Raw genomic sequence first — 56,342 nt, 5'->3', positions numbered from 1 at the left:
ATCCGCTCGACCGCGAAATGGTCGCCCGCGAGCTCGGCTTCGAGGCCGTCTCCCGCAACTCCATCGACGCCACGTCCGACCGCGACTTCGTCGCCGAGTTCTGCTTCGCCGCCGCCATGACGCAGGTGCACATCTCGCGCCTCGCCGAGGAGATCATCCTCTGGGCCAGCACGGAATACGGGTTCGTCCGCCTGCCGGATGCCTTCGCGACCGGCTCGAGCATCATGCCGCAGAAAAAGAACGCCGACGTCGCCGAACTCGCCCGCGGCCGCGCCGGCCGCCTCGTCGCCGAGCTCACCGGCATCCTCGTCACCCTGAAGGGGCTTCCGCTCGCCTACGACCGCGACCTCCAGGAAGACAAGAGCTACTACCTCGCGGCCGGCCGCACGCTCATCCCGACCCTCCAAATCTTCGCCGCGATGCTCCCGGCTCTCGACTTCGACCTGCCCCGCATGCGCGAGGCCGCCGGCCGGGCTACGCCCTCGCCACCGATATCGCCGATTACCTCGTGAAGAAGGGCATGCCCTTCCGGCAGGCCCACGCCGTCGTCGGCGGGCTCGTCCGCGAAGCGGAGTCGCGCCGCTGCGAACTCAACGAACTCCCCTTCGACGTGTACCGCGCGGCCAGCGAGCTCTTCGAGCCCGACGTCCTCGACATCACGGTCGAGTCCGCCCTCGCCGCGCGCGACATCCCCGGCGGCACCGCGCCGCGCCGCGTCCGTGAGGCCGCCGCGCAGCTCCGCGCGCTCCTCGCCTGACTCCCGCTACGGCCGCCGAATCCACACCCGCCGGATGACGACCGTCTCGCTGACCGCCGCAGCGTCGGCGTACGGGTCATCGATGGCCGCCGGCGCGGCCTCGTTCGCCGCCTGCTGGCGCGCGCCCGGGCGCGGCCGCTTCGCCTTCGGCCGGACGGCGCTCACCGCGCCCTTCGCCGCCTGCCGCGCGAGGTACTTCCCGGTCAGGCTCATCCCCACCTGCAGCGCCGTCCCAATCGCGACCGCCGTTACCGCCTTCTTGACCGGCGCCGGCAGTGCGGCCCGCTCCCGCTCATACCGCTGAGGCGTCCGCGGCGCAGCAGGCGCCACCGCGACTTCCCGCAGCGCAGCGAGGTACATCCCGCACTGGCGGCAGTAGTTGTCGGTTGGTTCGTAGGCGGCGGTGCAGTCAGGGCAGGCAGGCAGCGGCAGCGTCATGGCGCTCAGTATACGGCCGGCCCGGCTGCTGCGAGCGCCGCTTCCACTGCCTCCGTCAGGTCCAGCGGCGCAGGCGGCGGCACCGCCAGCCGTCCTTCGGCCACGGCCCGCAGCGTCTCGACGAGGAACGGCCGCTCCCGCGCGACTCCCCGCGCCCGGATGTCGGCGTACAGCGGCGTTGCCATGATCGCGTCGAGGTGCATCGCCGCGGCCTCTGCCGGCGGCAGCGCGGCCCAGAGCGCCTCGTTCGCCGCGTCCCGGATGCCGTACCGGCAGAAGCTGACCGCCGGGCCCCGGTCGACGTCGCCCGTCACCACGTTCATCATGCACCCTGATTCCCGCGCGCCGGCGCGAATCAACTCGGCGATGACTTCCTGGTAGGTGCCCACCGGCCCATCCGGCAGCGCCGGGTGGTCGTTCAGGAACGTGTACCGCCCGTACAGCGCCTCCGTCGCGATCAGCATGTAGCCGAACATCACGCCGAGGTCGAACCCGTACCGCCCCAGCCGCCTCGCGACCTCTGCATCGAACTCGTACCGCCACGGCTGCAGCGGCTCCCCGGCCGGCCGACCTTCCCGCCCCGCGCCTTCCGGAACGCTACCGACGAGAGCAGCTCGACGGGCGCCCCGCGGCCCTCCGCCATCGCGATGAGCCGGTCCGTCGGCTCCGCCTCGCCCCGCTCCCGGTTGACGAAGACCACCGCCACCTCTACCGGCAGCCCCCGGTCGATGGCGCCGAACAGGTAGTCCAGCGCCCCGAAGGAGCCCGGCCCGCGGCCCGTGGTCAGCCATGCGATGCGCAGCCGGTCACTCCCCGGCATCGAACTCCGCCTCGTCGTACTCCGCTTCCAGCTCCTGCAGGTCCGTCGTCTCCCGCTCCAGCCGCTGCTGGATGGTTTGCAGCTTCAATTCCGCCCCTCGAGGATCGCCCGCAGCCGGTCGACCAGCGCGGCGCCTTCCTCGTACAGCTTCAGCGACTCCTCGAGCGGCAGGTTCCCCTGCTCCAGCCGCCGCGCGTGCTCTTCCAGCTGCGCGTACAGCGCTTCGAACCGTTCGCTCGCCTCGCTCGGCATCAGCGCACCTCCGTCCAGAATGCCCCGTCCGATACCGCGACCCGCAGCCGGTCGCCGGCCTTCACGCCGCGGACGCTCGAAATCACCGGCTGGCGGCCGCCTTCCCGCTGCACGATGGCGAATCCCCGCCGCAGCGTCGCCATCGGGTCCAGCGCCGCGAACCGCGCAGCCAGCGTTTCGAGCCGCGCGCTCGCGGGCGGCCCGGCCCTCCGCGGCCTCCTCCATGTCCCGCGCCAGCTCCGCCACCGCGGCCCGGAGTTCGGCCACCCGGGCGCGCCGCGCCGGAGCCGGCCTGCCGCGGCTTCCGTATCCGCTGCCAGCCCCGCAATCACGTGCCGCACCGACGACGCCATCGCCCGGTCCAGCATGCCGAGGCTCCGCTCGACGGCAGCGATGTCCGGCGTCGCGCGCTCAGCCGCGGCGCTCGGCGTCGCCGCCCGCAGATCCGCCACGAGGTCCGCGATCGTCACGTCCGTCTCGTGCCCCACGCCCGTCACCACCGGGTGCGGCGAAGCGTAAATCGCCCGCGCGACCCGCTCGTCGTTGAACGCGTGCAGGTCCTCGGCCGCCCCGCCGCCCCGGGTCACGAGAATCAGGTCGAGGTCCGGCTCCTGCGCCAGCCGTCGCAGCGCGGCGACCACCTGCCCCGGCGCCTGCTCCCCTGCACCTGCGCGGGCGCGAACACGAGCGTCGCCACCGGCCACCGCTTTCGGAGCACGAACTGCACGTCGTGGAGCGCCGCGCCCCCGGGCGAGGTCACCAGCCCGATGCGCAGCGGGAACCGCGGCAGCGGCCGCTTCCGCGCCGGGTCGAACAGCCCCTCCGCCTCGAGCCGAAGCCGCAGCTCCTCCAGCTTCGCCGCCAGCACCCCCACCCCCTCCGGCCGCGCGAAATCGCAGACCAGCTCCAGCTCGCCGCGCTGGAGATACACCGAGATGCGCCCGTGCACGATGACCCGCTCGCCGTCCTTCAGGACGAAGTCCGGGGGCATCCGGTCGCGCCACATGACGCACCGGATCGCGGCCTTCGCATCCCGCAGGGTGAAATACCGGTGCCCCGCCGTGCTCCGCGACGAGTTCGAAACCTCGCCCGTCACCCATACGTCGGAGAGGAACTCGTTCGCCTCCGTGTACTCCCGGAGAAACGAAACGAGCGCGGACACGGGGAGGACGTGGTCGTTCACAGCCATTGCCGGGTTAGGCTACGGCTTCGATGTCCCGCTGGCGAGACGCCGCTCGCCGTCTACTGCACGCGCTCGATGTACTGGCCCGTTTCGGTGTTCACCCGGATCTTCGTCCCCGGCTCGACGAAGAGCGGCACCTGCACCACGAGCCCCGTCTCCAGCGTCGCCGGCTTCGTGCCGCCCGTCGCCGTGTCGCCCTTGAAGCCGGGCTCCGTATCCGTGACCACCAGTTCGACGGTGATCGGCAGCTCCACCCCGATCACCTCGTCGCCGTAGAGCACCACCTCGCAGGTGTCGTTCTCCTTCAGGTACTTCGCCGCATCTCCCACCTTGTCCGCGCTCACCGGGATCTGCTCGAAGGTCTCGGTGTTCATGAAGTAGTAGAACTCGCCGTCGTTGTACAGGTACTGCATCTCGCGCCGCTCGACGCGCGCCCGCTGGAACTTCGTACCGGCCTGGAACGTCTGCTCGATGATCGCGCCGCTCCGCACGTCGCGGAACTTGATGCGCACCTGCGCTGAACCGCGCCCCATCTTGATGTGCGCGTAGTCCAGGATCGAGTACAGCTTCCCGTCGAGCTCGATGGTCGCGCCCTTCTTCAGCTCACCCGTCGAAATCATGCGTCACTCCCCTCAAAGGTCAGTTTCCGTGCGTGGCTCAGGACGCGCGCCTTGCCATCCTCGAGCACGACGATGTCTTCGATGCGCACCCCGCCCCAGCCGGGCAGGTAGATGCCGGGTTCAATGGTAAACACCATTCCCGCTTCGAGAACATGGTCCGATGACGGCCCGAGATACGGGTCTTCATGAACCTCAAGCCCCACGCCGTGGCCCAGCCCGTGCCCGAACGCCTCACCGTAGCCCGCCGCGCGGATGACGGCGTGCGCCAGTTCGTGCGCGTCGGAAGCCCGCATCCCCGGTTCCACCCCTCGATGGCGGCGAGCTGCGCCGCCCGCACCACCTCGTACACCTCCCGGAACCACGCGTCCGGCTCCCCGAGCACCACCGTGCGCGTCAGGTCCGAACAGTAGCCCCGGTATCGCGCCCCGACGTCGATGACGATCGGCGCGCCGGCTGCGAACCTTTCGGCTCGCGGCTGCGCGTGCGGGAGCGCGCTCCACGGCCCGCCCGCCACGATGCTGGGGAACGAGACGCCGCTTCCGCCTTCCTCGCGGACGTACCGCTCGAACCGGTCCGCCGCTTCCAGCTCCGTCATCCCCGGCGCGAGCTCGCGCGCCAGCCGTTCGAACGCCCGGTCGCTGATGCGGATTGCCTCCTCGAGCAGCGCCAGCTCCTCCGCGTCCTTGACCCGCCGGAGCTGTTCGACCAGCCCGGCCGCCGGCGCCAGCTCCGGGCGATCGCCCGCCGGCATCTCGCTGACCGCCGCCTGGAGCGCGAGGAAGCCCGCATAGGTCAGGTCGCGCGGCGCCACGCCGACGCGCTTCCCCGCGGCGCCGGCTTCCGCGATTAGCTCCCGCAGCCAGCCGCTGCGTGGTCCCTGCGCCCGCAGCGCCGCCACGCCCCGCCCGGCCGTCTCCACCTCAGCCTGCTCCCAGTAGCGCGAGTCGACCGCGAGCACGGCGGCATCCCGGGTGACGAGCAGCACCCCGCGGAGCCGGTGAAGCCGCTCAGGTAGGCGCGCGACGCCCAGCCCGGCCCTTCTTCCCCGGCGCCGCGATGAGCAGCCCGTCCAGCCCCTCACGCTCCAGGAGCGCGCGCAGCCAGGCAAGCCGGCCGCTCATCGGCGCGCCTCCAGGTAATCGAGCAGCAGGTGCGCCGCCGCGGTGTAGCCGTCCCGTCCCAGCCCCGTCACCTGGCCGATGCAGACGCCCGCGATGAGCGACCGGTGCCGGAACCCTTCCCGCCGGTGCGTGTTCGAAAGGTGGACCTCCACGACCGGAAGCTGCACGGCCTCGATGGCGTCCCGCAGCGCCACCGACGTGTGCGTCCACGCGCCGGCATTCAGGATGACCCCATCGACCACCCGCCGGTAGTGGTGGAGCGCGTCGATGAGCGCCCCTCGTGGTTCGTCTGGTAGCAGAGCAGCGCCCCGCCGCGCGCATTCACGGCCGCAGCGACGTCCGCCTCGAGGTCGAGCAGCGTCGTCGTCCCGTAGACTTCCGGTTTCCGTTCGCCGAGCAGGTTCAGGTTCGGCCCGTGCGCCAGCAGAATCTGCATCGCCAGTCGATTGTCCGATGCCTGCCCCGCCCTGTCACCCCTCGGCCGCCGCCCGCCGCCGGCGCTCCCGCCCCGATTCGAGCGTTTCCTCCGCCAGCCGCTCCCATGCCTGCCGCGTCAGCTGCGCCTGCATCTGCCGGCTCACGTGCGTGTAAATCTGCGTGGTCGCCGGCGACGAATGCCCCAGCAGCTCCTGCACGATGCGCAGGTCTGCCCCGCCGTCGAGCAGATGCGTGGCGAACGAGTGCCGCAGCAGGTGGGGTGCACCTCAGCCGGGATGCCAGCCGCGACGGCGTGCTTGCGCACCAGCTCCTGCACCGACCGCGCCGTCAGCCGGCCCCCGAACCGGTTGAGGAACAGCGCCGGCGCGGCCCGGCCCCGCTTCGCTCCCGCCGCCAGCAGCGGCCGGCCCTCCGCGAGGTACCGCTCCAGCGCCTGCATCGCCGGTTCGCCGAACAGCACCAGCCGCTCCTTCGCTCCCTTGCCGTGCACGATCGCGGCGCCTTCCGCGAGGTTCACCTGCCCGAGGTCGAGGCTGACCAGCTCCGAAATCCGCAGCCCGCCCCCGTAGAGCAGCTCCATCAGCGCGCGGTCGCGCAGCCCCTGCGGCGTGGACGGGTCGGGCGTCTCCAGCAGCCGCGCCAGCGTCGCCGGGTCGAGTACCTTCGGCAGCCGCCGCGGCCGCTTCGGCATCGCCGTTCCGTGGAGCAGGTCCCGCTCCGTCGCGCCCTCCCGCTGCAGGTACCGGTAGAAGCCGTGCACCGTGCTCGTCCGCCGCGTCAGCGAAGCCGGCGCCATCCCCCGGCCTTCAGCTCCCCGAGGTACTCCCGGAAGGTCTGCCGCGATACCGCCAGCGGCTCCAGCTCCCGCTCCCGGCACCAGCGCAGGAACGCCCCGATGTCGTTCCGGTAGTTCCGAATCGTGTGCGGCGAACGCCCCGCCACCGTGCCCAGCTCCCGGAGGTACGCCTCGAGGAAGGCCTCGGCCGTCTTGTGGGGCGCGATGCTTGGCATAACGGCATCCTGCTCCGTCAAGACGCCCCGCGCAAGCTCCCGCCGGCCCTCGCGCCGGTTCGCCGGTCGTTAGCTCGCCTTTCGCGCCGCCGCGTTTGCCCGCCGTTTCGCGAAGGCCGCCTTGCCTCGCGCGCTCCGCTCGAGGAGCTTGCGGTTCGCCTCCTCCCGCACCTCGGGCGGCCGCGGCGGCGTCATCTTGCCCGGCTCCAGGCTGTTCGTGGTGTAGCTGCAGTTCGGGTAGTTCCAGCAGGCGTAGAAGGTGCCGCGGCGCGAGCTCTTCTCCACCAGCTGTCCCGTCTCCGGCTCCTCCGGGCACGGCACGCCCACCGGCACGCCGCCGCGGAAATCGCAGCTCCCGGCCGCCCGGTTCTCGCACTCCACGTACTCGCCGAACCGCCCCGACTTCTTCAGCAGCCGGCCGCCGTCCTTCGGGCACCGGTACGGGGTCGCGACCGGCTCGCCCGCCCGCACCGGCTGGCCATCGGGGCCCATCGGCAGCGTGAACGTGCACTCGGGGTAGCGCGGGCAGCCGAAAAACTTCCCGTTTCGCCCCCACTTGATGACGAGGTTCGCCTGCCCGCACCCCTCGCACGGGATGTCCGTCGCCTGCTGCTCTTTCTCGGCCGAGGCCTCCGCCCGGTCGAGTTCGGCCTTGAACTCCGGCCAGAACTCCCGCAGCACCTCCATCCAGTCCCGCTCGCCCGAGGCCACCTCGTCCAGCTCCTCCTCCATCTCCCCGTGAACGGCACATCCACGTACTTCTTCATGTGCTGTTCGAGGAGGTCGTGCACGATGAACCCGAGCTCCTGCGGAACGAGCTGCCGGCCTTCCTTCCGCACGTACTCCCGCTTCAGCACCGTCTGCACGATGCTCGCGTATGTGCTCGGCCGCCCGATGCCCAGCTCCTCCAGCGCCTTCACCAGCGACGCTTCGGTGTACCGCGGCGGCGGCTGCGTCTCGTGCCGCTTCGCTTCGACAGCCCGCCGCTCCAGCACGTCGCCCGCCGCCAGCTCCGGCAGCGCATCGACCACCTGCTCGCCGTCCTCGTCCGTTTCCGCCGCCTCGGCGCCGTACGCCTTCAGGTGGCCTTCGAACACCAGCGTGCTCGCGTTCGCCCGGAACGTGCCCGTCGGCGCGCCTTCCGCCGTCGCCTCGATGTCGACCGTCAGCGTCCGGTAGACCGCGTCCGTCATCTGGCTCGCGAGGAACCGCTGCCAGATGAGCTGGTAGACCTTCAGCTGCTCCGAGCTGAGCGCCCGCCGCAGCTGCTCCGGCGCCAGCGCCGGGTTCGTCGGCCGGATCGCTTCGTGCGCTTCCTGCGCACCACGCGCCCGCGTCCGGTACGCCCGCGGCTTCTCGGGCACGAACGCCTCGCCCCACGTCTCCCGGATGAACGCCCGCGCCTGCTGCTGCGCCACCGGCGAGACTGCCACCGAGTCCGTCCGCATGTAGGTGATGAGGCCGGGCATCCCGTTGACGCCTTCGTACAGCTCCTGCGCGACGGCCATCGCCCGCGCGGTCGACATCCCCAGCCGGTTCACCGCCGCCTGCTGGAACGTGCTCGTCGTGAACGGCGGCGCCGGCGACACCTTGCGCTGCCCCGGCTTCACGGCCGTGACCGCGAACCGCGCCCGCCGGTACCCTTCGAGCAGCCGGTTCGCCGCCGCCTCGTCCGGGATCGCCGGGCCCGCCGGCCCGAACTCCGGCCGCATCTTCGCGCCCTTCTTCATCCCCTCGAAGCTCACGAGCCCCGCCGCGAACGGCCGCCCCTCCTTCGCGAGGTGCGCCTCCACCGTCCAGTACTCCACCGGCACGAACGACTGGATCTCGCGCTCCCGCTTCACGATCAGGCCGAGCGCCACGCTCTGCACCCGGCCGGCGCTCGCGCCCCGGCTCACCTTCTTCTGCACGAACCACGTCAGCGGATACCCAATCAGCCGGTCCAGTACTCGCCGCGCTTGCTGCGCATCGACGAGGTGCATGTCCAGCTTGCCCGGCTCCCGGCGGCCGTGGCCGTCGTCCGCCTTCGGCGCCTGCCCCAGCGCCTCCGCGAAGGCCGCTTCGATCGCTGGCCGCGTAATCTCGTGGAACACCACCCGGGTGACCTTCTCGTCCGGGATCCCGGCGGCTTCCTTGATGTGCCAGGCGATCGCCTCGCCCTCCCGGTCGGGGTCGGTGCTCAGGAAGACCCGCTCCGCCTTCTTCGCCGCCTCCGCGATCTCCTTGATGACCTCCGCCTTGTCCACCCGGCTCGATCGGTCCTTCACCACCACGTACTTCGGGCGGAAGTCGAGCTGCTCCACGTTCTCCACGCCGTAGCCGTAGGTCGGCAGGTCGCGCACGTGCCCGAGCGAAGCCATCACTTCGTAGTCGCTCCCGAGGATGCCCTGCAGCGTGCGCGCCTTGGTCGGCGATTCCACCACCACGAGGTAGCGCGGCCCCTTCCGGCTGCCCCTCGCGGGGCCTCCGCGCCCGCTTCCGGCGCAGTGACCGCCGTCTCACTATCCTTCCGCTGTCGCTTCCGCGTTGCCGTTGCTGTCGCCACGATCCTCTCGCTGTTCCCCTCGAATCCCCGGCTGCCGGGACTTTCCAAGGTAGAGAGCCCCTTGCGCCTCTGTCCAGCAGGGGCTTCCCGGGGTCTTTCTGCTCGCCAGTTCGGCGGCCTCAGGCGATTCCGTAGGTCATCGGCCCCGTTTGCCGCACCAGCCCGTCGATTTCCAGCATGCTCAGCGCGCTCGCCACTTCCCCGCCGGCTTGCCGAGCGCCCGCACGACGTCGTCGATGTGCCGCGGCCCGGCCGCCAGCAGCTGCAGGATGGGGTCGTCTCCCGCAGCGGCGCGCCGGGGCCGCCGTGGCGGCCGCAGCTGCTGGACGGGCGCCCGGCAGCGGCAGCTGCGCTCCGCTCCCCAGCAGGTTCAGCTCCTCGCAGAGCTGCTCCGGCGTCGCCACCAGCTTCGCCGTGTTCTCCCGGATGAGCTGGTTCGTTCCCGCGCTTTGCGGCGAAAAGATGCTCCCCGGCACCGCGAACACGTCCCGCCCCTGCTCGAACGCCCAGTTCGCCGTATGGAGCGCGCCGCTCCCTTCCCCTGCCTCCACCACCAGCACCGCCCGCGCCAGCCCCGAAAGAATCCGGTTCCGCCGCGGGAAGTAGTCCCGCCGCGCCGGCGTCCCCAGCGGATACTCGCTCACGAGGCACCCGACCTCCGCAATCCGCTCCGCCAGCCCGGCGTTCTCCCGCGGGTAGACCTGGTCGATGCCGCCCGCCAGCACCGCGGCCGTCGGCGCGCCGCGCTCCACCGCAGCCCGGTGCGCAATCGCGTCCACGCCGCGCGCAAGCCCGCTGATGATCGCCACCCCCAGCTCCGCGAGGGCCGCGCAGAACGTCTCCGTTGCCTGCCGACCGTACGGCGTCACTGACCGCGTCCCGACCACGGCCACGGCCTCCGCGAACTCCGGTCCCGCCGCGCCGCGGACGACCAGCACCGGCGGGCTCTGCGGAATCTGCCGCAGCCGCTCCGGATAAGCCGCGTCCCGCCACGTCAGCGCCCGCGCGCCCGCGCGCTCCAGCGCCCGCAGCTCCTGCTCCGCGTCGAAGCTCGCCCGCACCCGCGCGAGGCTCCGGGCGTAGGCATCCTCGACGCCGGCCGCCCGCCAGTCGCCCGGTTCCGCCCTCCAGGCATCCGCAATCGACCCGAACTTTGCCAGCAGCAGCGCAAAGCTGGTCGAGCCCAGCCCCGCCCTGCGCAGCGCCAGCCAGTACGGCAGCTCATCGCCGTCGCTCATGACCCGCGCATCCTAGCAGGCCAGCCTCAGTGGGCCGCAACTTCCTCCCGCTCGCCTGACCGCTGCCGGGTGATCCGCAGCCGCCGCACCCGCCGGCCCGACATGCTGAGCACGCGCAGCGTCAGCCCGTCCACCTCCACCTCGTCGCCGACCGCCGGCAGCCGGCCCAGGTGGTGGATGAGGAACCCGCCGATGGTGTCGAAATCCTCCGACTCTACCTCGAGCCCGAACAGCTCCTTCAGCGCGTCGGTGCTCGTGCCCGCGTCCAGCACGACTTCGTCCGCCGAGATCACCTCGATCGACGGCCGCGCGACGTCGTACTCGTCCTCGATCTCGCCGACGATCTCCTCCAGCAGGTCCTCGATGGTGACGATGCCCGCCGTGCCGCCGTACTCGTCGACCACGATCGCCATATGCGTCCGCCGCGCCTGCATCTCCGTCAGCAGCTCATCCAGCCGCTTCGATTCCGGGATGAAGTACGCCTCCCGCACCAGCTCGGCGATCGGCCGGTCCCGGCCGCCGTTCGCCACCGCCCGCAGCAGGTCCTTGGCGTAGACGATGCCGACGATGTCGTCGATGGTCTCGCGGTAGACCGGCACCCGGCTCACGCCCCGCTCGGTCACGATGGCGGCGACATCGCCGACCGTCGCGCTGATCTCCGCCGCCGCCACGTCGATCCGCGGCACCATGATCTCCCGCGCCGTCTTGTCCTCGAGCGCGATGACCCCCGGATCATCCGCCGCTCCTGCTCCTCGACGCCCCCTTCCGCTTCCTCCTTCTCCACGAGCGCGAGGATGTCCGTCTCCGGCTCCGGCGTCACCCAGCGGATGGAGCGCGCCGCCAGCGCGGCCGGCAGCCCCAGCACGAAGGCCGGCACGGCAAACGCCCGCCGGGTTGCCACCGCCACGCCCGAGAGCTTGAGCGCCGCGTACTCCGGCGCCCGCGCGACCACCATGCCGACCGCCATCTGCACCATGGCCATGAGCACGCCGCCGGCCATCCCGAAGCCGATGCCGCCGCGCTCGCACCGTACCGCTCCGCGCCGAGGTAGGCGAACAGTGAAATGACCAGCGCGGCCGTCAGCACCCGCGCCGCAGTGATCGTCCCGAGATAGCGCCCCGGCTGCTCCACGCTCGGCGCGATCCGCAGCGCCTGCCGGTTGCCCCGCGCCGCCAGCGCGCGGATCCGCACGTCGTTCGCCCGCTCGAGCGCCGCTTCCGCAGCCGCGATCGCAGCGAGCGCAGCCGACCCCGCTGCGATGACCACGATTGCCAGCACATGAGAGGGTTCCATGCGTCGGACCTCCGCCCCCTTTTCAGGGCGAGGCTGGCCTGCGCTCCTTCCGTTCGAACGGCTTTGCCGGCACCCCGCGCACGCTGCCCCCGGCGGCACGTCCCGCGTCACCACCGACCCGGTCGCCGTGAACGCCCCGTCGCCGAGGTGCACCGGGGCGACCAGCATCGTGTCCGAACCAACGAACACCCCCGGCCGATGACCGTCCGGTGCTTCGCGACGCCGTCATAGTTGCAGGTGATCGTCCCGGCGCCGATGTTCGTCCCCTCGCCCACGTCGGCATCGCCGAGGTAGCTGAAGTGGTGCATCTTCACTCCGTTCCCGAGCCGCGAGTTCTTGATCTCGGCGTAGTTGTGCACTTCGCAGTCGTCGCCGACGACAGCGCCCCCGCGGATGTGCGCGAACGGCCCGACGCTGCACCGCGCGCCGACCGCCGAATCCTCGATGACCGACGCCTCCACCCGCGTGCCGCGCCCGATGCGCGCATTGCGGAGCGTCGTATTCGGCCCGATGACCGCGTCCTCGGCGACCTCGCTCCGGCCCTCGATGCGGCTTCCTGCGAGCACCGTCGCGTCCTGCCCCAGCGTCGCCAGCGCCCCGATGAACGTCGTCGCCGGGTCCTCGATGGTGACGCCGGCGAGCATGTGCCGCTCCAGGATGCGCCGCCGCATCAGCGCCTCCGCCTGCGCCAGCTTGACGCGGTCGTCCACGCCGAGCGCCTCGTCTTCGCCGACCGGTACCGTCGCCGCCGGCCGGCCTTCGGCCGCCGCCAGCCCCACCAGGTGGGTCAGGTAGTACTCGCCCTTGGCGCTCATGGGCACCTGCGGAAGGTGCGCCCAGAGCCACGCCGTGTCGAACGCGTACAGCCCGGCGTTGACCTCCGCGGGGCCATCCGGACCTTCGTATTCCGCTGCTTCGACGACGGCGGCAGCCTCCCCATCAGAACTTCGCACGACCCGGCCCATCCGCCCCGGCGCGGCGACCCGGCAAACGGCGAACGCGAGCGGCCGCCCGGCTGCCGCCGCGATGAGCTGCCGCAGCGTCTCCGCCCGCGCCAGCGGCGCGTCCCCGTTCAACACGACGACCGTTTCGCAGCCCGCGAGCGCCCCCTCGCACCGCCGCACCGCCCCCGCCGTCCCGTCCAGCACCTCCTGCCGGGTGAACCGGACGTCATCCGCCGCAAGGGCAGCCTCCACCCGGTCCGCCTCGTGCCCCGTCACGACGACGATGCGGGCCGGCTCCAGCGCCCGCGCGGCTTCGATGACGTGCCACGCCATCGGCGCGCCGCACACCGGATGGAGCACTTTCGGCAGTCGGGAACGCATCCGGGTGCCCAGCCCCGCCGCGAGGACGACCACGCCGACCCCGCTCATCCGGCTGCTCCGCTCGTGTTCCGCGCGCTGCGCCGGGCCGGGCAAATCCGTACTGGGAGGTTCAGGTGAAGCGCACATAACAGACGGATATCCCGTCCGCCTTCCATGCTAGGAACGCCCCGGAAGCCCTGTCAAGGCGCTCTCGACACCGTGCGCCAGCCGCCCCTAGGATGCCAGCAACGAGTATGAGCACCCCGCCGCGCACCTCCGACGAAATCCGCGACGCTTTCGTTTCCTTCTTCCGCGACCGCGGCCACGTCCTCCTTCCCCGTGGCCGCTCGTCCCCATCGGCGACCCGACCTCCATGTTCACGTCCGCCGGCATGCAGCAGTTCAAGCCCCAGTTCATGGGCGAAGAACCGCCGGCCGCGCCCCGCGTCGTCACCGTCCAGCGCTGCTTCCGCACCACCGACATCGAGGAGGTGGGCGACCTCTCCCACCTCACCGCCTTCGAAATGCTCGGCAACTTCAGCTTCGGCGACTACTTCAAGCGTGAAGCCATCCGCTGGGCATGGGAGCTCCTCACCGGGGTCTACCGCCTCGACCCCGCCCGCCTCCACGCCACCATCTACCTCGACGACGACGACAGCTACGGCTACTGGCGCGAGGTCGGCCTCCCCGACGACCACATCCACCGCCGCGACGAAGACCTGAACTACTGGTTCTCCTTCCCGAAAGACACCCCCGGCGCAAGCGGCCCCTGCGGCCCCGACAGCGAGATTTACTACGACCTCGACCCCTCCCGCGACCCGGCCGAGGCGCGCCTCCACACCGGCCCGGACGGCCGCCCCGCCGGCGTCGGCTACAGCGACCGGTTCCTCGAAATCTGGAACCTCGTCTTCATGCAGCTCTACCAGCACCCGGATGGCCGCCGCACGAACCTCCCCGCCCAGAACATCGATACCGGCAGCGGCCTCGAGCGTGTCGCCATGGTCCTGCAGGGCAAGCGCTCGGTCTTCGAAACCGACATCTTCCTCCCCATCCTCGCCGAGGCCCAGGCCGTCGTCGGCGTCGACTACCTCGGCGGCGCCGCCTCCGAACTCCAGGCCTACGCCATCCGCGCCATGGCCGAGCACTGCCGCGCCGCCACCCTCCTCATCGGCGACGGCGTCGTCCCCAGCAACGAAGGCCGCGGCTACGTCCTCCGCCGCGTCATCCGCCGCGCCATCTACTTCGCCCGCAAGGTCGGCGTTCGCGAGCCGTTCACCCACCGCCTCGCCGAGGCGGCGATCGGCCGGCTCGGCGGCGCCTACCCCCACCTCGTCGAAAACCGGCAGTTCATCCAGCGCGCCCTTTCCGCCGAAGAAGAGCGCTTCACCCGCACCCTCGAGGCCGGCACCCACCGCCTCGAGGACCTCCTCGAGCGCCTCCGCGCCGCCGGCGCGGCCGTGATCCCCGGCGACGAAGCCTTCACGCTGTACGACACCTTCGGCCTCCCGGTCGAGCTCACGCGCGAAATCGCCGCTGCCGAGGGATTCACCGTCGACGACGCCGGCTTCCAGGCCGCCCTCGAAGCCCAGCGCCAGCGCGCCCGTCAGCAGGGCGCCTTCCTCAAAGGCGAAGTCTCCCCGTCATCCAGCAGCTCGGCGACGACCACTCCAGCTTCGTCGGCTACACCCATACCGAAGCCGATGCCGCCATCGTCGCCATCCTCCGCGGCGGCGCCCTCGCCGACCTCCTCACTGAAGGGCAGGAGGGCGAGCTCGTCCTCACCACCACCCCCTTCTACCCCGAAGGCGGCGGCCAGCTCGGCGACCGCGGGAACATCGTCACGCCGACCGGCGTCTTCCTCGTCGAGGACACCCAGGCCGCCGGCGGCGCCATCGTCCACCGCGGCCGCGTCAGCGAAGGAGAGATCCGTGCCAGCCAGCGCGCTGCCGCCTCGGTCGACCTCCACTGGCGCCGCGGCGCGGCCCGCAACCACACCGGCACCCACATCCTCCACGCCGCCCTCCGCGCCATCCTCGGCACCCACGTCCGCCAGCAGGGCTCGCTCGTCTCCCCGAACGGCTCCGGTTCGACTTCACCCACCTCGAACAGACGCCTCGCGAAGCCCTCCTCGAAGTCCAGCAGCTCGCCAACGAAAAAGTCCGCCACGACCTCGAAGTCCAGTGGCGCACCACCGGCTACCGCCAGGCCATCGAAGCCGGCGCCCTCGCCTTCTTCGGCGACAAGTACGGCAGCGAAGTCCGCGTCGTCGAAATCCGCGATGACGGCCATGTCTTCAGCGCCGAGCTCTGCGGCGGCACCCACGTCCATCACACCGGCGAAATCGGCTTCATCCACATCATCCGCGAAGGCGCCGTCGCCGCCGGCACCCGCCGCATCGAAGCCGTCACCGGCCGCGCCGCCGAAGCCTACCTCCTCGAACAGCAGGAGCGCCTCTACCGCCTCGCCGACCGGCTCAACACCTCGCCCGCCGAGCTCGAAGACCGCATCGATGCCCTCCAGTCCGAGCTCGAGCGCCTCCGCAAGCAGGCCGAACAGCTCGCCCGCGTCCAGGCCGCCGCCGTCGCCGACGGCCTCGTCGCCGCCGCCCGGCCCGTCGGCGAAGCCCGCCTCGTCGTCGCCCGCGTCGAGGCCCTCAGCCAGGACGTGCTCCGTGATATCGCCGACCGCGTCCGCGGCCGGCTCAAGTCCGCCCTCGTCATCCTCGGCGCCGACATCGAAGGCCGGCCGGCCTTCCTCGCCGCCGCCACGCCCGACCTCGTGGCCCGCGGCGTCCACGCCGGCACCATCATCCGCGCAGTCGCCCAGGCCGCTGGCGGCGGCGGCGGCGGCCGGCCGGACCTCGCCCAGGCCGGCGCGAAGGACCGGGCCCGCATCGATGCCGCCCTCGCCGAGGGCGAGCGGCTCGGAATGGAGGCGCTCTCCGGGTAGCCGCCGCGCCGCCGTTCACCGAAGGGAGGCCGCACGCTGACGAACGCACCACCCCCGCCGGACGTCCCGCCAGCCGAACCAGCCGAGAGCCTCGCCGCCGTCGTCCTCATCGACCGCACCGAGGACATCGCCGCCATCTGCGGCCGCCTCGATACCGCCCCTTCGTGGGCCGTCGTCATCCACGCCCCCGACGGCAACCGCCAGCTCACCACCGAGCTCGGCATGCGCCGCCTCATCCGCCACGCCGAGGAAACCGGCCGGGTCATCGCCATCGCCACCCGCTCCCGCGCGCTCGCCGGCCGCGCCCGCCAGGCCGGCCTCCCCGTCGCCCGCCGTCCCCACCAGGTCCGCTGGGACGCCGGCGGCAAGTACGTCGTCCGTCTCGGACCGCTCTCCTTCGTCGCCCCGGCCGTCGGTCGATTCGTCCAGGTCGCCGTCATCGCCGGGATCGCCGCCGCCGCGCTCTTCCTCCTGCTGACCATGGCGCCGTCCGGCACCGTCGTCGCCTACCCGCCCTCCGAAACGCTCGCCGAAACCGTCACCGTCACCGTCGTCCGCGACCTCGCCGCGCCCGATGTCGAGGCAGGCCGCCTCCCGGCCGTCGCCGTCTCCGCGACCCGCTCCTACACCCTCGCCGTGCCCGCCACTGGCTCGGTCCGCGTCGGCGTCGGCTACGCCCGCGCCCCGGTGGCCATCACCAACCCCACCGGCGCCGACGTCGTGGTCACCGCCGGCACGGCCCTCCTCGGCGGTCCCGACTTCCTCGACTTCGAACTCGAATCCGATGTGACCGTGCCCCGCAACGGGACGGCAGCGGCGACGGTCATCGCCCGCCAGCCGGGCGAGCGCCACAACCTGCCCGCGAACACCATCACCGGCTGGTTCGAAGAGCGCTACCGCTTCCTCGCCGTCACCAACCCCGAGCCGGCAGCCGGCGGCACCAGCGAGCCCCGCCCCTCGCCGTCCGAGGCGGATGTCATCGCGGTCCGCCAGCTCGCCGCCTCCCTCGCCGACTCGGATGAGGTCCGCGCTGACCTCGCCGCTGCCCGCCCCCACGACGCCGTCTTCCTCCGAACCGCCACCGCGAAGGCGACCCTCGGCACGCCCCGCCCGCCCATCGGCACCCCCTCCCCGTCCTCCTCCTCGATGTGACCGTCGAGGTGACCGCCCTCGCCGTTCCCTCGGACGTGCTCGAGACCTTCGCCCGCCGCGTCCTCGTGCCGGGCGGCGACGAAGGTGATTTCCTCCCGGAACGGTCCGGGCCGCCGAAACCGGCGCCAGCCAGTACGCGCCCGACGCCGATGCCTTCACCGCCAGCCTGCGCATCAGCGCCGAATTCGCCCGCGGCGTCACCGCAGGCGCCGTCGAAGATGCCGTCCGCGGCAAGCGCCCCTCCGAAGCAAAGTCGATTCTCCGCGAGCGCTATGCTATTGAAGAAGCTGACGTGCGCGTCGTGCCCGGCTGGGCGCCGTTCCTGCCCCGCTTCGGGTTCCGCCTCGACGTGCGGCTCGCCGCACCCCGGAAGCCGCCGGCGCCCCGTCATCCTCCCGCGAATGAACGAACCACTCCGCCCCGCTCCCGCCCGGCTCCTCGCGCTCGACCCCGGCGAAGCCCGCATCGGCGTCGCCGTCTCGGATGAGCTCGGCATGCTCGCCCATCCCCGGCCGGCCATCCCCGGCCGCGACCGCGCCGCAGCCCTCCGGGCCATCGCGGCCATCGTCGCCGCCGAAGGCATCCGCGAAATCGTCGTCGGCCTCCCGCTCTCCCTCTCCGGCGAACGCGGCCCGCAGCGCGCGCCGTCGAAGCGTTCGTCGCCGACCTCCGCAAGGCCGTCGCCGTGCCCGTCCGCACCGCCGACGAGCGGCTGACGAGCGCGCAGGCGGCCCGCCAGGCGCCCGCGGCCGCCCGCCGCCGCGACGGCACCCTCGATTCGCTCGCCGCCGCCCTCCTCCTCCAGGCCGAACTCGATGCCCGCCGGGGTGCCGCCTGATGCGCGGCCCGGTCACGCCGTTCGCCGCCGCCGGGCTCGCCTTCGCCGTGTTCGTGACGCTCCTCGCCGCCTGGCTCGTCGCCGGCACCCCGGCGTCGGTCCGCGGCAACCTTCCCCCGCCGGCGACCGCGGCATCGCCGGCGGCGGATGCGTCACCTGTCGCCTTCACCCTCGAGCGCGGCTCCTCCGCAGGCGAGGTCGGCCGCCGTCTCGAAGAGCTCGGCATCATCCGCTCCGGCCGCCAGTTCGAACTGCTCGCCCGCCTCACCGGCCTGCAGGGCAGCCTCAGCGCCGGCGATTACCTTTGCCCCGCGGCGCCAGCGCGCCACCGTCCTCCACCTGCTCACCGTCAAAGAGGCCGTGCCGGTCCTCCGCGTCACCTTCCCCGAAGGCCTCCGCATCGAGGAGATGGCCGTGCTCGCCGAGCAGGCCGGCTTCGGCCCCCGCGACGAGTTTCTCGCCGCCGTCGCCCGGGCTCAGCTCCCCCGGGCTCGCCGAGCACCTGCCGCCCGGCGCCGACCTCCGAGGCTATCTCTTCCCCGATACCTACATCATGCCCGTCGGCTCGACGATGGATGACCTCGTGGCCTACATGATTCGCACCCTCGACGAGCGCTTCACGCCGGAGCTGCGCGCTGCCGCTGCCGCCCGCGGCCTGAACCCGCACCAGGCGCTCACCCTCGCCTCCATCGTCGAGCGCGAAGCCGTCCTCCCTGCCGAGCGTCCGCTCATCGCCGGCGTCTTCTACAACCGCCTCGCCGCCGGCGACCGGCTCGGCGCCGACCCAACCGTCCAGTTCGCCGTCGCCCTCGACCCCGCCTCCGTCCAGCGCTACGGCTGGTGGAAGAAAGAGCTCACGATCATCGACCTCGAGAATCCCTCGCCCTACAACACCCGCCTCTTCCCGGGCCTCCCGCCCGGCCCCATCGCCTGCCCCGGGCTCGCCTCCATCGAAGCTGTCGCCTACCCCACCGATACCGACTACTACTACTTCGTCGCCGACGCGAAGAAGGGCGACGGCTCCCACGTCTTCGCCGTCACCTTCGCCGAGCACGAGCGCAATATCGCGCTCTACGGGGCGCCATGACCCGCCGCGCCGGCATCATCGGCAGCCCCGTCAGCCACAGCCTCTCGCCGGTTTTCCAGCAGGCGGCCTTCGCCCACTCCGGCCTCGACGTCGTCTACGAACGGTGGGAGACGCCGCTTTCCGAACTCCCGGCGCGGGTCGCTGCCCTCCGCGCCCCCGACGTCCTCGGCGCGAACGTCACCGTGCCGCACAAAGAGCACGTCATCCCGCTCCTCGACGAGGTCGGGGGCTGGCGGCCCGCGCCGGCGCCGTCAATACCATCGTCAACCGCGAAGGCCGCCTCTTCGGCTTCAACACCGACGGCCCCGGCTTCGTCGCGGCGCTCCGCCAGGAAGCCTTCTTCGAGCCCGCCGGGCGCTCGTTCCTCCTGCTCGGCGCCGGCGGCGCTGCCCGCGGCATCGCCCTCGCGCTCCTCGAAGCCCGCGCCGCCGCGGTCGACATCTGGAATCGGACGCCGGACCGCGCCGCCGCGCTCGCCCGCGACCTCGGCGCCCCGGCTCGCGCGCTCGCCGACCTCCCGCAGCTCGCCGGCTACGATTGCCTCGTGAACTGCACCACCGTCGGCATGAAGGGCGGCCCCGAGCCCGGGGCATCCCTTGCCCGCTCGATTCCGCCTCCCCGGGCTCCTCGTCGTCGATATCGTCTACGCCCCCGCGAGACGCCCCTCCTGCGCGAGGCCGCCGCCCGGGGCTCCGCACCCTCGACGGGCTCCCGATGCTCATCTACCAGGGCGCCCTCGCCTTCGAGCTCTGGACCGGCCTCCCGGCCCCCGTCGACGTCATGACCCGCGCCGCCGAGAACGAACTCGCCCGCCGCGAAGGAGCAGCCACGTGATCCTCCTCGGCATGCTCATCGTCGGCGGCATCTTCCTCGTCGTCGGCTGGGCCGTCACGACCGAGATGCTCCAGCACCGCGCCTGGCGCCGCCGCGTCGCCTCCGGCGATACCGACATCATCGGCGCGCTCATCGAAGAGGCACTGAACACCTGGCGCCGCGCCCGCCCGCCGAAAGGCATCCATCCCGGCACCTGGGCCGGCGTCCAGTCCGCCCAGCTCGTCGCCGTCGAACCCGACGGCGCGACCCTCTCCGCCTCCGCCGAAGGCGAATTCCGCACCGAAGGCGGCCGCCGCGTCCAGGTCACTTCCCCCTCGACGAGGCGATCGCCATCGCCGCGAGGCTCCTCGACATGATGCTGTACGATGTCCCAAACCTCCGCCTCGGCACCGTGCGCGTCGACGTGTACACCACCTTCTCCGAACCCGACGGCTCCCTCACCCAGCGGCCTATCCTGACCGTCACCGCCGACCGCGCCATCGCCGAAGACCTCGCCTGGGACGCCCTCACCCCCGCCGAAATCCTCGGCCGCTTCGAGGCTCGCTACGTGCGCGACCCGGCCGGCCGCGCTATCCCCATCGACGTTCCCCCGGTCGCCGGCCGCCCGCCGCGTCCCGCCGCCGAGGCTGCCGCCGAATTCACCGCTCAGCGCGAGCGCCCCACGGAGTAAGCATGGGCCACTTCCGCTTCCTCACTGCCGGCGAAAGCCACGGCAAAGGCCTCACGATGGTCATCGAAGGCCTCCCCGCCGGCCTCCCCTCTCCGAAGCCGACATCGCCCCCGACCTCGCCCGCCGGCAGGGCGGCTACGGCCGCGGCGGCCGCATGAAGATCGAAAAAGACCACGCCGAAATCACCGCGGGCGTCCGCCACGGCCGCACCCTCGGCTCCCCCGTCGCCCTCTGGATCCAGAACCGCGACTGGGTCAACTGGACCGAGAAGATGGCCGTCGAGCCCGTCGAAACCGAAATCGAGCGCGTCACCCGCGTCCGGCCCGGCCACGCCGACCTCCCCGGCGCCCTCAAGTACGGCTTCGACGACGTCCGCAACGTCCTCGAGCGCGCTCCGCCCGCGAGACCGCGGCCCGCGTTGCCGTCGGCGCCGTCGCCCGCCGCTTCCTCGCCGAGTTCGGCGTCGAAATCCGCAGCCGCGTCCTCGCCATCGGCGGCGTCCGCGCGCCCGACCCGGCCGGCCCCATCGACTGGGACGCCGTCGAAGCCAGCCCCGTCCGCTGCGCCGACCCCGCCGCCTCCGAGGCGATGGTTGCCGCCATCAACGCCGCCAAGCCCGACGGCGATACCGTCGGCGGCGAAATCGAAGTCCGCGCCATGGGCGTCCCGCCCGGGCTCGGCAGCCACGTCCACTGGGACCGCAAGCTCGACGGCCGCATCGCGCAGGCCATCCTCAGCATCAACGCCTTCAAAGCCGTCGGCCTCGGCCTCGGCTTCGAAGCAGCCGCCATGCGCGGCTCGCAGGTGCACGACGTTATCCTCCCGGTCGCCGAGTGGCAGGGCCGGCCCCGGCGCCACGCTACCAACAATGCGGGCGGCATCGAAGCCGGCATCACCACCGGCGAAGACATCATCGTCCGCGCCGCGATCAAGCCCATCCCCACCCTCGCTCACCCCTCCCCTCCGTCGACCTCGACACCGGCGAAGAAGTCCTCGCCCACTACGAACGCAGCGACGTCTGCGTCGTCCCCGCCGGCGGCGTCGTCGCCGAGGCGATGGTCGCCATCGTGCTCGCCGACGCGTGGCTCGAAAAATTCGGCGGCGACACCCTCGATGAGGTTCGCCGCAACTACGCGGCCTTCATGGACACCATCGGCCCGCGCGCCCGGGGCTCCTGATGGTCCCTCGCCGCATCTTCCTCATCGGCCTCTCCGGCAGCGGCAAATCGACCACCGGCCGCATCCTCGCCGACCGCCTCGGCTGGGAGTTCATCGATACCGACAGGGAGATCGAGCGCGAGGCCGGCGCCACCGTCGCCGAGCTCTTCGCCCGCGAAGGCGAAGCCGCCTTCCGCGAGCGCGAACTTCGCGCCCTCGAAGCCGCGGCTGCGCGCGAGCCCGCCGTCATCGCGACCGGCGGCGGCGCCCCAACCATCCCGGCCGCCCGCGCCATGCTCGGCAGCGGCTTCGTCGTCTGGCTCGCCGTCTCGCCCGCCGTCGCCGCGCGCCGCCTCCTCGAAGCGCCGAACGCCTCCGAACGGCCCCTCCTCGCGGGCGACCCCCGCGCCCGCCTCGAAGCCCTCCTCCAGTCCCGCATCGAGCTCTATCGCGGCGCCGATGCCGCCATCGACTGCGACGACCTCACCCCCGAAGAGCAGGCCGAAGAGATCGAGCGCCTCTGGGCCGAGTGGCAGCGCGACCCGGCGCCGCCCGGTGAGCGCTTCTACAGTCCCCTCGCCGTCACCCGCGAAGCCGGCAACCCTGCCATCCCTCCGCCCGCCGCCATCGTCACCGCGCCCGGCGGCACCTACCCCGTCCTCGTCGGCGAAGGCGCCCTCGATGCCCTCGGCGCTATCGCCCGCGACGCCGGCCTCGACGGCCGCGCCTTCATCGTCACCGACACCCACGTCGGCCCGCTCTTCGCCGGCCGCGCATCGGCCGCCCTCGAAGCCGCCGGCTACCAGTCGGCCGCCTTCTCCATCCCCGCCGGCGAAAACTACAAGAGCCTCGAAACCCTCGCCAGCGTCTACGACTTCCTCGTCGACCACCGCATCGAACGCACCGACTTCATCGTCACGCTCGGCGGCGGCGTCGTCACCGACCTCGGCGGCTTCGCCGCCGCGACGATCCTCCGCGGCGTCCCCTTCATCCATGCCCCCACCTCCCTCCTCGCCATGGCCGATGCCGCCATCGGCGGCAAGACCGGCATCGACCACCCCCGCGGCAAGAACCTCATCGGCGCCTTCGCCCAGCCGCGCGCCGTCGTGATCGACCCCCTCCTCCTCCGCACCTTGCCGCCCCGCCAGCTCCGCAACGGCTGGGCCGAGCTGCTCAAGCACGGCTTCATCCTCGATGAAGCGCTCGTCCGCGACCTCGAGGCCGCCAGCGTCGACGGCCCCCGCTCACCTCGCCCGACCTCATCGCCCGCTCCGTCGCCATCAAAGCCGCCATCGTCTCCGAAGACGAGCGCGAATCCGGCCGCCGGACGCTCCTCAACTACGGCCACACCATCGGCCACGCCATCGAAGCCGTCACCGGCTACGCCGATTACCTCCACGGCGAGGCGGTCGCCATCGGCATGCGCGCGGCCGGCATCATCAGCACCGAACTCGGCCTCCTTTCCCCGGCCGAACTCGAACGCCAGCAGGCGCTCATCCGCCGCTTCGGCCTCCCCGAACGCGCCCCGGCCTCGACCCCGCGCCATCTTCGATGCCACCCTCGTCGACAAGAAGGTTCGCGCCGGCGCCATCCGCTGGGTGCTCCTCGAACGCATCGGCCACGCCATCGTCCGCCAGGGCGTGCCCGATGCCCTCGTCCACCACGCCATCGAGACCGTGACCCGCCCGTGACCTCGCCCCCGAGCGGCTTCCGGTTCGAGCTTACCAGCACCCCGGCGGGGCCCGTCGCCCCCGCACCGGCCGCATCACCACCCCGCGCGGCAGCGTCGAAACCCCGTCTTCATGCCCGTCGGCACCCTCGCGACCGTGAAGACGCTCCTGCCCGCCGAGGTCGCCGCGACCGGCGCCCGGATCATCCTCGTCAACGCCTACCACCTCTACCTGCGCCCCGGGCACCGGCTCATCCGGCAGCTCGGCGGCGTCCACCGCTTCATGCGCTGGGATGGCCCCATCCTCTCCGACAGCGGCGGCTTCCGGGTCTTCTCCCTCGCCGGCCTCCGCAAGGTCACCGAAGACGGCGTCCGCTTCCGCTCCCACATCGACGGCTCCGAACACCACTACACCCCCGAGCTCGCCATGGAAGTGCAGGAAGCCCTCGGCGTCGATATCGCCATGCCCCTCGACCACGTCCTCCCCGGTGAAGCGCCATTCGATGCAGCCCGCGACGCCGTCGAACGCACCCTCCGCTGGTACCGGCGCTGCCGCGCCGCCGCGCCGCAGCTCACCACCTTCGCCATCATCCAGGGCGGCACCCACCCCGAACTCCGGCGCTACCACGCCCGCGAAGCCGCCCAGCTGTGCCCCCGGGTTTCTCCATCGGCGGCCTCTCCGTCGGCGAACCCAAGGCCGCCATGTGGGCCACCCTCGAAATCACCAGCGCCGAACTGCCCATCGACAAACCCCGCTACCTCATGGGCGTCGGCAGCCCCGAAGACCTCATCGAAGGAATCGCCCGCGGCATCGACATGTTCGATTGCGTCCTCCCCACCCGGCTCGGCCGCAACGGCGCCCTCCTCACCGATGACGGCCGCATCAACCTCCGGAACGCCGCCTGCCGCGAGCGCGACGAACCGGCCGACCCCACCTGCGACTGCCTCGCCTGCAGCCAGTTCAGCCTCGCCTACCTCCACCACCTCTTCCGGAACGACGAGCTCCTCGGCCACCGGCTCGCCACGCACCACAACCTGCGCTACCTCGCCCGGCTCACCGGCCGCGCCCGCGAAGCTATCGCCGCCGGCACGTTCGAATCGTTCCGGCGCGCATTCCTCGAGCGGTACCGGCCGGCGGACGAAGCTGCCCGGCTGGCGCAGCGCCGAAAAACGTGAAGAAATCGCCGGCGCGGCCGACGATCCCCCTTGCAAACAACGCGCGGGCGTGCCATCTTGAAAGTCCCCCGCCGGCAACAGCCAGGGCGGCATCGCCCGGCAGGGGCGGCCCGGTTGACAGCCTGGCGGAGAGAAGTTAGTCTTCTCGTTCGGGCCTTGCGAGAGGCCAGCGCACCTTAACAACTGGATAGCGGACGAAAGAGAACGTCTGGGACCCCGTTCAAACGGAACATCCCGGCCGCAAGGTCGGTTCTGTTTCTACGGAGAGTTTGATCCTGGCTCAGGACAAACGCTGGCGGAATGTATTAGGCATGCAAGTCGTACGAGCCTTCGGGCTAGTGGCGAACGGGTGAGTAACACGTGGGTAACCTGCCCCGTAGTGGGGAATAACTCCTCGAAAGGGAGCTAATACCGCATAAGACCCCCGGTGAGAGTCCGGGTGGTGAAAGCTCCGGCGCTACGGGAGGGGCCCGCGGCCGATTAGCTAGTTGGTGGGGTAATGGCCTACCAAGGCGACGATCGGTAGCTGGTCTGAGAGGATGGTCAGCCACACGGGGACTGAGATACGGCCCCGACTCCTACGGGAGGCAGCAGCTAAGAATCTTGCGCAATGGGCGAAAGCCTGACGCAGCAATTCCGCGTGGAGGACGAAGGCCTTCGGGTTGTAAACTCCTTTTGTGAGGGAAGAAGTTCTGACGGTACCTCACGAATAAGACACGGCTAACTACGTGCCAGCAGCCGCGGTAATACGTAGGTGTCGAGCGTTGTCCGGATTTATTGGGCGTAAAGCGCCCGCAGGCGGCCAGGCAAGTCCAGGTGAAATCTCCCGGCTCAACCGGGAGGGTGCCCTGAAACTGCCAGGCTTGAGGCAGGGAGAGGGATGTGGAATTCCCGGTGTAGTGGTGAAATGCGTAGATATCGGGAGGAACACCAGTGGCGAAGGCGGCATCCTGGCCCTGTCCTGACGCTCAGGGGCGAAAGCGTGGGGAGCAAACCGGATTAGATACCCGGGTAGTCCACGCCGTAAACGATGAGTACTAGGTGTTGGAGGTATCGACCCCTTCAGTGCCGAAGCCAACGCGATAAGTACTCCGCCTGGGGACTACGGCCGCAAGGCTAAAACTCAAGGAATTGACGGGGGCCCGCACAAGCAGCGGAGCGTGTGGTTTAATTCGATGATACGCGAAGAACCTCACCCAGGCTTGACATGCACGTGGTACCGATCCGAAAGGTGAGGGACCCTTCGGGGAGCGTGCACAGGTGTTGCACGGCCGTCGTCAGCTCGTGCCGTGAGGTGTTGGGTTAAGTCTCGCAACGAGCGCAACCCCTGTCGCCAGTTGTACTTCTCTGGCGAGACTGCCGAGAAAACCTCGGAGGAAGGAGGGGATGATGTCAGGTCAGCGTGGCCCTTACGCCTGGGGCTACACACGCTACAATGGGCAGTACAACGGGTCGCGAAGCCGCGAGGCGGAGCTAATCCCATCAAAGCTGTCCTCAGTTCGGATTGCAGGCTGAAACCCGCCTGCATGAAGCCGGAGTTGCTAGTAACCGCAGGTCAGCACTACTGCGGTGAATACGTTCCCGGGCCTTGTACACACCGCCCGTCACGTCACGAAAGTTGGAAACACCTGAAGCCGGTGGGCTAACCCGCAAGGGAGGCAGCCGTCGAGGGTGGAGCCAGCGATTGGGACGAAGTCGTAACAAGGTAGCCGTAGCGGAAGCTGCGGCTGGATCACCTCCTTTCTAGGGAGCATGCCCCGGAGTACACCTCCCGCCTCAGCGGTGGGGCAGGAGGTCCGGAAGCAGCACCCAGGTCGATCGGTCCGGCGTCAGCCGGGTCGTTACACCACACGGCGCCCCAGCAGCCGTCTTTCGTCCGCTATCCAGCTGTCGAAGGTGCACTGGCCACGCTCCCCGGGGGCCATTAGCTCAGCTGGTTAGAGCGCAGTCCTGATAAGACTGAGGTCTCTGGTTCGAGTCCAGAATGGCCCACCATCCTGGCTCAACCCCGGCGGCTTCACCCCGGGCCCCGGGCATGGCAAACTGGGAAGCGAACCCGAGGGGCCGTAGCTTAGTTGGGAGAGCGCCGCCTTTGCACGGCGGAGGTCAGGAGTTCGAATCTCCTCGGCTCCACCAAGCTCCCCGCGGCAATCCGGGCCCGCGCCGGCACCGCATCGCACACCGCTTCGCAATCGGCCCCTGCCACCCGGCAGCGGCCGGCGGCGAAGCCGGGCCGCAGGGCAGCCCGCGGCGCGCACCTTAAGAACTGAAGAGCGAAGACACTGCATCGCCTCGACGGCGCGCGCAAGCAGCGCCAGCGAGGCCGGGCAATTCATACCGACCGAGTCTTGGTGGAGGTCAAGCTACCAAGGGCGCGCGGTGGATGCCTAGGTACCAGGGCCGATGAAGGACGTGGCAAGGCTGCGATAAGCTCCGCCCAGCTGCCAAGCAAGCGTAAGCGGAGATCTCCGAATGGGGTAACCCAGCCCGGCAAAACCGGGCTACTCCAGGCTGAACACATAGGCCTGCGAGGGGAACCGGGGAACTGAAACATCTAAGTACCCCGAGGAAAGAGAGTATTCCCCTAGTAGCGGCGAGCGAACGGGGAGAAGCCCAAACCGGCAGGGTTCGCCCTGCCGGGGTTGTAGGGCCGGCCATTGTGCAGTTACCAATCGCACGGGTAGGAGAATGGACCCGGAAAGGCCAGCCAGAGAGGGTGACAGCCCCGTAGACGAAACTCGATGCGACTGCCGGCCGGTACCTGAGTACCACGGGACACGTGAAACCCCGTGGGAATCTGGGGAGACCACTTCCCAAGGCTAAATACCCTGGTGACCGATAGTGAACCAGTACCGTGAGGGAAAGGTGAAAAGTACCCCGGGAGGGAGTGAAACAGAACCTGAAACCGCGTGCCTACGTGCAGTCGGAGCCCGCCGCAAGGCTGGTGACGGCGTGCCTATTGAAGAATGAGCCGGTGAGTTACTCTACGTGGCGAGGTTAAGCAAGGAGACTTGCGGAGCCGCAGCGAAAGCGAGTCCGAACAGGGCGCCACAGTCGCGTGGAGTAGACGCGAAACCGAGTGATCTACCCATGGGCAGCGTGAAGTCCAGGTAAAACTGGATGGAGGCGCGAACCTTCTAGCGTTGCAAAGCTATTGGATGACCTGTGGGTAGCGGTGAAATGCCAAACGAACTCGGAGATAGCTCGTTCTCCCCGAAATGCATTTAGGTGCAGCGTCAGGCGATCTCCGGCGGAGGTAGGGCTCTGAAAGGGCTAGGGGCTCACCGCTTACCGAACCCTATCAAACCGCGAATGCCGTCGGACAAAGCCTGGCAGTGAGACGGTGGGGGCTAAGCTTCATCGTCAAAGGGAAACAGCCCAGACCACCAGCTAAGGTCCCAAAGTCCACGCTCAGTGTGAAAGGATGTTGAACTGCTCAGACAGCCAGGAGGTTGGCTTAGAAGCAGCCACCCTTTAAAGAGTGCGTAATAGCTCACTGGTCGAGTGGTTCTGCGCCGACAATTCAACGGGGCTAAGCGTGGCACCGAAGCTGTGGGTCAGCAGCCTCGAGCTGCTGGCGGTAGGGAGCGTTTGCTTCCGCTGTGAAGGGGTAGCCGTGAGGCGCCCTGGAGCGAAGCGAAGTGAGAATGCCGGCATGAGTAGCGCAAGGCGCGTGAGAACCGCGCCCCCGTATACCTGAGGTTTCCTACGGAAGGTCAATCCGCGTAGGGTTAGTCGGGCCTAAGCCGAGGCCGAAAGGCGTAGGCGATGGACAGCTGGTTAGTATTCCAGCACCGCAGCGGTAGCGTTTGATGCAGAGGGGGACCCAGCAGGGTAGGTCCCGCGGGCCCATTGGACATGGTCCGTTCCTGGTTCGTAGGCGTCTCGCCGGAGGCAAATCCCCGGCGGGGTTAAGCGGAGGAACCGGGACGAGTGGAGACTTTGTCAAAGCGAGGGGCTGAGCCCACACTGGCGAGAAAAGCCTCGCTGCTAGTTACCATTGCGCCCGTACCGCAAACCGACACTGGTAGGTGGTGGTAAGCACCATAAGGGGATCGGGAGAACCTTCGTTAAGGAACTCGGCAAATTGGATCCGTAACTTCGGGAGAAGGATCGCCCTCGGGTGTGTAGAGCCTCGCGTTCGAAGCACCGGGGGCCGCAGAGAGCAGGCCCAGGCGACTGTTTATCAAAACCACAGGTCTCTGCAAAAGCGAAAGCTGACGTATAGGGGCTGACGCCTGCCCAGTGCCGGAAGGTTAAGGGGAGAGCTGCAAGGCTTGAACTGAAGCCCCGGTGAACGGCGGCCGTAACTATAACGGTCCTAAGGTAGCGAAATTCCTTGTCGGGTAAGTTCCGACCCGCACGAAAGGCGTAACGATCTGGGCACTGTCTCGACGAAGGACCCGGCGAAATTGAATTGACCGTGAAGATGCGGTTGACCCGCGGCAGGACAAAAGACCCCGTGGAGCTTTACTGCAACTTGGCGCTGGGAGTGGGTCTGAGATGCGTAGGATAGGTGGGAGGCGACGAAGCGCTGCTTTCGGGCGGCGTGGAGCCAACCTTGAAATACCACCCTTCTCTGATCTGCTTTCTAACTCCTGAGCAAGCAGGAGGACAGCGTCTGGTGGGCAGTTTGACTGGGGCGGTCGCCTCCTAAAGAGTAACGGAGGCGCACAAAGGTTCCCTCAGGGTGGATGGAAATCACCCGTCGAGTGCATTGGCATAAGGGAGCTTGACTGCGAGACCCACAAGTCGAGCAGGGGCGAAAGCCGGTCAAAGTGATCCTACGGTACCGAGTGGAAGGGCCGTGGCTTAACGGATATAAGCTACCCCGGGGATAACAGGCTTATCTTGCCCAAGCGTCCACAGCGACGGCAAGGTTTGGCACCTCGATGTCGGCTCGTCGCATCCTGGGGCTGGAGTAGGTCCCAAGGGTTGGGCTGTTCGCCCATTAAAGCGGTACGCGAGCTGGGTTCAGAACGTCGTGAGACAGTTCGGTCTCTATCCGCCGTGGGCGTAGGAGCCTTGAGAGGAGCTGCCCCTAGTACGAGAGGACCGGGGTGGACGGACCGCTGGTGTGCGGGTTGTTCCGCCAGGAGCACCGCCCGGTAGCCATGTCCGGACCGGATAAGCGCTGAAAGCATCTAAGTGCGAAGCCGACCTCAAGATGAGGGCTCCCACCGAGTCAATCGGGTAAGACCACAGGAAGACTACCTGTTCGATAGGCGCCAGGTGTAAGCGCAGCAATGCGTTCAGCTGAGGCGTACTAATGGTCGAGGGCTTGACCTCCAACAAGACTCGTCGCGCATGAATCGCCCGTCCGCAGGTCTTCGCTCTTCAGTCCTCGAGGTGCACCGGCTCGCCGGCCGCCTCGACATCGCGGGGTGGAGCAGTGGTAGCTCGTCGGGCTCATAACCCGAAGGTCGGGGGTTCGAATCCCTCCCCGCTACCAAATCCCCAGCACACCACGAAAACGGCCCGGGCAACCTGCCCGGGCCGCCGTGTTTCCCCGTACACCGCGCACCGCACCGGCGCGCCTACCCCGCGCGCTCCGCCTCCCGGCCGCCCGACAGCGCAAACCCCGCAGCCAGCGAACCCCACAGCGCTGCCTGCACCAGCAGCGACCCCCGCCGAAACTCCCAGAGGAGGTCCGCCGGGTAGCCCTCGGGGATAGCGACGGAGCCTGCGAGGGCAACCGCCGCGACCACGCCGGCGGCCGGGCTGCCCCGCCGCAACTGCCGAACGGCCCCGTCCCCACCGTGTAGCCGCCCGCCACGCCGCCGCCGCACCCAGCGCCGCCAGCAGCCCCAGGCCAGTGACCGCAAGGTACACCACCGTCCGCTCGCCGGATGTCTCCGGGCTCCCGATGCCCGGCGGGTTCGACGGGTACGCCAGGCCCGGCACCAGCCCCATGGCGTACCCTCCCGCCAGCGCGGCGACGGCTGCGCCCCGCAGCGGCGTGCCTGCCGCCCCCAGCCTCGCGGCGCCCAGGCCCGCCAGCGCCGCCAGCAGCCCGCCTGCAACCGCCACCGCAAGGGTCCCCGCCGCGAGGCCCGCCGTGCGCTGCACGCCGCGCGAAACCGGCGGCTCCGCGTGGCTGTGGCCCGGCGCCGCCTCCGCGGCGGCGTCCTCCAGCGCGATCGCCTCCTCTAGGCTCGGCTCCACCGCCCACCAGGCGACCAGCGCCGCCACGACCCCCGCCGCAATCCCCGCGAGCAACCCCCGCAGGAGGACGTCGAGCGTATCGCCGCCAATGTCGCGGCGCGCAGCGCGCCTCCCCATCGAATCCCTGCCGCCGTGCCTGGGTCAGTGACATGGGAATCCCAGCGCGTGCCGCGCATCGTGCACGAACTCGTGCACCGTCGTCCCGTCGAACAGCGCAACGGCCCCCTGCTCGAATCCCGCGAGGTACAGCAGGACCACGGCCAGCGCCAGCGCCGACCCTGCGGCCACGACGCTGCGGCCCGGCAGCCTGGCCGCGCGGCCCTGCGCCCTCCCTGCAGCAGCTGAAGATGAAACCGACATTCCATAGCTCCTTTCATCACGTCGTGATTCCTGCGCCCGCGGCGCCGCGCCGCGATCACATCCGGTCTTCGATAGCCCCCTCCGCTTCCAGCAGCGCCGCCTCGAGGCGCGCCTCCATCCCCTCCGGCGCCCGCCACAGCCCGCGGCGAACCGCCTCCATGAGCCGGCGGGCCATATCCCGCAGCGCCCACGGGTTGTGCCGCCCGAGAAACCGCTGCATCTCCGCATCGAGCACGTACCGCTCCGCCGCCCGCTCGAACTGCCAGTCCTTCACGATGCCGGCCGTGGCTGCCCAGCCGAACAGGTAGTCCACCGTCGCCGCGAACTCCGTCCCGGCCCGGTAGCCGTGCTCCTGCATCGCCGCAATCCACTTCGGATTCAGCACCCGCGACCGCATCACCCGGTCCAGCTCATCCTCCGTCTGGCGAACCCTCGGCCGCCTCGGGTCCGAACTGTCCCCGAAGTACAGCCGCGGCCCGCGCCCGCGCAGCAGCCGGACCGCTGTTGCCATCCCGCCCTGGAACTGGAAATAGTCGTCCGCATCGAGGATGTCGTGCTCCCGGTTGTCCTGGTTCTGCACGGCCGCGTCGACCAGCCGGAGCCGGTCCCGCAGCTCGTCGCCGAGCGGCACCCCGTACATCCCCGGCGCATACGCGTGCCCGCCCCACGCCATGAACGTCTCCGCGATCTCCGCCGAGTCCTCCCACGCCGCCTCATCCAGCAGCTGCAGCACGCCCGCCCCGTACACCCCCGGCGCGCTCCCGAACACCCGCACCCCGGCCCGCTGCCACGCCTCCGCCTCGCTCAGGCCCGAATCCCGGAGCGCCGCCGCCCGCGCCAGCCGGTGCGCTCGGACAGGGTTCACCTCCAGCGGCTCATCCAGGTTCGCTACCGCATCGAACGCCTCGCCCATCAACTCGATGACCCCGGGGAACGCGTCCCGGAAGAAGCCCGAAACCCGGCATACGACGTCCACGCGCGGCCGTCCCAGCTCCTCGATCGAACGCACCCGAAACCCCGTGACTCGCCGGCTCTCCCGCTGCCACGTCGGTTCAACCCCGATGAGCGCCAACACCAGCGCAACGTCCTCGCCGCCGTTGCGCATCGCCGTCGTGCCCCACATCGAAATCCCAATCGAACGGGGCAGCTCCCCGCTCTCCCGCCGGTAGCGGTCCACCGTCGCCGCCGCCAGTTCCTGCCCAACCTCCCAGGCCACCCGGCTCGGGATGCCCCGCGGGTCCACCGCGTAGAAGTTCCGCCCTGTCGGCAGCGCGTGCGCCATCCCCCGCGTCAGCGCCCCGGCCGGCCCCGGCGGAACGTAGCGTCCCCCGAGCGCATCGAGCACGTGCCCGAGCTCATCGTCCGTCCGTTCCAGCGCCGGCAGCAGCCGCTCCCGCACGAAGCCGAGCACCGCGACCAGCGGCCCCCGTTCGCCGCGACACGGCCCCGCCTCCTCGGCGGCCTCCGCCGGCGCCCTTGCCTCGAGGACCACGGCCCGCAGCGCCGCCCGTCCCAGCTCGCCCAGCCGCTCCTGCAGCTCGCCCGCCGTCCGGGGAACGTCCCCGGCAGTCCGCCGGTGGCGCCTTCCAGGCGCTGCCCCGCCGGCAGCGCCAGCACGTCCCCGGGATACCGCACCAGGCCGCCACCGCCTCCGCCAGGGCGGAACGTCGCCATTCGGCACGCGGAGCATCGCGGCCGTGAAGTCGACCAGCTCGTCGCCTCGCGGGAGTTCGCCCAGCACATGGAGGCCCGCCCGGATCGGCGCCGCCCCCAGCTCGTGCGTGTACGTGTGAATCGCTTCGACCAGGTGCGCGAACCCCTCCCCGCTCAGGTCCGAAAGCGCGTACGGCACCCCGTCCTCGTGCTCCCGCGGGTCCCACTCATGCACATGCCCGTCGCCCCCGTCCTGCAGCAGCCGGTCCAGCTCATCGGCCAGTCCCGCCTGCCGGATGACGTCCCAAATCTGGCGCTGCAGGTACGGCAGCCGCCCCGGGTCCGTCCGTTCGAGCAGGTAGTATTCGTCCACGAGCCGGTCCAGCTCCGCCAGCTCGCCGTACAGCTCTGCGTTCGTGATTGGCGGCGGCAGGTGGTCGACGATGACAGCGTGCGTCCGCCGCTTGGCCGCCGCTCCCTCGCCTGGCCCGTCGATGATGAACGGGTACACCACCGGCAGGTCGCCCACGAACAGGTCCGGGTAGCAGTCCGAGCCCAGGCCGACGCCCTTCCCGGGCAGCCACTCGGCCGACCCGTGCTTCCCCACCTGGATGATGGCGTCGGCGCCGAAACCGCCGCGCTCCGCAGGCTCCCGCAGCCACCGGTAGAGCGCGAAATAGGGGTGAGGCGGCGGCAGGTCCGGCTGATGCATGATCGCCGTCCGGTCCATCGAGTAGCCGCGCGGGGGCTGCACCGCCACGAAGACGTTTCCCAGCACCAGCCCGGCCACGACGAGGTTGCCTCGCGCGTCGAGGTAATGCCTCCCCGGCGGCGCGCCCACCGCGTGGCCATCTCGGCCTGCCGGTGCGCCGGCAGCTCCCCGAACCACTCGCGGTACCGCTCCGCCGGCACCCGCGCCGCTGCCCCATCCAGCATCGCCTCCGTCAGCGTCTCCTCTTCGTAGTGGCCGCGCGCCGTCAGCTCCCGCATCAGCACCTCGCCGTCCGCCGGGATCGGCCCCACCGTGTACCCCGCTTCTGCGAGCCGGCGCAGCAGCCGCACCACGCTCTCCGGAGAGTCCAGCCCCACCGCGTTCGCAATCCGCGATGCCTTCGCATGGTGGTTCGTCAGGATGATCGCGACGCGCTTCTCCGCATTCGGCTTCCGGCGCAGCATCGCCAGCCGGGCAGCCAGCCCCATCAGCCGCGCTGCGCGGTCCGCGGGCAGCACCCGCCGCACCGTCCCCGCCCCGTCCCGCTCTTTGAACGATGCCGGCACCCCGATGACCCGGCCGTCGAGTTCCGGGATCGCGACCGACATCGCCACATCGAGCGGCCCCGCACCGGTGGCCGACTGCTCCCACTGCGCTACCGACGTCGAAATGGCGATACCCTGGACCTGCGGCAGCCCGAGCTCCTCGAGCACTGCCACCTGCCAATCCCCCTCGCCCGGCTCCCTCCCCGCGCTCCCAGGGCAAAAGACATCGTATTCACGACGGCGTCGACCAGCGGGCGGCCGTCGTCTCCGCAGAGCGCCCGGAGCACCGCCGTCCTGCCCGATGGGTCTGGGTCGTCTTTCAGCGAATAGCCGAAGACCGGGAGCACGTCGGCCCCGAGCGCCTCGCCCGCCTCCACGAGCGCATCCACGAAGGCGGTGTCCCCCGAGAGGAAGAACGACCGGTAGAACAGCAGCCCGATTGCCGGCGTCCCGGGTGTTCGCGCCGCGAGCCAGGCCTCACGGTTCGCGAACCGCGGGTGGTAGAAGCCCGTCCGCGGCTGCGCAACCGGGTCGCGGTACCCTACCCCGAGACTCAGCAGGTGGTCGCCGAGCATCTTCAGGCATTCGCGATAGTTCTCGATGCCGCCCTCCTGCAGGTAGGCGCGCACCGCCAGCGCCATCCCCGCGCCCGCCGTCGAAAGCCCGATCAGCCCCTCGTCCAGCTCCTCCGTCCCCGGGACCGCCACGAGCCAGCCCCCGTGCTCCTCGCTCAGCTCCGCCAGCCGCTCGATGGCCGGCACCGACCTTCGTCCCCCGTGCACGATTGCCACCGTGACCGCCGCCCGCGGGACCAGCTGCTCGAACAGCGCCGCCGCGTCCTCTGCGTCCCGCAGCCCCGAGATGTTCCGGACCGTGACCGGCACGAAGCGCTCACCCAGCTCCCGCGCTGCGGCCGCGAAGCACAGCACGTCCGTGTCGGAGTGCGAAAGCACGAGGATGCCCCGCTGCTCTTCCGCCGCGCCGCCGTCCGGCGCGCTCTCCCGCGCTTCGGCTGCCCGGCCACGGCCATCGTTCGCCATCGCCGAAAACGCCAGCGCACCCAGCTCGCCCTCCGGCGGCAGATACCGTCCCGCCGCAACCAGCGACTCGATGTAGTCGAACAGCGCCGTCACCAGCCGCTCCGAGTTCATCGAGTGGAAGAACACCGTCACGCCGTCGAACAGCAGCATGCACACGTTCGCCAGCGGGCACGGCCCGAGGCAGCCGCCCATGTTCAGGTGCACCTTGTTGCGCAGCTTCCGCCGCTCCCATTCCGCGTGATACCGATCGAAGAATCCCGGCGGCTTCCCTCCGATTCGCGGCCGCAGCAGCACCCGTGGGCGCACACGAACAGCTGCCCCAGCTGCCGGTTGACGTTCACCAGCCGCCCGTCGGCCCGGGTCACGATATTCCGCTGGCCGCGGCGGCGCGGCACAGCCGCCTCCCCGCAGCCCGCGCTCCCGCAGCCGCCCGCGCAGGCATCGGCCCCGCTCATCCGGCCGCCTCCGCGCGCCGCGCCCGGACAGCAGACCAGATCGCCGCCGGCTCCAGGTCGTCGAGGGCGACGTGGCTGCCGCCCAGCGCCCCGGCCAGGCGCCGAGCGACCCCCAGCCTGACCGCCCCCTGCTCCGTATCCAGGACCATGCCGTCTACCCCCAGTTCCCGCAGCGCGGCCGCCCGCGTCATCGCTGCAGCCACCGGGTCCAGCCCGCCTGTCCCCGCGTTCGCGCGGCCGTCCGTCACCACGACTGCCAGCACCGGCACCTCCGGCTCCTTCCGCCGCACCCGGACGACGAGCCGGGCAGCCTCCTCCAGCCCTGCCCAGAGCGGCGTTCGGCCGCCCGTCCCGAACTCCGCCAGGCCCGCTGGGCGTGGTCCACGCTCCGCGTCGGCGCCAGCAGCAGCCGCGCGCCGCGCCCATCGAACGCCACAAAAGCCACCCGGTCCCGCCGGAGGTAGGCGTCCTGCAGGAGCCCGAATACCGCTCCCTTCGCTGCTTCCATCCGCTTCCGGGCGCCCATAGAGCCGCTGGCGTCGACGATCAGCAGGATGAGCGCCGGCGCCTCCGCGCGACGCCGCTTTGCGCGCCAGTAGCGGCGTGCCACCGGCAGCCGCGGGCAGCCCTCCAGCGCCGCCGCCCGGATCGTCGCCGCGGCGTCGATATCGCGCCCCGCTTCGTACCCCTCGCTCCAGCGTGGCGGCCGCGCATACCCTCCGCGCCGCGCCGCCGCCGCCCGGCCGTCCGCTGCGCCTGCAGCTGTCTCCGCGGCAGAGGCGGCGGCCGCAGGGCAAGGGCCTCGCCGATCCCCGCAGGCCGCTCCCCGGCCTCGCCCGGCCCCCGGTCCGGCTGCCGCCGGTCACCCGCGGATCCCCCGCGCCATTCGATTCGCCAGGCGGCCCGCCAGGCCCCGGCGGCAGGTCAGCGGGCTCGCCGCCGGGCTCCCCGCCGCGCTCGTCGCCCGGGTCGTCGCCCTGCTCGAATTCCCGCAGCGCCCGTTCGAGCTGATCCCGGTCGAGGCCGGGCTGCTCGAACGGCAGCCGCCGGCGGCGGTGCGCCAGCACGAGCGGCGCCGTCGCCCGCACGTCATCGAGCGTCACCCGGCCGCGCCCTGCCCAGGCGGCGTGCGCCCGCGCTGCGCGGTACAGCGCGAGGTCGGCCCGGAGGCCGTCCGCTTCGCACGCCGCGCAAATCCCCGTAATCGCCTCGAGAACCGCCTCCGGCACCTCGACCCGCGCCAGCCCGGCCCGGGCCCCGCGCAATCGGTGCGCGAGCTCATCCTCCGCCTGCTGCCAGCGGGCCGCGAAGCCTGCCGGGTCCAGCTCGAAGGCGATCCGGCGCCGCACCACCTCTGCCCGCTCTGGCGGGGCCAGCGCACTCTCCGCCTCGGCCATCAGCCCGAACCGGTCCAGCAGCTGCGGCCGCAGCTCGCCTTCCTCAGGATTCATCGTCCCCACGAGCACGAACCGCGCCGGGTGGCTCACCGACACGCCGTCCCGTTCGATGTAGTTCCGGCCCATCGCCGCCGCATCCAGCAGCGCATCCACGAGGTGGTCTGCCAGCAGATTCACTTCATCGACATAAAGAATCCCTGGTGCGCCGCCGCGAGCAGCCCCGGCTCGACCTTCCGCTCGCCCCGGCTCAGCGCCGCCTCGATGTCGAGCGACCCGATGAGCCGCTCCTCCGAGGCGCCCACCGGGAGCGTGACCAGCCTCGGCGGCCGCGAAACGGCGCCAGCGCCGGCCGTGTGCTCGCCCGGGCACTCCGCCTGCTCCGCGGGGGCGCAGGCAAACGGACACCCGTCCGTCGCTTCGACTGGCGGCAAGAGCGCGGCCAGCGCGCGCACGGCGGTCGACTTCCCCGTCCCCTTTCCCCGCGGATGAGGATGCCGCCGATGCCCGGGTCGATGACCGTGAGCAGCAGCCCGAGCTTCACCTCGTCCTGCCCCACGATGGCCGTGAACGGGAAGACCGGGCCGCTCACCGCGCCGCCCCCTCGGCTGGCACAGCCGCACCGCGGTCTTCGATCGCGCCCTCCGCCTCCAGCAGGACCGCCTCCAGCCGCGCGATCACGTCGCCAGGCGGCGCTTCCCACATCCCCGGCGCGCCGCCTCCAGCAGGCGGGCCGCCATGTCCCGCAGCGCCCACGGATTGTGCCGCTCGAGAAACTCCCGCCGGGCAGCGTCGAGGACGTACTCCTGCGCCAGCCGCTCGTACATCCAGTCCTCCAGCACGTTCGCCGTGGCATCGAACCCGAACGCATAGTCCACCGTCTTGAGCATCTCCGAACCTCCCTGGTATCCGTGCCGCTCCATCCCTTCGAGCCACTTCGGGTTCACGACGCGCCGCCGGAACGTCCGCCGCGCCTCTTCCTCGGCGCTGCGCACCCCCGGCTGCCACGGCCGTGTGCTGTCGCCGACCCACGCCTTCGCCCGCCCGCCCCCGAGCTCCTGCGCCAGCGCGACCATCCCCCGAAATCCCGGAAGTAGTCGTCGGTGTCGAAGACGTCGTGTTCCTCGTTGTCCCGCGTCTTCAGCACCACGCTCAGCTCCGCCGCCCGCCGAATGAGCGCGTCCCGCGCCGGCACGCCGTACCGGTCCCGCGTGTAGGCGTGGTCGACCCACCGCGCATAGATCTCCGCCAGGTCCCGCCTCGTCTCCCAGCAGCCCGCCTCGACAGCCTGCGCGACCCCGTCGACGTAGGCGCCGGGCCGCGGCGCGAACACCCTCGCCAGCGCCTCCTCCATGCCCACCCCGGCATGTACATCCGCCAGCACGTGCTTGCGGACGAAGTTGTGCTCCGGCGGCTCGTCCAGCGCAGCCGCGCGGCAAACCGCCTCGTCGACCAGCCCGATCGCTGCCGCGAAGCTGTCCCGGAAGAACCCGCTCGCCCGCACCACCACGTCGACCCGCGGCCGTCCGAGCCGGTCCAGCGGCACCGCGCGAACCCCGTTACCCGTCCCGACCGCTCGTCCCACACCGGCTCGAAGCCGAGGAAATGGAGCGCCTGCGCGACGTCCTCGCCGCGGGTCCGAATGTTCGCCGTGCCCCACGCGATGATGGCGACGGACTCGGGATAGGCGCCCTCCTCCTCGAGGTGCCGCGCGATGACCGCCTCCGCGACCGCTTTCCCGGTCTCCCACGCCTGCCGGCTCGGCAGCGCCCGCGGGTCCAGCCCGTAGAAGTTCCGCCCAGTCGGCAGCGCATCCGACTGCCCCCGGGTCGGCGCCCCCGCCGGCCCCGGCGGGACCGCACGCCCCTCGAGCGCCCGCACCACGTGCTCGACTTCGTCCGGCACCCGCCGGATGGCCGCCAGCACGCGCACCGCCAGCTCCTCGAATGCAAGCGCTGCCTCCGGGTCGTCTCCGCCGAGGCGGGCCGCGAGCGCGCGCCGGGCTGCCGCAGGTCCCTGCCGCACCGCTGCCTCCACGACGTCCCGCGTGATGGCTGCCGCGTGGTCCGGCAGCCCGCCTCCATCCCATCCGCAGCCGAGCCGCCGCGCGACGGCAGCGCCCAGCGACCGCTCGCCGTGGCCGCGGTCGATCGCCAGCAGCAGGTCCGCCAGCGCATCCCCGGCGGCGTTTCCCCGAGCACGTGCAGGCCCGCCGGGATGAGCCCGTTCGCCAGCTCCTCGAGATGATGCAGTCCATCGCGCGCCAGCCGGGCCGGCTCCCACGCCGCCCCCGGCTCCAGCCCGAAGTCCCGCTCGAGCCGCGCCCGCCGAACCGCATCGGCCGCCCGCTCCGCCAGCGCGGCTACCCTCCCGGGCTCGGCGCAGTTCTCGAGCGCGTCCCGCAGCGCCTCGAGCGCTGCGCGGGTTTCCGCCAGCTCGCCGTAACTCCCGGCTTCCGCCATCGGCGGGACGAGGTGGTCGACGACCGCTGCGGCCGCCCGCCGCTTCGCCTGCGTCCCCTCGCCCGGGTTGTTCATGATGAACGGGTAGACGAGCGGCAGGTCTGCCAGCGCGACGTCCGGGAAGCACGCGCTCGAAAGCCCCGTTCCCTTGCCTGGCAGCCACTCCAGGTTGCCGTGCTTTCCGACCTGGACCACGGCGTCCGCACCGAACACCTCCCGCAGCCAGAGATACGCCGCAAGGTACTGGTGCGAAGGCGGCAGGTCCGGCGCGTGCAGGATCGCCTCCCGGTTGAGTCCGAAGCCCCGCTGCGGCTGCGGCCCCACGAACACATTGCCCAGCACCACGCCGGGCACCACGATCTCCCCGCCGTCGACGAACACCCGGCCCGGCGCAGGCCCCCAGTGGTCGGTGACCGCCTCCTGCACCTGCCCCGGCAGCCCGGCGAACCACTCCAGGTACCGTTCCGCAGATACCCGCGCCGGGGCCGTCGCCAGCTGCTCCGCCGTCGCCGCCGCCGGGTCGTTCGGGCACGTCCGCAGGAGGAGGTCGGCCAGCGCGTCGCCCCCGTCCGGGATGTCGCGGACAGCGAACCCCGCAGCGGCCGGGCGCGCAGCAGCCGCACCGCCGAGGCCAGCGCGTCCAGGCCGAACGCGGCAGCGATGCGCGACTCGCGCCCGTTCGGGTTGTTCAGGAGGATGGCGATCCGCTTCTCCTCGTTCGGCACCGTCGCGAGCCGGGCCCACCGCGCCGCGAGCCCTGCCAGCCGGTCGAGCCGGTCCGGCTCCCAGGCGATGCGGACCGGTCCGCTCTCCTCCGCCGGCTCGCGAAAGCCCGCCGGCGCCGAAATCAGCCGCCCGTCCAGCTCCGGCAGCGCCGCCGAGAGCGCGACATCGAGCGGGCTCAGCCCCGTGGCGCTCTCCCGCCACGCGGCCAGCTGACCCTGGCTCATCGCCCCTGGATGACCGGGACGCCGAGCGCCGCCACGCCCGGGGCGGCTTCGGCCCGCCCTTCCCGCCCCGGGACGGACGCCGAAAACGGCATCAGCGAAATCACCGCCTGCACCAGCGGGCGGCCGTCATCGCCGCTGAGCAGCGCCCGCACGGCCCCGCATTGTCCCGGCCGTTCGAATCCTCCCGCAGCCCGTACGCGTAAACCGGGACGGCATTGCAGCCGTGCCGGTCGAGCGCCTCCGCCAGCGCTTCGGCCAGCGCCGTTTCGCCCATCTGCACGAGGTTGCGGTAGAACAGCACCCCAACCGCCGGCCGGCCATCCCGCCACCACGGCGCCAGCTCCAGCGCCGGCCTGCCCGCCGCCAGCGGCTGCCCCGGCACGTAGAAGCCTTCCCACGGCATCGGCTCCGGCGTCCGCCACCCGAACGCGCCGCCGAGGTGCCGGTCGGCGAGAAAGCGCAGCGCCTGCTCCGCGTTCCCGGGTCCGCCATGAAGGAAGTACGCGAGCGCCTGTTCGGCTTCCGCTGCGTCGACCGTGCAATACTCCGCGAGGCTCTCTCGCTCCATCGGGTAGGCCCGCCGGACGATGAGCGCCGCCCGGGCAGCCCGGCACGCGGCGACCAGCGGTGCGAACACCCCGCCGAGCGATTCCGGCCCGGCGAGCAGCCGGATGACCACCACCCCCGCCTGCCGGGCCGCCGCCAGCACGCGCTCCGGCTGTGCGGCAGCCTCCCGGGGCCGAACACCAGCACCGGCGGAAAGTCCTGCGGCAGCGCCGTCTTCGCCGCTGCAACCGCCGCCGCGTCCGCGTCGTACGCCGTCACGATGACGATGCTCCGCGGAGCGCGACCGGTCATCTTCGGCTGCTCCCCGGCCGTGCGGCCCCCGGTCCCTGCATCGCTGCGTGCCTCCTCCTTCGCCCGCCCGCGGAAGGTGGCACACCCCGCTCGCCGGTTCGGCAGGGCGAAGGCAGGCGCTGCCTCCGCCCGCGGATGCGCTGCCGTGCCGACGACAACGCCCCTCGCGAGGAGGGGCGTCGATTTGGCACATGGCGACCGGCTGGAGCCGCGTGTCCCTCACCCGTTTCCCCGCGGGCTAGACACCAGCACGGCACCGGCGACCTGGCTTACCGCCCCATGGGCGGATCACAGTTGCGGGACAGCCCCGGATTTCCACCGGGTTCGCGCTGCCGTGCTGACCACCGGAATCTACCACGCCGGCGCCGCCCGCAACAACGGCCGCCTACCCCGGCAGGCGCACCGCGCGCCCTGCCACCACCAGCACCACCTCGTCCGCCGCCGCTCCGACGGCCTGGTTCGCCGCCCCCAGCGCATCCCGGTAGACCCGCGTCATCCGGCCTGCCGGCACAATCCCCCACCCAACCTCGTTCGTGACGACGATGGTGAGCCCCGCACGGCCCCGCGCCGCCCGGGTCAGCGCCTCCGCCCCCGCGAGGACCTGCGCGGCGAGCCGGTCCCACACGGCGCCCGGCGCATCATCATCTGCGCCGGCGCGGAAGAACAGGTTCCCGCACCACGTCGCGAGACACTCCACCAGCACCGTCGCTTCCCCCGGCGCCCGCTCCAGCGCCCCGGCCGGGTCCACCGGCTCTTCGACCGTCGTCCAGCCCGCCGGCCGCCGCTGCCGGTGCGCGGCGATGCGGGCTGCGCTCTCCGGGTCCGCGGCCTCCATCGTGGCGACGTACACCACCGGGGCCCCGGCCCCGGCAGCCCGCTCCTCCGCGTAGCGGCTCTTCCCGCTCCGGGCACCCCGGTCACCAGCACGAGCCGTCCCACCGCTACGCTCCGCCGCCGAGCGCCCAGCCGGCGATGCGCTCGATGTCCAGCGACGACTCCAGCACGTCCGCCAGCCGCTCGAAAGCTGCGTCCGGCCCTTCGTCGCTCCCCGGCGCGAACGGCTTGCCCCGCATCCGCGCGACGTTGCCCAGCAGCCGCGCCCGGAATTCCCTGCTGCCGAAGCCGCCGTGCACGTACCAGCCGAAGACCATCCCGTCCGGCGACGCCGCACCCACGGGCTCGCCCGCTTCGGTCCAGGCCGCCGGGTTCGCGATCTCCGTCAGCCCCGCGTGGATTTCGTACCCCTCGACGGTGAGGCCGCTGCAGCTCTCCAGCAGCCCCGGCCCGCCGTCCGTCCGCACCCGGCTCGTCCGCGTCACCTTGCCCGGGGCGAACCGTGTCCTGCAATCGAGCCAGCCCAGCCCTTCCGCAGCCCCGGGCGCGCCTCCAGCCCCAGCGGGTCGTCAATCGTCCGCCCGAGCATCTGAAATCCGCCGCAGATGCCGACCACCGGAGTCCTTTCCGCGCGCCGCGCCGAGATCGCCTCCGCCATCCCGCTCGCCCGCAGCCATCCGAGGTCGTCCCGCGTCGCCTTGGTTCCCGGGATGACGATGAGGTCCGGCTCCCCCAGCTGCCAGGGATACTCGACGTACCGCACCCGGACGTCGGGCTCCCGCTCCAGCGGGTCGAAATCGTCGAAGTTTGCGATGCGCGGGAGCCGGACCACGGCGACGTCCACCCCACGGAACGGCCCATGATCGTCGCGCCGGCGGTCCAGCGCGACCGAGTCTTCCTCAGCGATGCCCGGTTCCCGGATCCATGGCACGACCCCCACGACCGGCACTCCGGTCAGCCGTTCGATATCCCGCAGCCCCGGCTCCAGCAGCGACGGATCGCCCCGGAGCTTGTTGATGACGAACCCCTTCACGAGCGCCTGCTCCTCGGGCTCCAGCAGGTGGTACGTGCCGTAGAGGTGCGCGAAGACCCCGCCCCGGTCGATGTCGCCCACGATCAGCACGGGCGCGCCGGCGTGCCGCGCGACCCGCATGTTCGAAATGTCCCGCGCTTTCAGGTTGATCTCTGCCGGGCTCCCGGCCCCTTCGATGATCACCAGGTCGAACTCCGCCCGGAGCCGGTCCAGCGCCGCCGTCACATCCTCCCAGATGCGGGCCTTCGCTTCCTGGTACGCCGCAGCGTGCAGGGTCCCCACCGGCTTCCCCAGCACCACCACCTGCGACCGCAAATTCCCTTCCGGTTTCAGCAGCACCGGGTTCATCTCGACCCGCGGCATCACCCGGGCAGCGAGCGCCTGCACATACTGCGCCCGCCCGATTTCGCCCCCGCCCGGCACCACGGCCGCGTTGTTCGACATGTTCTGCGCCTTGAATGGCGCCACGTTGACGCCGCGCCGGGCGAAGAGCCGGCACAGCCCCGTCACCAGCAGGCTCTTGCCCGCCGACGAGGCTGTCCCTGGACCATCAGGATTCCGCCGCGAGCCATTCGCGCACCTCCACCATGGCTTCGACCAGCCGCGCGGCATCGCGATCGTGCGGCACCGCGATGCGCACGCACGACGGCAGCCCGAACGAAGCGCAATCGCGCACCACGAACCCCCGCCGCAGCAGACCCGCGCGGAACCTCGCCCCATCGCCGACATCGACCAGCAGGAAGTTCGCCAGCGACGGCCGCGCCGCGAACCCCGCCCGGTCGAGCGCATCGAACAGCGCCGCCCGGGTCGCCGCCACCCGCCGCGCGCTCTCGCGGCAGAAGTCCTCCAGCTCCAACGCCGCGAGGCCCGCGGCCAGCGCGGGAGCGCTCACTGCCCACGGCGGCTGCTGCGCTTCCACCGCCGCGATATCCCCTTCCGGACCCAGCAGGAACCCCAGCCGCAGGCCCGGCACAGCGTGGACCTTCGTCAGCGAGCGCAGCACGAGCAGCCCCGGCCCCGGCGCCGCGCGTTCGTCCTCGGGCCAGGCGAACGGCATGTACGCCTCGTCGACGACCAGCCGCCCTCCGCCCCGGGCCGCTGCCGCCCCCAGCGCTTGCGCCGCTTCCCGCGGCCAAAGGTCGCCGGTCGGATTGTTGGGGTTGCACAGGAATACCAGCGACGGCTGCAGCTCCTCGATGAAGCGCCAGGGCTCCGCGCCGTGCTTCCCGGCCCCGGGATGCGGCGCTTCCAGCACCTCCATCCCCGCGGCCCGCGCCGCCGCAGCATACTCGCCGAACGTGGGCGCGAACACGAGACACCGCCCCCGTTCCCGAACGCCCGGCACACGAGGTAGATCAGCTCGCTCGTCCCGTTCCCCGCGAGCACCTGTTCGGGGGCTGTGCCCCATCGCTCAGCCCATGCCGCGCGCAGCGAGCGCGCGTCCGGCTCCGGGTAGCGGGCCACTTCCGCCGCCCGCGCCGCCGCGACGATGCCGGGGTGCGGCCCGTACGGGTTCAGGCTCGCGCTCAGGTCGACCAGCGTGAGGCCGGCTGCCGATGCCGCGGACAGCTCCTCGGCCCGGACGCCCCCATGGACGACCCGGCCGCTCACCGCCTCGCCCCCAGGCTCGCGGCAAGCGCCAGCGCATACATGAGCCCGGCGGCGCCCGCTGCCGCGCCCAGCGCCCGCCGGATGTCCCCGTGGCCGGGGTAGCGCCCGGCGCCGTGCAACACATGGTGGCCCCGTTTCTCCAGCCGAACCCCGAGCGCATGCGCCATCGCCGCCATCGGCCAGCCTGCGTTCGGGCTGGCCGTCGAGCGCGCATCCCTCGCGAGGCTCCGCCAGCGGACGAGCGCGCGCGGGCGAACCGCCAGCACCGCCGCCGCGGTCACGCGCGCCGGCACCAGGTTCAGCGCGTCGTCCAGCCGCGCGGGCACCATCCCAAACCTCCCGCGTGACCGGTAGCCGGCCATCGCGTCCAGCGTGTTCGCCGCCCGGTAGACATACGCTGCCGCGAGCCCGCCCGCGAGGTACCACGCCGCCGGCGCGATGACGCTGTCCGACAGGTTCTCCGCGACAGATTCGATGGCCGCCGATGCGACCAGCTCCCCCGGCAGCTCCCGCGTGTCGCGGCTCACCATCCGGCCGGCTGCCGCGCGCGCTCCCGCGAGGTCCTCTCGCTCGAGCGCGCGCCGTACCGCGTCCGCGTGCTCGAACAGCGCCCGCAGCGCCAGCGCCTGCTTCAGCAGGATCGCCTCGGCCGCCAGGCCAGCCAGCCCCGGCCGCGCAGCCGCCGCTCGAGCGCCGCCCCGGCGACCGCCGCGCCGCCCGCTGCCAGCCCGGTGAAGATCAGCCCCGCCGCCGCCGTGTCTCGCTGCCCTCGGCGCGTCAGTAGCCGGTCCAGCCGCCCGGCTGCCCGCCCCAGCCAGGCCACCGGGTGCCACCGGTTCGGCAGCTCGCCGAAGGCGGCGTCGAGGGCGAGCGCCGCACCGAGCACCGCCGCCCGCCGCCCCATCATGCGGCGAACCACCACGGCGCCATCACTCCCGCGAGTCCGGCGGCGGCCACCAGCGCCGCGCACTCTGCCAGCTCGATGCACGCGCCGTAGCCGTCGCCGTTCAGCCCGCCGAACGCCCGGCTGAGCCCCCACGCGGTCAGCCCGGCTGCCGCCGCGGCGCACCCCGCGGCAGCGATTCCCAGGGCCCAAGCACGAGGCCGCTGATCCCGAAGCCCGCCGCCGCGCCCAACACCGAGACCATCGGCGTGCAGCCGGCGCGGAATGCCGCACCCATCCCCTCCGCCCGCAGCGGCGGGAACGCCCGCGCTATCCCCGGCAGCATCCCGCGGCTCGCCGCCATCGCCCCCGCCGCCGCGCCGGCTGCATTGCCCGGGCCCATCGATGCCAGGCAGCCGTACTTCACCAGCAGCACCATGCCGACCGCCGCGACCGCAAACGTCCCGTGGTGCACGTCGCGGAGAATTTCCCTGCGCCGCTCCCGGTCCGCCGGCGCGAGCGCAGCATCGGCGCAATCCGCCAGGCCGTCGAGGTGCAGTGCTCCCGTCACGGCGATCCAGGCCGCCACCGTGACAGCCGCCGCCGACGACGGCGGCAGCAGTTCTCCCGCGGCCCACGCCGCCAGTGCGACCGGCGCCGCCAGCGCCGCCGCAGCGGCCGGCAGCCACATCGCCGCCCGCTCCGGCTCCCACGCCTGGACCCGGACCGGCAGCCGGCTCAGCAGTCCCAGCGCCGCCGCGAGCCCGGTCACCCGTCGGTCCGCTCCGAAACCCCGGCCTCATCGAACGTCGCCATCTCATCGCGGATCGCCACTGCCGCATCCACCAGGTGCAGCGCCAGCGCCGCGCCCGTCCCTTCGCCCAGCCGGAGCCGAAGGTCGAGCAGCGGCTCCAGCCCCAGCGCGTCCAGGATCGCCCCGTGCCCCGGCTCGACCGACCGGTGCGAAGCGATGAGGTACGCCCGCGCCCCAGGCGCGATGGCGCAGGCGGTCAGCGCCGCCGCGCCCGTGATGAACCCGTCGACGATGACCGGGACCCTTCGTTCCGCTGCTCCCAGGATGAGCCCTGCGAGGCCGGCGATTTCGAACCCGCCGACGCTCGCCATCACGCCGACCGGGTCGGCAGGGTCCGGCCGATGGAGCGCCAGCGCCCGCTCCACGACGCCCACCTTATGCGCGAATGCCGCGTCATCGAGCCCGGTGCCCCTTCCAGTCACCTCCCGCGGGGCGCGGCCGGTCAGTGCAGCCGTGACCGTGCTGGCTGCCGTCGTGTTGCCGATGCCCATCTCCCCGGTGAGCAGCAGCGTCGCGCCGCCCGCAGCGAGCTGGGCGGCCAGTTCGCGGCCCGTCGCGACCGCCGCCTCCGCCTGCGCGCGCGTCATCGCCGGCTCCCGCGTCATGTTCTTCGTTCCGGGCCCGAGGCGCCGGTCGAGCACGCCCGGGATGCCCGGCGGCGTCTTCACCCCCAAGTCCACCACCACGACCTGCGCGCCCGCCTTCCGGGCGAGCACGTTGATGCCTGCTCCGCCCGCCGCGAAGTTCGCCACCATCTGCAGGGTCACCTCGGAGGGATACGCCGAGACGGCCTCCTCGGTCACCCCGTGGTCTGCGGCCATCACCACGACTGCCCGCCGCTCGAACCGGCACCATGGGTCGCCGGTCATGCCCGCCAGCCGGATCGCCAGCTCCTCGAGCCGTCCGAGGCTCCCTTGCGGTTTTGTCAGCCGGTCCAGCCGGCGCGCTGCCGCAGCTGCGGCTGCTTCGTCGATTGCCGGGATTTCGATCTCCATCGTCAGAACTCCACTCCAGGCTGCGCTTTGATCCCCTGTTCGCGGTAGGGGTGTTTGATGAGCGTCATCTCGGTCACGAGGTCCGCCGCCGCGATGAGCTGGTCGGGCGCATACCGGCCCGTGACGACAACGTGGAGCATTGGCCGCCGCCCTGGAGCGCCGTCACCGCCTCCTCCGTTTCCAGCCAGCCGTAGTGCAGCAAATAGGTGAACTCGTCCAGCACCAGCATCGCCAGCTCCGGGTCCTGCAGCCGCGCCTTCGCCCGTTCCCACTGCTCCAGCGCAAGCCCCTCGTTTTCTCCGGGTCCTTCGACTTCCACGTGAAGCCGTCGCCCAGCGGGTGTACGGGGATGCCCAGCCGCTTCGCCGCCCGGTGTTCCCCGAAGTTCGCCGTCGGCGGCTTGATGAACTGGTAGACCTCGACCGGCATGCCGCGGCCCCGGCGCGCAGCACCATGCCCAGCGCCGCCGTCGTCTTCCCCTTCCCGTTGCCGGTGTTCACGATGAGCAGCCCCTTCTTCTTCCGGGGCCCCTTCACCGGCTGATGCTCGCCGTCCGTCATCTCCGCACCCCGCCAGGTGATGCCGCGGGCGCGAACCGCTCCCGCAGGCCGAAATCCACGCGGCACGCGCCGCCCTCGTCCCAGCTCACCCGGGCCTCGAGCCCGTACACCCGGCTCAGCACAGCCGGGTCGAGCACCTCGCGCGGTGCCCCCGACGCGGCCGCCGTCCCGCGGTCCAGCAGCAGCAGCCGGTCGCACCAGCGCCCCGCCAGCTGCAGGTCATGCAGCACGACGACGAACGCCATCCCCGCGGAAGCGAGCAGCCGGAGGCGCTCCAGCAGCTCCAGCTGGTGCCGGACATCGAGCGACGCGGTCGGCTCGTCGAGGATGACGAGGCTGTCCGCCTGCGCCAGCGCCCGCGCCACCATCACCCGCTGACGCTCGCCCCCGAGAGCGTGGCGAAGCGGCGGCCGGCAAGCTCCAGCACCCCCATCCACGCCATCGCCATCGCTGCAGCCTCGCGGTCTTCCCGTGTCTCACGGGCGAGCGCCCCCGGTGCGGATAGCGCCCCATCAGCACCATCTCGCCGGCCGTGAACCCCACCGCCTCGGGGACGCTCTGCGGGACGTAGGCGAGATGCCGGGCAGCCCGGGGCCCCGCCGCCTGCCCGTCGAGCTCGAAGCGGACCCGGCCGCTGGCCGGCCGCAGCAGGCCGGCCAGCAGCCGCGCGAACGTCGACTTGCCAGCCCCGTTCGGGCCGATCACCGCGACGACCTCCCCGGGGGTGACCGTCAGCGAAACATCGCGGACGAGCCAGCGGCCGCCGGCCCGGTAGCCGACACCTTCCGCCGACAGCACGAACTGGCTCGTCCTCACCGGTGCTCCCCGTTACCGCGCCGCCTGGCCCGCCAGGCTGAACTGCGGCGGGTCCGCGACCGGGAACTCTGCAGGCCACAGGATGTGCGCCAGGTGCTCCACCGCGCGCACGTTCGCGAACGAATTCGTCGTGTAGAGCGAGGGCGGGACGACATACACCTTGCCGTTCTTCACTGCAGGCACCGCCGCGAGGCTCGGCTCGGCCAGCAGCTCCGCCTTGAATTTGTTCCCCGCCTCCGCCGGCATCGGGATGATGATGATGTCCGGGTTCGCCGCCACGATCGCCTCCAGCCCGATCTGCGGATTCCCTTTGAGTCCGGCCGCCGTCCCGGCATTCCGGCCGCCTGCTGCGGTGATGATGCCCTCGCCCGTCGAGCCGGCGCCTGCCATGTACAGCGACGTGTACTTCGTCACGCTCGCGATGAGCGGCTTCTCCGCCTCGCTCTTTTTGCCCGTGACGCTGACGACCTTTTCGTAGCGCGCCGGACCTCGTCGGCGAGCGCGATCGCCCGCTCCTCCTCGCCGTAGATGTAGCCGAGCAGCAGGATCGCGTTCAGCCGCCCCGCCGGCGTCGGGTCCAGGTTCAGCTGCACCACCGTCACGCCCGCGCTCTCCATCGCCGCGACGACGTCCGCCTTCTGCGTCGGCGTCGCGATGACCAGCTCAGCGCCGGTTGCGATGACCGCTTCGGGCTCGCGCACGGCCGTCGGCAGGTTCTGCACCAGCGGCGCGAAGCTCGTCGTATCGGGGTTCTTCGTCGCCGAACCGACCGCCACCACCCGCTCGAGCGGCACCAGAGAAAGCGTGATCTCGTCGATGCCGGCCGACATCGTGTGAATCTTCGACGGCTTCGCCTTGATCGTCCGCTTGCCGTTCAGCCCCTCCACCTCGCGCGGCCACGACAGGTTCGCCGGGTCCACGATGCCCGGCACCCCCTGCAGCCGCTCCCGGACGCGCTTCGCCGGCGATTCGGTCGGCGTCGCGGCCGCAGCCGTTGCCGCCGGCGGCGGGTCGCCCCGCGTCGTCATCGTCGCCGCCGCACGCCCCGCCAGCGCCGCCAGCGCCAGCGCGCTCAGCGCCAGGGAATGAGCCGCTTCAGCCATCGTTTCGTCCTCAATGCCAAATTCCTCCCTAAAGTCAGACCTGGATTGCCAGCCGCGACCGTTGCCGCAGCAGGATCGCCGCAAAAACCGGCGCCCCGATGAGCGCCGTCACCATCCCGACCTGCAGCTCGGCCGGCTTCACGACCGTCCGTGCCACCGTGTCGGCGCCGACCAGCACCGCCGCGCCGGCCAGCATCGACGCCGGCAACAGGTACCGGTAGTCGGACCCGATGACGAGCCGCAGCAGATGCGGAACCACCAGCCCCACGAACCCGATCGTCCCGCTCACACTCACCGAAACCGCAGTCACAAGCGTCGTCGCGCCCAGCAGCGCAGCCCGGGTTCGCCCGACCCGCACGCCGCTCGTCGCCGCGATGTCGTCGGAAATCGCGAGCAAGTTCAGCGGGCGCCCCGCCGCCCCGAGCACCGCGAGCCCGGCAGCCACCGGGAACACCGCCACCCGCACGTAGTCCCACGATGCCCCGGCAAACCCGCCCGCGAGCCAGAACAGGATGCCGCGCAGCGCCTCGTCCGGCGGCACCAGCGCGATGATCACCGCCGTCACCGACCCGAGAAATGCGCTCACCGCGATGCCTGCCAGCAGCAGGCTCGAAGGCGCAGGGCGCCCGCCCGGCGACCCCAGCACATAGACCAGCGCAACCGCCCCCAGCGCTCCGCCGAATGCCGCCCCGGACACCCACCACATCGAGACGGCGCCCAGCCCGGCCGCGATCGCCGCGACAGCCCCCGTGGCCGCTCCCGACGACACGCCCAGCAGTCCCGGGTCCGCCAGCGGGTTCCGGAACAGCGCCTGCATCGTCGCCCCTGCCGCCGCCAGCGATGCCCCCGCCAGCGTTGCCAGCACGACGCGGGGCAGCCGCAGCCGCTCGATCACCAGCCGCTCGCGCTCGGTGTGCGTGCCGACGTCGATGCCGGCCCGGCTGGCGAGGCTCGATACCACGTGCCCCGGCGGAATCCGCACCGGACCGTTCGCCACGGCTGCCACCGCGGCGAACACCCACAGCCCCGCCAGCGCTACCATCGCCGCGGCAAACCGCCGCGCACCCTGCGCCCGGAGCTGCGCCTCCGTGGCCTCCCATCGCGGGTCCTCGACTGCCGAGATCAGCTTTGCGTCCATCCGGGCTCCCCGCCGCGGGGCCCGGGCCGCGCCACGTCGCCGGCAGCGGCCCTCGAGTGACGAACGGGCATCCCGGCCGTCGGCCGAAGATGCCCGCAGAGCACGCGCCCGGTCTCCCGGGCAACGAAATGCCCCTCGCGCTGGAGGGGCAGTGGGCTCGTCACATGGAAGGCGAAGCGCCGAACCACGTGTCCACTACCCGTTTCCCCGCGGGCTAGACACTGACGCCGCTGGCGACCTGGCTCGCCGCCACCTTCGGGCGGCTCACAGTTGCGGGACAGCCCCGGATTCGCACCGGGTTCGCAAACGGACGTCGCCCGCGACTCTACCACCGCCCGCTCGCGTATGCCAACTGCCGACCCCCTCCGCAGCCGATGAGGCGCGTTGCCGATGCCCAGCTACGATCCGGGGTGATGTCCCGCTCCAGCCCCGGCGAAGTCATCCCGGGTGTGTGGTGGCTCCACGGCACCCGCGGCTCCAACGTGTTCCTCGTTGCGTTGCCTTCAGGCGGCCTTGCCCTCGTCGATACCGGCTTCGCCGATAGCGCCCCGGCTATCCTTGCCGCGCTCGAGGCGCTCGGCCGCCCGCTCGAAGGCATCCTCCTCACCCACCGCCACCGCGACCACACCGGCGCCGCCGCCGCCGTCGCCGCCGCCACCGGCGCCCCGGTGATCGCCGGCGCCGGTGATTGCCGCCTCCGGGATGGCCGGCTCGTCCTGCGCTCGGGCATCGGCCGCAGCCATCCGGTGCGGCTCCTCAGCGCCTTCTTCCGCCGCCGCCCGGCCCCGTGCCGGTCGCCGTCGCCGTCGAGCGCGAAACTGGCGTGCTCCCCGGCGTGCGCGCCGTTCCCGTTCCGGGCCACACCCCCGGGTCGCTCTGCTTCGTCGCCGATCACCTCGAGGCTGCCTTCGTCGGCGACCTCGTCATCAGCCACGGCGGCGAACTCACCCGGTCCCTCCGCTGGGCGAACCACGATGACGCCCGCTACCTCCAGTCCATCGCCGACTTCGCTGCCATCGCGCCGCCGGCTGGCTTCCCCGGCCACGGCGCGCCCGTGCTCGAAGGCTTCGATGCTGCCCTGCGGGCGCTCGCGGCCCTCCCCGCCGTCCCTCACCCCGCGCACCGCGCTCGAACGCGCCGTCCGCCTCGCCCGCTTCGGGGCCGGCTTCGCCGCTCGGCGGCGCCCCGGGGAAAAGTAAAGCAAACGAAAAGGCGGCGCGGCGCTCGTGCGCCCGTTATCCTCACCCGGGAGTAAAGTTCGCCACCGTGAAAAACCGTACGTCCTCGTCATCGGCCACGCCGGCGCCGCCGGCGAAGCGCCCGCCAACACCCTCGCCGCCGTCCGCGCCTGCCTCGATGCCGGCGCCGAAGGGATGGAGATCGACGTCCAGCTCTGCGCCGACGGCGTCCCCGTCCTCATGCACGACGAAACCGTCGACCGCACGACCAACCTCACCGGCCGCGTCCGCGACCTCCCGCTCGCCGCGCTCCAGTCCGCCGATGCCGGCCAGGGCGAACCCGTGCCCACCCTCGAGCAGGTGCTCGACCTCGTCGATGGCCGCCTCACCGTGATGTGCGAACTCAAATCGACCCCCGGCGACCCGGAGCAGGACGCCCGCAGCGTCGAAGCGGCCGTCGCCGTCATCCGCCGCCGCGGCGCGGAGAGCTGGACCGCCATCCACTCCTTCTCGCCCGAGATGGTCGCCCGCGCCCGCGACATCGAACCGCGCATCTCCGCCGCCATCATCTCCCCGCCCGTCGCCGGGGACGGCGTCGAACGGCTCCTTGGCGGGCTCCTCAAGCGCAACGGCCAGGCCATCTCCTTCGAACACCACGCCGTCACGCGCGACCTCGTCGCCCGCGCCCGCCGGCGCCAGGTCACCGTCTGGTGCTGGACCGCCGACAGCCCGGCCGACTGGGAGCGGGTGGTCGACGCCGGCGTCGACGGCATCATCACCAACGTGCCCCACCAGCTCCGCGCCTGGCTCGAGCGGGACTAGTTGCCGAGCGGCCCGCTGTACACCACTTCGAACAGCACCCGGTCTGGCGACTCGAACATCACCTGGTAGTACGTCTGGTCTGGCCCGTGGGCGAACTCCGGCCGGTGCCGCGGCGTCTCGAACAGCGCCGGCACGCCCCGGTCTGCGAGGTGGGCCGCCGCCGCATCGACCTCGGCAATCGAATCAGCGCCGATGGCGACGTGGTTCACCCCAGCCCGGTCGTAATCGATCGGCCCGTCAGCGGTCCGGGGCACGAACCAGAGGCTCGCCCCATTCGTCGCGCCGACGCCGAGGATGCCGTCGCCGTCATACAGCACGCTCCAGCCGAGCTCCCCGAACAGCTCCCGGTAAAACCCGCGTTCGCCGGGTCGATGTTGACCTGCAGGTGGTCCAGCTTCGTTGGCATCTGATGCTCCTTCCCGCCTGGTCGGCGGTCCGCCGAGCATAGAACAAAAGTTCTGCTGCCGCAACTCCATCACCACGAACCGCCGCCGCCGCCCCCGCCGCCGCCGCCCGCGCCGCCCCCAAACCCCGACCCGCCGCCCGAACGTGTGGCCGCCAGCGTCGCCCCGACCGAGCTGTTGAAGCTCCGCAGCCCCTCCGAGAAGGCCGCCACCCGGAACGGCCCCGTCCCTGCGTACCAGGCGGCGGTCGACTGCCGCGCCTGGTCGTCCAGCCCCTCGAACGCCTTCGCCCACTTCTCCACGCAGCCGAAGACGATCGCGTAGGGCAGGTACCGCGCGAAGATGTTCTCCCGCTCGTTGAACTCCTGCCGGTGCTGCTCCGCCGTTGCGATGTACAGGCGAAAGCCCAGCACCCGCCGCAGCGCCTCGCTTCCCTTCGCCGTCCGCCGCGCCATCGACGGCGCCAGCACGAGCAGCGCGAGCCCGCCGAGCCCGAACCCGGCCAGGGCGAGCCCGCGCCCGAAGAACGTTGCGCCGAAGAACGCCAGCCCAATCCCCCGAACATCCAGCCGACCGCCGCGACGGCCGTCGCGTGCCGCGCGTGCCCCGGCCGGAGCGCGAACCAGCCCCGCGCCATCGCGTCGTCGTAAATCAGCTCCTTCGTCTTGCTCAGGTGCGTCGCGAACTCGTACTTCAGGTCCGAGACCTTCACGCGGTCGCCGTCTTCGAACAGCGCATCGAGCAGCGACCGCTCGTACGGGAGCAGATCCCCGCCGTCCTTCTTCCGCTCGAGCTCCCAGTCCGCCTTGCCGAGGAGCCCCCGCTTCGGAATTTCCGTGATGTGGAGGTAGCCGCGCACCGCGAGGTCGATGATCGTCGCGGTCACATCCAGCGTGTCGGCGCTTTCGTCCAGCAGCACCCCCATCTGCGCCGGCCGCAGGTCCTCCGGCGGCAGGTACTCCACCACCAGCGGCGCGCCCCGAAGAGCGGCCTCGTCTGCTCCGCCGGGTCGTTCGTCAGGTAGTAAATGCCCCGGTACTGCCGGTCCCGCCCGTGCCGCCACCAGAGCGCGATCGCCGCCGCCAGCCCCAGCGCGGCCGTCAGGCCGAACCCGGCCCATTCCAGCGCGTCGAACTTCAGGTAGTCGCCGACCTTCGCCGGCTCGATGAGCTTCGGCGGCGGCACCGTCACCACCCCCTTCTGCCACCCGACCGCAATCGTCGCCTGCTCGAAGGTGTTCAGCCGCCGCGCCGAGAACGTCGCGGCGCTTCCCTCCGCCGCCATCCCGCAGCTCTCCTGCGCCCCCGCAGACCCGACATAACACGCTGTCCGCGGCTCCGCGCCCGGCGGCAACTCCACCCGCGCCGCGAACCGCTCGATCGGCACCTGCCACTGCCCCGTGACGTTCCAGTACAGCTCATCGTGGTCTGCGTACGCATCGAGCGCACGCTCCAGCCGATAGCGGATGACGTACGTCTGCTGCCCCGAGACGGTGACATCCGGGTCGCCAATCTTCAGCCGCACCGTCCCCGGCAGCGACTCCCGTTCGAACTTCCACGGCTGCCCGTTCGCGTCCGTCACCCGGAAATCCGCGTACACCCACTTCCGAACCCAGCCCTCCGGGCACGGCGTGAGCGGCTGCTCGACCCCCTCCGCCGGCGCCGCGCATTTGGTCGTCTCGAAGAGGTCGCGGTAGATGCCGTGCCGCTCGAGGTTGCGGAAATTCACCGCAATCCGCTCCTCCACCTCCACCACCCCGTCCGCCCCGACCCGGTACGTCGCCTCGAACGACGTCACCGACCACCCGCTCTCCTGCGCCTGCGCGGCCCGTTCCCCCGCCAGCGCAGCCACGACCACCAGCACCGCCCCGGCCAGCAGGATGAACCGCGCGCGCATCGCCCGCATTCTACGGAACCCCGCCCTTACCGGGCGGCCACACGGCCGCCCTGCTGCGGCGTATGATCACGAGCTACGAAGCGCGGGCGGTCCGCCCCCGCCATCCTCCACCGGGAAGGTCCATGCAAGCATTCGACTACGCCCGCCCCGGCTCGCTCGCCGAGGCCCTCGCATTGGCCGGCAACGGCAGGCAGGTGCTCTTCCTCGCCGGCGGCACCGACGTCATCATCCAGCTCCGCGAAGGCCGCCGCTCCTGCGACCTCCTCATCGACCTCAAGCGCATCCCCGAACTCACCCGGATCGCCGAACTGCCGGGCGGCGGGCTCGAAATCGGCGCCGCCGTCCCCTCGCCGAGGTCTACGAACACCCCCGCGTCAGGAGCGACTTCCCCGCCCTCGTCGATGCGGCCGGCATCATCGGCGGCATCGCCATCCAGTCCCGCGCGACGCTCGGCGGCAACCTCTGCAACGCCAGCCCCGCCGCCGACTCCTCGCCCGCCCTCATGGCGCTCGGCGCGACCCTCCGGATCGCCGGTCCCGCCGGCGAACGCGAACTCCCGGTCGCCGACTTCTTCCTCGGCCCCGGCCGCAACGCGCTCCAGCCCGGCGAGGTCCTCGTCTCCGTGCGCGTGCCGGCTCTGCCGCCGCGCGCGGCCGCCTTCTACCACCGCTTCATCCCCCGGAACGAAATGGATATCGCCGTCGCTTCCGCCGGCGTCTTCCTCGCGCTTGATGCAGCCGGGCGCATCGCCGATGCCCGCGTCGCCCTCGGCGCGGTCGCCCCGACTCCCATCCTCGTCCCGGCAGCCCGCGAAGCGCTCGTCGGCCGCGAACCCGGCGCGGAAGCCTTCGAAGCCGCCGGCGAGGCCGCCCGCGCCGCCGCCCGCCCCATCGATGACATGCGCGGCAGCGCGGCCCAGCGCCGGCACCTGAGCCGCGTCCTCACCGTCCGCGCCCTCGAGAACGCCCTCCGCCGCATCCGCGGCGGCCAGCCTGCAGGAGCCACCCACTGAGCATGAAACGCACCTACGTCCAGGCCCGCATCAACGGCGAAGAGCGCGACTTCCTCTGCGAACCCCGCCAGAGCCTCCTCGAAGTCCTCCGCGAAGAA

At 71.6% G+C, this 56,342-nt stretch carries 42 protein-coding genes, 3 tRNA genes, 2 rRNA genes, 27 pseudogenes and 2 riboswitches (2 of these 76 only partly in view); of the genes and pseudogenes, 27 read left to right on the top strand and 47 right to left on the bottom strand.

Going from position 1 to position 56,342, the window contains the following annotated elements:
• Positions 1-757, top strand: a pseudogene (argH, locus tag O0235_RS01855) (argininosuccinate lyase) (its annotated part extends 598 nt beyond the left edge of the window); the annotation flags it as partial.
• Between the two features lie 6 nt (positions 758-763).
• On the opposite strand, the gene O0235_RS01845 reads toward argH, so the two are convergent.
• The 17 genes and pseudogenes from O0235_RS01845 to glmU all read right to left on the bottom strand — a co-directional run bounded on the left by O0235_RS01845 (position 764) and on the right by glmU (position 13,089).
• The gene (locus O0235_RS01845; protein WP_270056868.1) at positions 764-1,195 is read right to left on the bottom strand and encodes a hypothetical protein; all 432 of its coding nucleotides are present in this window, start codon (positions 1,193-1,195) and stop codon (positions 764-766) included.
• Between the two features lie 5 nt (positions 1,196-1,200).
• Complete coding sequence (locus tag O0235_RS01840) at positions 1,201-1,674, bottom strand: hypothetical protein (RefSeq protein WP_270056867.1); 474 nt, start codon at positions 1,672-1,674, stop codon at positions 1,201-1,203.
• A complete protein-coding gene (locus tag O0235_RS01835; protein ID WP_270056866.1) occupies positions 1,671-2,015 on the bottom strand; it encodes a hypothetical protein in 345 nt (114 codons plus the stop codon). Before O0235_RS01835 ends, O0235_RS01840 begins: the two co-directional genes overlap by 4 nt.
• 84 nt (positions 2,016-2,099) lie before the next feature.
• Positions 2,100-2,267 (bottom strand): exodeoxyribonuclease VII small subunit, encoded by a 168-nt coding sequence (gene xseB, locus O0235_RS01830; protein ID WP_270056865.1) that lies wholly within the window; start codon positions 2,265-2,267, stop codon positions 2,100-2,102.
• Positions 2,267-3,456 (bottom strand): annotated as a pseudogene (xseA, locus tag O0235_RS01825) (exodeoxyribonuclease VII large subunit). Before xseA ends, xseB begins: the two are co-directional and overlap by 1 nt.
• 53 nt (positions 3,457-3,509) lie before the next feature.
• Positions 3,510-4,070 carry an elongation factor P gene (efp, locus tag O0235_RS01820; protein WP_270056864.1) on the bottom strand — a complete coding sequence of 187 codons (561 nt, stop codon included), beginning with the start codon at positions 4,068-4,070 and terminating at the stop codon, positions 3,510-3,512.
• A pseudogene (locus O0235_RS01815) lies at positions 4,067-5,055 on the bottom strand (M24 family metallopeptidase). The gene efp and the pseudogene O0235_RS01815 overlap by 4 nt, the downstream one beginning before the upstream one ends.
• Before the next feature lie 132 nt (positions 5,056-5,187).
• A pseudogene (gene aroQ, locus O0235_RS01810) lies at positions 5,188-5,627 on the bottom strand (type II 3-dehydroquinate dehydratase).
• Between the two features lie 193 nt (positions 5,628-5,820).
• A pseudogene (locus O0235_RS01805) lies at positions 5,821-6,320 on the bottom strand (tyrosine-type recombinase/integrase); the annotation flags it as partial.
• Positions 6,321-6,406: 86 nt separating this feature from the next.
• Positions 6,407-6,640 (bottom strand): site-specific integrase, encoded by a 234-nt coding sequence (locus O0235_RS01800; protein ID WP_270056861.1) that lies wholly within the window; start codon positions 6,638-6,640, stop codon positions 6,407-6,409.
• A 69-nt stretch (positions 6,641-6,709) separates the two neighbouring features.
• Positions 6,710-7,132 (bottom strand): topoisomerase DNA-binding C4 zinc finger domain-containing protein, encoded by a 423-nt coding sequence (locus O0235_RS01795; protein ID WP_270056860.1) that lies wholly within the window; start codon positions 7,130-7,132, stop codon positions 6,710-6,712.
• Positions 7,133-7,177: 45 nt separating this feature from the next.
• Positions 7,178-7,327: pseudogene (locus tag O0235_RS15415) on the bottom strand (hypothetical protein); the annotation flags it as partial.
• A gap of 47 nt (positions 7,328-7,374) precedes the next feature.
• Positions 7,375-9,060 (bottom strand): annotated as a pseudogene (gene topA / locus O0235_RS01790) (type I DNA topoisomerase); the annotation flags it as partial.
• Positions 9,061-9,304: 244 nt separating this feature from the next.
• The gene (gene dprA / locus O0235_RS01785) at positions 9,305-10,423 is read right to left on the bottom strand and encodes a DNA-processing protein DprA (protein WP_270056858.1); all 1,119 of its coding nucleotides are present in this window, start codon (positions 10,421-10,423) and stop codon (positions 9,305-9,307) included.
• Positions 10,424-10,449: 26 nt separating this feature from the next.
• The gene (locus O0235_RS01780) at positions 10,450-11,112 is read right to left on the bottom strand and encodes a hemolysin family protein (RefSeq protein ID WP_270056857.1); all 663 of its coding nucleotides are present in this window, start codon (positions 11,110-11,112) and stop codon (positions 10,450-10,452) included.
• The gene (locus O0235_RS01775) at positions 11,043-11,411 is read right to left on the bottom strand and encodes a hypothetical protein (RefSeq protein ID WP_270056856.1); all 369 of its coding nucleotides are present in this window, start codon (positions 11,409-11,411) and stop codon (positions 11,043-11,045) included. The genes O0235_RS01780 and O0235_RS01775 overlap by 70 nt, the downstream gene beginning before the upstream one ends.
• A gap of 412 nt (positions 11,412-11,823) precedes the next feature.
• A complete protein-coding gene (glmU, locus tag O0235_RS01770) occupies positions 11,824-13,089 on the bottom strand; it encodes a bifunctional UDP-N-acetylglucosamine diphosphorylase/glucosamine-1-phosphate N-acetyltransferase GlmU (RefSeq protein WP_270056855.1) in 1,266 nt (421 codons plus the stop codon).
• A 304-nt stretch (positions 13,090-13,393) separates the two neighbouring features.
• Here glmU and O0235_RS15405 point away from each other — a divergent pair.
• From O0235_RS15405 to ruvX, 5 genes and pseudogenes are all read left to right on the top strand, one after another.
• Positions 13,394-14,584, top strand: a pseudogene (locus O0235_RS15405) (alanine--tRNA ligase-related protein); the annotation flags it as partial.
• Positions 14,563-14,922: pseudogene (locus O0235_RS15400) on the top strand (alanine--tRNA ligase-related protein); the annotation flags it as partial. The pseudogenes O0235_RS15405 and O0235_RS15400, both read left to right, overlap by 22 nt.
• A 62-nt stretch (positions 14,923-14,984) precedes the next feature.
• Positions 14,985-15,968, top strand: coding sequence for a DHHA1 domain-containing protein (locus O0235_RS15015; protein WP_373324406.1), 984 nt, complete (start codon positions 14,985-14,987; stop codon positions 15,966-15,968).
• Between the two features lie 222 nt (positions 15,969-16,190).
• Positions 16,191-17,120, top strand: a complete 930-nt coding sequence (locus tag O0235_RS01755) for a baseplate J/gp47 family protein (RefSeq protein ID WP_270056854.1) — start codon at positions 16,191-16,193, stop codon at positions 17,118-17,120.
• Between the two features lie 149 nt (positions 17,121-17,269).
• Positions 17,270-17,958 (top strand): annotated as a pseudogene (gene ruvX / locus O0235_RS15010) (Holliday junction resolvase RuvX).
• A gap of 152 nt (positions 17,959-18,110) precedes the next feature.
• Here ruvX and O0235_RS01740 read toward each other — a convergent pair.
• Positions 18,111-18,287: a hypothetical protein gene (locus O0235_RS01740; protein WP_270056852.1), complete on the bottom strand. Its 177-nt coding sequence runs from the start codon at positions 18,285-18,287 to the stop codon at positions 18,111-18,113.
• Between O0235_RS01740 and mltG the strand changes: the two genes are divergently transcribed.
• The 15 genes and pseudogenes from mltG (at position 18,263) to O0235_RS01660 (ending at position 30,003) form a co-directional block, all read left to right on the top strand.
• A complete protein-coding gene (gene mltG, locus O0235_RS01735; protein WP_270056851.1) occupies positions 18,263-19,045 on the top strand; it encodes an endolytic transglycosylase MltG in 783 nt (260 codons plus the stop codon). The two genes, O0235_RS01740 and mltG, sit on opposite strands and share 25 nt — an antisense overlap.
• Positions 19,042-19,209 (top strand): annotated as a pseudogene (gene aroE, locus O0235_RS15395) (shikimate dehydrogenase); the annotation flags it as partial. The gene mltG and the pseudogene aroE, both read left to right, overlap by 4 nt.
• Positions 19,149-19,541, top strand: a pseudogene (locus O0235_RS01730) (hypothetical protein); the annotation flags it as partial. The pseudogenes aroE and O0235_RS01730, both read left to right, overlap by 61 nt.
• Before the next feature lie 218 nt (positions 19,542-19,759).
• A complete protein-coding gene (locus O0235_RS01725) occupies positions 19,760-19,879 on the top strand; it encodes a hypothetical protein (protein WP_270056849.1) in 120 nt (39 codons plus the stop codon).
• Positions 19,876-20,235 carry a hypothetical protein gene (locus O0235_RS01720; protein WP_270056848.1) on the top strand — a complete coding sequence of 120 codons (360 nt, stop codon included), beginning with the start codon at positions 19,876-19,878 and terminating at the stop codon, positions 20,233-20,235. The genes O0235_RS01725 and O0235_RS01720 overlap by 4 nt, the downstream gene beginning before the upstream one ends.
• Positions 20,232-20,549, top strand: a complete 318-nt coding sequence (locus O0235_RS01715) for a hypothetical protein (protein WP_270056847.1) — start codon at positions 20,232-20,234, stop codon at positions 20,547-20,549. The genes O0235_RS01720 and O0235_RS01715 overlap by 4 nt, the downstream gene beginning before the upstream one ends.
• A 2-nt stretch (positions 20,550-20,551) precedes the next feature.
• Positions 20,552-21,727: pseudogene (aroC, locus tag O0235_RS15390) on the top strand (chorismate synthase).
• Positions 21,727-22,848: pseudogene (locus O0235_RS01695) on the top strand (iron-containing alcohol dehydrogenase); the annotation flags it as partial. The pseudogenes aroC and O0235_RS01695, both read left to right, overlap by 1 nt.
• 119 nt (positions 22,849-22,967) lie before the next feature.
• Positions 22,968-23,171: pseudogene (locus tag O0235_RS15385) on the top strand (3-dehydroquinate synthase family protein); the annotation flags it as partial.
• Positions 23,172-23,470: 299 nt separating this feature from the next.
• Positions 23,471-24,551 (top strand): annotated as a pseudogene (gene tgt, locus O0235_RS15380) (tRNA guanosine(34) transglycosylase Tgt).
• A gap of 257 nt (positions 24,552-24,808) precedes the next feature.
• Positions 24,809-26,294: ribosomal RNA gene (locus tag O0235_RS01680) — 16S ribosomal RNA — on the top strand.
• 175 nt (positions 26,295-26,469) lie between these two features.
• Positions 26,470-26,546: transfer RNA gene (locus O0235_RS01675), tRNA-Ile, on the top strand.
• Positions 26,547-26,611: 65 nt separating this feature from the next.
• A tRNA-Ala gene (locus O0235_RS01670) sits at positions 26,612-26,687 on the top strand.
• 220 nt (positions 26,688-26,907) lie between these two features.
• A 23S ribosomal RNA gene (locus O0235_RS01665) occupies positions 26,908-29,840 on the top strand.
• Together the 16S and 23S rRNA genes with 3 tRNA genes alongside form the textbook arrangement of a ribosomal RNA operon.
• Positions 29,841-29,929: 89 nt before the next feature.
• A tRNA-Met gene (locus O0235_RS01660) sits at positions 29,930-30,003 on the top strand.
• A gap of 85 nt (positions 30,004-30,088) precedes the next feature.
• On the opposite strand, the gene O0235_RS01655 is transcribed toward O0235_RS01660, so the two are convergent.
• From O0235_RS01655 to O0235_RS01550, 26 genes and pseudogenes are all read right to left on the bottom strand, one after another.
• The gene (locus O0235_RS01655) at positions 30,089-30,259 is read right to left on the bottom strand and encodes a CbtA family protein (RefSeq protein ID WP_270056840.1); all 171 of its coding nucleotides are present in this window, start codon (positions 30,257-30,259) and stop codon (positions 30,089-30,091) included.
• 28 nt (positions 30,260-30,287) lie between these two features.
• Positions 30,288-30,833: pseudogene (locus tag O0235_RS15375) on the bottom strand (CbtA family protein); the annotation flags it as partial.
• 24 nt (positions 30,834-30,857) lie between these two features.
• On the bottom strand, positions 30,858-31,076 hold the full coding sequence (locus O0235_RS01650) for a CbtB domain-containing protein (RefSeq protein ID WP_270056839.1): 219 nt from the start codon (positions 31,074-31,076) through the stop codon (positions 30,858-30,860).
• A gap of 55 nt (positions 31,077-31,131) precedes the next feature.
• Positions 31,132-34,154, bottom strand: a pseudogene (locus tag O0235_RS01645) (cobaltochelatase subunit CobN).
• Positions 34,097-35,230: a cobaltochelatase subunit CobN gene (locus O0235_RS01640; RefSeq protein ID WP_270056837.1), complete on the bottom strand. Its 1,134-nt coding sequence runs from the start codon at positions 35,228-35,230 to the stop codon at positions 34,097-34,099. Before O0235_RS01640 ends, O0235_RS01645 begins: the two are co-directional and overlap by 58 nt.
• A gap of 495 nt (positions 35,231-35,725) precedes the next feature.
• Positions 35,726-35,989, bottom strand: a complete 264-nt coding sequence (locus tag O0235_RS15370; RefSeq protein ID WP_373324405.1) for a vWA domain-containing protein — start codon at positions 35,987-35,989, stop codon at positions 35,726-35,728.
• 553 nt (positions 35,990-36,542) lie between these two features.
• Positions 36,543-37,055, bottom strand: a pseudogene (locus O0235_RS15365) (magnesium chelatase ATPase subunit I); the annotation flags it as partial.
• Positions 37,052-37,330 (bottom strand): magnesium chelatase ATPase subunit I, encoded by a 279-nt coding sequence (locus tag O0235_RS01630; RefSeq protein ID WP_270056835.1) that lies wholly within the window; start codon positions 37,328-37,330, stop codon positions 37,052-37,054. The gene O0235_RS01630 and the pseudogene O0235_RS15365, both read right to left, overlap by 4 nt.
• A gap of 222 nt (positions 37,331-37,552) precedes the next feature.
• A pseudogene (locus O0235_RS01625) lies at positions 37,553-40,081 on the bottom strand (cobaltochelatase subunit CobN).
• A pseudogene (locus tag O0235_RS15360) lies at positions 40,003-40,287 on the bottom strand (cobaltochelatase subunit CobN); the annotation flags it as partial. The pseudogenes O0235_RS15360 and O0235_RS01625, both read right to left, overlap by 79 nt.
• Positions 40,284-40,439: a hypothetical protein gene (locus O0235_RS01620; protein ID WP_270056834.1), complete on the bottom strand. Its 156-nt coding sequence runs from the start codon at positions 40,437-40,439 to the stop codon at positions 40,284-40,286. The gene O0235_RS01620 and the pseudogene O0235_RS15360, both read right to left, overlap by 4 nt.
• Positions 40,388-40,996, bottom strand: coding sequence for a cobaltochelatase subunit CobN (locus tag O0235_RS01615; protein WP_270056833.1), 609 nt, complete (start codon positions 40,994-40,996; stop codon positions 40,388-40,390). Before O0235_RS01615 ends, O0235_RS01620 begins: the two co-directional genes overlap by 52 nt.
• Before the next feature lie 390 nt (positions 40,997-41,386).
• A riboswitch (cobalamin riboswitch) is annotated at positions 41,387-41,524 on the bottom strand.
• 6 nt (positions 41,525-41,530) lie between these two features.
• Complete coding sequence (cobU, locus tag O0235_RS01610) at positions 41,531-42,316, bottom strand: bifunctional adenosylcobinamide kinase/adenosylcobinamide-phosphate guanylyltransferase (protein WP_373324355.1); 786 nt, start codon at positions 42,314-42,316, stop codon at positions 41,531-41,533.
• Positions 42,312-43,624, bottom strand: a pseudogene (locus tag O0235_RS01600) (cobyric acid synthase); the annotation flags it as partial. The pseudogene O0235_RS01600 and the gene cobU, both read right to left, overlap by 5 nt.
• Positions 43,563-44,324 (bottom strand): aminotransferase class I/II-fold pyridoxal phosphate-dependent enzyme, encoded by a 762-nt coding sequence (locus O0235_RS01595; protein WP_270056830.1) that lies wholly within the window; start codon positions 44,322-44,324, stop codon positions 43,563-43,565. The gene O0235_RS01595 and the pseudogene O0235_RS01600, both read right to left, overlap by 62 nt.
• A 295-nt stretch (positions 44,325-44,619) precedes the next feature.
• Positions 44,620-45,231: a CobD/CbiB family cobalamin biosynthesis protein gene (locus O0235_RS01590; protein ID WP_270058013.1), complete on the bottom strand. Its 612-nt coding sequence runs from the start codon at positions 45,229-45,231 to the stop codon at positions 44,620-44,622.
• A 23-nt stretch (positions 45,232-45,254) separates the two neighbouring features.
• Positions 45,255-45,545 (bottom strand): cobalamin biosynthesis protein, encoded by a 291-nt coding sequence (locus O0235_RS01585; protein WP_270056829.1) that lies wholly within the window; start codon positions 45,543-45,545, stop codon positions 45,255-45,257.
• Positions 45,527-45,670: an adenosylcobinamide-GDP ribazoletransferase gene (locus tag O0235_RS15355; RefSeq protein WP_373324404.1), complete on the bottom strand. Its 144-nt coding sequence runs from the start codon at positions 45,668-45,670 to the stop codon at positions 45,527-45,529. The genes O0235_RS01585 and O0235_RS15355 overlap by 19 nt, the downstream gene beginning before the upstream one ends.
• On the bottom strand, positions 45,667-46,278 hold the full coding sequence (locus tag O0235_RS01580) for an adenosylcobinamide-GDP ribazoletransferase (RefSeq protein WP_270056828.1): 612 nt from the start codon (positions 46,276-46,278) through the stop codon (positions 45,667-45,669). Before O0235_RS01580 ends, O0235_RS15355 begins: the two co-directional genes overlap by 4 nt.
• Positions 46,275-47,315 (bottom strand): nicotinate-nucleotide--dimethylbenzimidazole phosphoribosyltransferase, encoded by a 1,041-nt coding sequence (cobT, locus tag O0235_RS01575; protein WP_270056827.1) that lies wholly within the window; start codon positions 47,313-47,315, stop codon positions 46,275-46,277. The genes O0235_RS01580 and cobT overlap by 4 nt, the downstream gene beginning before the upstream one ends.
• A gap of 2 nt (positions 47,316-47,317) precedes the next feature.
• Positions 47,318-47,875, bottom strand: a pseudogene (gene cobO, locus O0235_RS15350) (cob(I)yrinic acid a,c-diamide adenosyltransferase).
• A complete protein-coding gene (locus tag O0235_RS01565) occupies positions 47,872-48,243 on the bottom strand; it encodes an ATP-binding cassette domain-containing protein (protein WP_373324403.1) in 372 nt (123 codons plus the stop codon). Before O0235_RS01565 ends, cobO begins: the two are co-directional and overlap by 4 nt.
• Before the next feature lie 238 nt (positions 48,244-48,481).
• A pseudogene (locus O0235_RS15345) lies at positions 48,482-48,580 on the bottom strand (ATP-binding cassette domain-containing protein); the annotation flags it as partial.
• A 123-nt stretch (positions 48,581-48,703) separates the two neighbouring features.
• The gene (locus tag O0235_RS01560; RefSeq protein WP_506005449.1) at positions 48,704-49,114 is read right to left on the bottom strand and encodes an ABC transporter substrate-binding protein; all 411 of its coding nucleotides are present in this window, start codon (positions 49,112-49,114) and stop codon (positions 48,704-48,706) included.
• Entirely contained in the window at positions 49,102-49,794 is a 693-nt protein-coding gene (locus O0235_RS01555) for a TroA family protein (RefSeq protein ID WP_270056823.1), read from the bottom strand. Before O0235_RS01555 ends, O0235_RS01560 begins: the two co-directional genes overlap by 13 nt.
• Before the next feature lie 34 nt (positions 49,795-49,828).
• Positions 49,829-50,932, bottom strand: a complete 1,104-nt coding sequence (locus tag O0235_RS01550) for a FecCD family ABC transporter permease (protein ID WP_270056822.1) — start codon at positions 50,930-50,932, stop codon at positions 49,829-49,831.
• A 211-nt stretch (positions 50,933-51,143) separates the two neighbouring features.
• A riboswitch (cobalamin riboswitch) is annotated at positions 51,144-51,263 on the bottom strand.
• A 43-nt stretch (positions 51,264-51,306) separates the two neighbouring features.
• On the opposite strand from O0235_RS01550, the pseudogene O0235_RS15340 reads away from it, so the two are divergent.
• The 3 genes and pseudogenes from O0235_RS15340 to O0235_RS01535 all read left to right on the top strand — a co-directional run.
• A pseudogene (locus O0235_RS15340) lies at positions 51,307-51,570 on the top strand (MBL fold metallo-hydrolase); the annotation flags it as partial.
• Between the two features lie 149 nt (positions 51,571-51,719).
• A complete protein-coding gene (locus O0235_RS01540; protein ID WP_270056820.1) occupies positions 51,720-52,187 on the top strand; it encodes an MBL fold metallo-hydrolase in 468 nt (155 codons plus the stop codon).
• Positions 52,159-52,932 carry a glycerophosphodiester phosphodiesterase gene (locus O0235_RS01535; RefSeq protein WP_270056819.1) on the top strand — a complete coding sequence of 258 codons (774 nt, stop codon included), beginning with the start codon at positions 52,159-52,161 and terminating at the stop codon, positions 52,930-52,932. Before O0235_RS01540 ends, O0235_RS01535 begins: the two co-directional genes overlap by 29 nt.
• On the opposite strand, the gene O0235_RS01530 is transcribed toward O0235_RS01535, so the two are convergent.
• The 3 genes and pseudogenes from O0235_RS01530 to O0235_RS01520 all read right to left on the bottom strand — a co-directional run bounded on the left by O0235_RS01530 (position 52,929) and on the right by O0235_RS01520 (position 55,232).
• Positions 52,929-53,408 (bottom strand): VOC family protein, encoded by a 480-nt coding sequence (locus O0235_RS01530; protein WP_270056818.1) that lies wholly within the window; start codon positions 53,406-53,408, stop codon positions 52,929-52,931. The genes O0235_RS01535 and O0235_RS01530 overlap by 4 nt on opposite strands.
• Positions 53,408-54,261 (bottom strand): annotated as a pseudogene (locus O0235_RS15335) (DUF2207 domain-containing protein). Before O0235_RS15335 ends, O0235_RS01530 begins: the two are co-directional and overlap by 1 nt.
• Positions 54,219-55,232, bottom strand: coding sequence for a DUF2207 domain-containing protein (locus O0235_RS01520; protein ID WP_270056817.1), 1,014 nt, complete (start codon positions 55,230-55,232; stop codon positions 54,219-54,221). The pseudogene O0235_RS15335 and the gene O0235_RS01520 overlap by 43 nt, the downstream one beginning before the upstream one ends.
• Before the next feature lie 62 nt (positions 55,233-55,294).
• Here O0235_RS01520 and O0235_RS15330 point away from each other — a divergent pair.
• The 3 genes and pseudogenes from O0235_RS15330 to O0235_RS01510 all read left to right on the top strand — a co-directional run.
• A pseudogene (locus O0235_RS15330) lies at positions 55,295-55,809 on the top strand (FAD binding domain-containing protein); the annotation flags it as partial.
• Positions 55,810-55,920: 111 nt separating this feature from the next.
• Positions 55,921-56,244 carry an FAD binding domain-containing protein gene (locus O0235_RS15325; RefSeq protein WP_373324401.1) on the top strand — a complete coding sequence of 108 codons (324 nt, stop codon included), beginning with the start codon at positions 55,921-55,923 and terminating at the stop codon, positions 56,242-56,244.
• 2 nt (positions 56,245-56,246) lie between these two features.
• Positions 56,247-56,342, top strand: the beginning of a protein-coding gene (locus O0235_RS01510; protein WP_270056815.1) for a (2Fe-2S)-binding protein. The gene runs 387 nt beyond the window's last position; the window shows 96 of its 483 coding nt (coding positions 1-96); the start codon lies at positions 56,247-56,249; its stop codon lies off the right edge, out of view.

Origin of the sequence: Tepidiforma flava (genome assembly GCF_027594505.1) — a bacterium.
Taxonomy (GTDB): domain Bacteria; phylum Chloroflexota; class Dehalococcoidia; order Tepidiformales; family Tepidiformaceae; genus Tepidiforma; species Tepidiforma flava.
This window is presented reverse-complemented; position numbering and strand designations above follow the sequence as displayed.

Excerpts from the sequence above, each read along its gene's own strand:
- O0235_RS01780 (WP_270056857.1), bottom strand. The coding sequence starts at position 11,112 with ATGGTGCCGCGGATCGACGTGGCGGCGGCGGAGATCAGCGCGACGGTC.
- O0235_RS01565 (WP_373324403.1), bottom strand. The coding sequence starts at position 48,243 with ATGGTGGCGCGGGCGCTGGCGCAGGCGGACAGCCTCGTCATCCTCGAC.
- O0235_RS01795 (WP_270056860.1), bottom strand. The coding sequence starts at position 7,132 with ATGGGCCCCGATGGCCAGCCGGTGCGGGCGGGCGAGCCGGTCGCGACC.
- O0235_RS01555 (WP_270056823.1), bottom strand. The coding sequence starts at position 49,794 with ATGGCTGAAGCGGCTCATTCCCTGGCGCTGAGCGCGCTGGCGCTGGCG.
- O0235_RS01530 (WP_270056818.1), bottom strand. The coding sequence starts at position 53,408 with ATGGAGTTGCGGCAGCAGAACTTTTGTTCTATGCTCGGCGGACCGCCG.
- O0235_RS01725 (WP_270056849.1), top strand. The coding sequence starts at position 19,760 with ATGCTCATCTACCAGGGCGCCCTCGCCTTCGAGCTCTGGACCGGCCTC.
- O0235_RS01835 (WP_270056866.1), bottom strand. The coding sequence starts at position 2,015 with ATGCCGGGGAGTGACCGGCTGCGCATCGCATGGCTGACCACGGGCCGC.
- O0235_RS01845 (WP_270056868.1), bottom strand. The coding sequence starts at position 1,195 with ATGACGCTGCCGCTGCCTGCCTGCCCTGACTGCACCGCCGCCTACGAA.
- xseB (WP_270056865.1), bottom strand. The coding sequence starts at position 2,267 with ATGCCGAGCGAGGCGAGCGAACGGTTCGAAGCGCTGTACGCGCAGCTG.
- dprA (WP_270056858.1), bottom strand. The coding sequence starts at position 10,423 with ATGAGCGACGGCGATGAGCTGCCGTACTGGCTGGCGCTGCGCAGGGCG.
- O0235_RS01520 (WP_270056817.1), bottom strand. The coding sequence starts at position 55,232 with ATGCGCGCGCGGTTCATCCTGCTGGCCGGGGCGGTGCTGGTGGTCGTG.
- glmU (WP_270056855.1), bottom strand. The coding sequence starts at position 13,089 with ATGAGCGGGGTCGGCGTGGTCGTCCTCGCGGCGGGGCTGGGCACCCGG.
- O0235_RS01650 (WP_270056839.1), bottom strand. The coding sequence starts at position 31,076 with ATGTCGGTTTCATCTTCAGCTGCTGCAGGGAGGGCGCAGGGCCGCGCG.
- cobT (WP_270056827.1), bottom strand. The coding sequence starts at position 47,315 with ATGGAGATCGAAATCCCGGCAATCGACGAAGCAGCCGCAGCTGCGGCA.
- O0235_RS15370 (WP_373324405.1), bottom strand. The coding sequence starts at position 35,989 with ATGGAAGCAGCGAAGGGAGCGGTATTCGGGCTCCTGCAGGACGCCTAC.
- O0235_RS01550 (WP_270056822.1), bottom strand. The coding sequence starts at position 50,932 with ATGGACGCAAAGCTGATCTCGGCAGTCGAGGACCCGCGATGGGAGGCC.
- O0235_RS01755 (WP_270056854.1), top strand. The coding sequence starts at position 16,191 with ATGCGCCGCCTCATCCGCCACGCCGAGGAAACCGGCCGGGTCATCGCC.
- O0235_RS15325 (WP_373324401.1), top strand. The coding sequence starts at position 55,921 with ATGGATATCGCCGTCGCTTCCGCCGGCGTCTTCCTCGCGCTTGATGCA.
- efp (WP_270056864.1), bottom strand. The coding sequence starts at position 4,070 with ATGATTTCGACGGGTGAGCTGAAGAAGGGCGCGACCATCGAGCTCGAC.
- O0235_RS01800 (WP_270056861.1), bottom strand. The coding sequence starts at position 6,640 with ATGCCAAGCATCGCGCCCCACAAGACGGCCGAGGCCTTCCTCGAGGCG.
- O0235_RS01715 (WP_270056847.1), top strand. The coding sequence starts at position 20,232 with ATGATGCTGTACGATGTCCCAAACCTCCGCCTCGGCACCGTGCGCGTC.